Source organism: Pseudomonas siliginis, assembly GCF_019145195.1.
GTDB lineage: Bacteria > Pseudomonadota > Gammaproteobacteria > Pseudomonadales > Pseudomonadaceae > Aquipseudomonas > Aquipseudomonas siliginis.
In genome coordinates this window covers 1-53443 of the sequence record NZ_JAHSTW010000014.1, presented here as the reverse complement: position 1 = coordinate 53443, position 53443 = coordinate 1, and the positions used below count along the sequence as shown (strand labels likewise).

43 protein-coding genes are annotated in these 53443 nt (G+C 55.6%); 20 read left to right on the top strand and 23 right to left on the bottom strand.

Features of this window, described 5'->3' with window-relative positions; all coding sequences use genetic code 11:
- The first annotated feature begins 251 nt into the window (after positions 1–251).
- Positions 252–890: a terminase small subunit gene (locus KVG87_RS25320; protein ID WP_217853145.1), complete on the top strand. Its 639-nt coding sequence runs from the start codon at positions 252–254 to the stop codon at positions 888–890.
- Positions 891–1022: 132 nt separating this feature from the next.
- Here the strand turns inward: KVG87_RS25320 and KVG87_RS25315 are convergent, their stop codons facing one another.
- The 9 genes from KVG87_RS25315 to KVG87_RS25275 form a co-directional block, all read right to left on the bottom strand.
- Positions 1023–3530 carry a fimbria/pilus outer membrane usher protein gene (locus KVG87_RS25315; protein ID WP_217853143.1) on the bottom strand — a complete coding sequence of 836 codons (2508 nt, stop codon included), beginning with the start codon at positions 3528–3530 and terminating at the stop codon, positions 1023–1025.
- 87 nt (positions 3531–3617) lie between these two features.
- Entirely contained in the window at positions 3618–4364 is a 747-nt protein-coding gene (locus KVG87_RS25310) for a fimbrial biogenesis chaperone (protein ID WP_217853141.1), read from the bottom strand.
- Positions 4365–4438: 74 nt separating this feature from the next.
- Positions 4439–5023, bottom strand: a complete 585-nt coding sequence (locus tag KVG87_RS25305; RefSeq protein ID WP_217853139.1) for a fimbrial protein — start codon at positions 5021–5023, stop codon at positions 4439–4441.
- A gap of 106 nt (positions 5024–5129) precedes the next feature.
- Positions 5130–5777: a response regulator gene (locus KVG87_RS25300; RefSeq protein WP_217853137.1), complete on the bottom strand. Its 648-nt coding sequence runs from the start codon at positions 5775–5777 to the stop codon at positions 5130–5132.
- A gap of 23 nt (positions 5778–5800) precedes the next feature.
- Positions 5801–8962 (bottom strand): hybrid sensor histidine kinase/response regulator, encoded by a 3162-nt coding sequence (locus KVG87_RS25295; RefSeq protein WP_217853135.1) that lies wholly within the window; start codon positions 8960–8962, stop codon positions 5801–5803.
- 87 nt (positions 8963–9049) lie between these two features.
- Positions 9050–10237 carry a response regulator cyclic di-GMP phosphodiesterase PvrR gene (gene pvrR / locus KVG87_RS25290; RefSeq protein WP_217853134.1) on the bottom strand — a complete coding sequence of 396 codons (1188 nt, stop codon included), beginning with the start codon at positions 10235–10237 and terminating at the stop codon, positions 9050–9052.
- Positions 10224–13037 (bottom strand): ATP-binding protein, encoded by a 2814-nt coding sequence (locus tag KVG87_RS25285; protein ID WP_217853132.1) that lies wholly within the window; start codon positions 13035–13037, stop codon positions 10224–10226. The genes pvrR and KVG87_RS25285 overlap by 14 nt, the downstream gene beginning before the upstream one ends.
- Positions 13038–13093: 56 nt before the next feature.
- Entirely contained in the window at positions 13094–14062 is a 969-nt protein-coding gene (locus KVG87_RS25280) for a fimbrial protein (protein WP_217853130.1), read from the bottom strand.
- Between the two features lie 1422 nt (positions 14063–15484).
- Positions 15485–16474: a zinc-dependent alcohol dehydrogenase family protein gene (locus KVG87_RS25275; RefSeq protein ID WP_217853128.1), complete on the bottom strand. Its 990-nt coding sequence runs from the start codon at positions 16472–16474 to the stop codon at positions 15485–15487.
- A gap of 140 nt (positions 16475–16614) precedes the next feature.
- Between KVG87_RS25275 and KVG87_RS25270 the strand changes: the two genes are divergently transcribed.
- Together KVG87_RS25270 and KVG87_RS25265 are read left to right on the top strand one after the other, a co-directional pair.
- The gene (locus tag KVG87_RS25270; RefSeq protein ID WP_217853125.1) at positions 16615–17511 is read left to right on the top strand and encodes a LysR family transcriptional regulator; all 897 of its coding nucleotides are present in this window, start codon (positions 16615–16617) and stop codon (positions 17509–17511) included.
- 641 nt (positions 17512–18152) lie between these two features.
- Complete coding sequence (locus tag KVG87_RS25265; RefSeq protein ID WP_217853123.1) at positions 18153–19730, top strand: sensor domain-containing diguanylate cyclase; 1578 nt, start codon at positions 18153–18155, stop codon at positions 19728–19730.
- A gap of 907 nt (positions 19731–20637) precedes the next feature.
- On the opposite strand, the gene KVG87_RS26145 is transcribed toward KVG87_RS25265, so the two are convergent.
- The 5 genes from KVG87_RS26145 to KVG87_RS25240 all read right to left on the bottom strand — a co-directional run bounded on the left by KVG87_RS26145 (position 20638) and on the right by KVG87_RS25240 (position 24998).
- Positions 20638–21012, bottom strand: coding sequence for a response regulator (locus tag KVG87_RS26145; protein WP_217853121.1), 375 nt, complete (start codon positions 21010–21012; stop codon positions 20638–20640).
- Between the two features lie 555 nt (positions 21013–21567).
- Positions 21568–22542, bottom strand: a complete 975-nt coding sequence (locus tag KVG87_RS25255; protein WP_217853119.1) for a hypothetical protein — start codon at positions 22540–22542, stop codon at positions 21568–21570.
- A gap of 1 nt (position 22543) precedes the next feature.
- The gene (locus KVG87_RS25250) at positions 22544–24247 is read right to left on the bottom strand and encodes a GIY-YIG nuclease family protein (RefSeq protein ID WP_217853117.1); all 1704 of its coding nucleotides are present in this window, start codon (positions 24245–24247) and stop codon (positions 22544–22546) included.
- Positions 24248–24598: 351 nt separating this feature from the next.
- On the bottom strand, positions 24599–24751 hold the full coding sequence (locus KVG87_RS25245; RefSeq protein ID WP_225930999.1) for a hypothetical protein: 153 nt from the start codon (positions 24749–24751) through the stop codon (positions 24599–24601).
- 82 nt (positions 24752–24833) lie between these two features.
- Positions 24834–24998, bottom strand: a complete 165-nt coding sequence (locus KVG87_RS25240) for a hypothetical protein (protein ID WP_217853115.1) — start codon at positions 24996–24998, stop codon at positions 24834–24836.
- A 578-nt stretch (positions 24999–25576) separates the two neighbouring features.
- Here KVG87_RS25240 and KVG87_RS25235 point away from each other — a divergent pair.
- On the top strand, positions 25577–26455 hold the full coding sequence (locus tag KVG87_RS25235; protein WP_217853113.1) for a hypothetical protein: 879 nt from the start codon (positions 25577–25579) through the stop codon (positions 26453–26455).
- A gap of 124 nt (positions 26456–26579) precedes the next feature.
- Here KVG87_RS25235 and KVG87_RS25230 read toward each other — a convergent pair whose 3' ends face one another.
- The gene (locus KVG87_RS25230) at positions 26580–26798 is read right to left on the bottom strand and encodes a hypothetical protein (RefSeq protein ID WP_217853111.1); all 219 of its coding nucleotides are present in this window, start codon (positions 26796–26798) and stop codon (positions 26580–26582) included.
- A 414-nt stretch (positions 26799–27212) separates the two neighbouring features.
- Positions 27213–29669 (bottom strand): P-loop NTPase fold protein, encoded by a 2457-nt coding sequence (locus tag KVG87_RS25225; RefSeq protein WP_225930998.1) that lies wholly within the window; start codon positions 29667–29669, stop codon positions 27213–27215.
- A gap of 431 nt (positions 29670–30100) precedes the next feature.
- Here KVG87_RS25225 and KVG87_RS25220 point away from each other — a divergent pair, with 431 nt between their 5' ends.
- Both KVG87_RS25220 and KVG87_RS25215 read left to right on the top strand, forming a co-directional pair.
- Positions 30101–31231, top strand: coding sequence for a nucleoid-associated protein (locus KVG87_RS25220; protein WP_217853109.1), 1131 nt, complete (start codon positions 30101–30103; stop codon positions 31229–31231).
- A gap of 3 nt (positions 31232–31234) precedes the next feature.
- A complete protein-coding gene (locus tag KVG87_RS25215) occupies positions 31235–32497 on the top strand; it encodes a hypothetical protein (RefSeq protein WP_217853107.1) in 1263 nt (420 codons plus the stop codon).
- A gap of 1193 nt (positions 32498–33690) precedes the next feature.
- Here KVG87_RS25215 and KVG87_RS25210 read toward each other — a convergent pair.
- Entirely contained in the window at positions 33691–35145 is a 1455-nt protein-coding gene (locus tag KVG87_RS25210; protein ID WP_217853105.1) for a hypothetical protein, read from the bottom strand.
- 658 nt (positions 35146–35803) lie between these two features.
- Here KVG87_RS25210 and KVG87_RS25205 point away from each other — a divergent pair.
- Entirely contained in the window at positions 35804–37849 is a 2046-nt protein-coding gene (locus KVG87_RS25205) for an acyltransferase family protein (protein ID WP_217853103.1), read from the top strand.
- A 142-nt stretch (positions 37850–37991) separates the two neighbouring features.
- Here the strand turns inward: KVG87_RS25205 and KVG87_RS25200 are convergent, their stop codons facing one another.
- From KVG87_RS25200 to KVG87_RS25190, 3 genes are all read right to left on the bottom strand, one after another.
- On the bottom strand, positions 37992–38549 hold the full coding sequence (locus KVG87_RS25200; protein ID WP_217853101.1) for a Smr/MutS family protein: 558 nt from the start codon (positions 38547–38549) through the stop codon (positions 37992–37994).
- 74 nt (positions 38550–38623) lie between these two features.
- Entirely contained in the window at positions 38624–38944 is a 321-nt protein-coding gene (locus KVG87_RS25195; protein ID WP_016773771.1) for a hypothetical protein, read from the bottom strand.
- Between the two features lie 131 nt (positions 38945–39075).
- The gene (locus KVG87_RS25190) at positions 39076–39666 is read right to left on the bottom strand and encodes a cysteine hydrolase family protein (protein WP_016773772.1); all 591 of its coding nucleotides are present in this window, start codon (positions 39664–39666) and stop codon (positions 39076–39078) included.
- A 239-nt stretch (positions 39667–39905) separates the two neighbouring features.
- Here KVG87_RS25190 and prmB point away from each other — a divergent pair, with 239 nt between their 5' ends.
- Positions 39906–40814 (top strand): 50S ribosomal protein L3 N(5)-glutamine methyltransferase, encoded by a 909-nt coding sequence (gene prmB / locus KVG87_RS25185; protein ID WP_056784046.1) that lies wholly within the window; start codon positions 39906–39908, stop codon positions 40812–40814.
- Positions 40815–40872: 58 nt separating this feature from the next.
- On the opposite strand, the gene KVG87_RS25180 is transcribed toward prmB, so the two are convergent.
- Together KVG87_RS25180 and KVG87_RS25175 are read right to left on the bottom strand one after the other, a co-directional pair.
- A complete protein-coding gene (locus tag KVG87_RS25180) occupies positions 40873–41664 on the bottom strand; it encodes a hypothetical protein (protein ID WP_110601262.1) in 792 nt (263 codons plus the stop codon).
- A 99-nt stretch (positions 41665–41763) separates the two neighbouring features.
- Positions 41764–42717 carry an alpha/beta hydrolase gene (locus tag KVG87_RS25175; RefSeq protein ID WP_130926301.1) on the bottom strand — a complete coding sequence of 318 codons (954 nt, stop codon included), beginning with the start codon at positions 42715–42717 and terminating at the stop codon, positions 41764–41766.
- A gap of 130 nt (positions 42718–42847) precedes the next feature.
- Between KVG87_RS25175 and aroC the strand changes: the two genes are divergently transcribed.
- From aroC to mtnC, 5 genes are all read left to right on the top strand, one after another.
- Positions 42848–43939, top strand: coding sequence for a chorismate synthase (gene aroC / locus KVG87_RS25170; RefSeq protein WP_024012223.1), 1092 nt, complete (start codon positions 42848–42850; stop codon positions 43937–43939).
- Between the two features lie 34 nt (positions 43940–43973).
- On the top strand, positions 43974–45119 hold the full coding sequence (locus KVG87_RS25165; protein WP_217853099.1) for an MFS transporter: 1146 nt from the start codon (positions 43974–43976) through the stop codon (positions 45117–45119).
- Entirely contained in the window at positions 45116–45742 is a 627-nt protein-coding gene (locus KVG87_RS25160; RefSeq protein ID WP_217853097.1) for a methylthioribulose 1-phosphate dehydratase, read from the top strand. Before KVG87_RS25165 ends, KVG87_RS25160 begins: the two co-directional genes overlap by 4 nt.
- 92 nt (positions 45743–45834) lie before the next feature.
- Positions 45835–46380 carry a 1,2-dihydroxy-3-keto-5-methylthiopentene dioxygenase gene (locus KVG87_RS25155; protein ID WP_038861971.1) on the top strand — a complete coding sequence of 182 codons (546 nt, stop codon included), beginning with the start codon at positions 45835–45837 and terminating at the stop codon, positions 46378–46380.
- 4 nt (positions 46381–46384) lie between these two features.
- Complete coding sequence (gene mtnC, locus KVG87_RS25150) at positions 46385–47068, top strand: acireductone synthase (protein WP_217853095.1); 684 nt, start codon at positions 46385–46387, stop codon at positions 47066–47068.
- Positions 47069–47245: 177 nt separating this feature from the next.
- Here mtnC and KVG87_RS25145 read toward each other — a convergent pair whose 3' ends face one another.
- Positions 47246–47524 carry a DUF3509 domain-containing protein gene (locus KVG87_RS25145; protein ID WP_016773780.1) on the bottom strand — a complete coding sequence of 93 codons (279 nt, stop codon included), beginning with the start codon at positions 47522–47524 and terminating at the stop codon, positions 47246–47248.
- Between the two features lie 384 nt (positions 47525–47908).
- Here KVG87_RS25145 and KVG87_RS25140 point away from each other — a divergent pair, with 384 nt between their 5' ends.
- The 7 genes from KVG87_RS25140 (at position 47909) to KVG87_RS25110 (ending at position 53329) form a co-directional block, all read left to right on the top strand.
- Positions 47909–49747, top strand: coding sequence for a long-chain-acyl-CoA synthetase (locus tag KVG87_RS25140; protein WP_073472587.1), 1839 nt, complete (start codon positions 47909–47911; stop codon positions 49745–49747).
- A 95-nt stretch (positions 49748–49842) separates the two neighbouring features.
- A complete protein-coding gene (locus KVG87_RS25135; protein WP_039763836.1) occupies positions 49843–50361 on the top strand; it encodes an ankyrin repeat domain-containing protein in 519 nt (172 codons plus the stop codon).
- An 80-nt stretch (positions 50362–50441) separates the two neighbouring features.
- Positions 50442–50972, top strand: a complete 531-nt coding sequence (locus KVG87_RS25130) for a hypothetical protein (RefSeq protein WP_217853093.1) — start codon at positions 50442–50444, stop codon at positions 50970–50972.
- A 71-nt stretch (positions 50973–51043) separates the two neighbouring features.
- Positions 51044–51235 (top strand): PLDc N-terminal domain-containing protein, encoded by a 192-nt coding sequence (locus KVG87_RS25125; RefSeq protein WP_016773784.1) that lies wholly within the window; start codon positions 51044–51046, stop codon positions 51233–51235.
- 240 nt (positions 51236–51475) lie between these two features.
- On the top strand, positions 51476–52351 hold the full coding sequence (gene speE / locus KVG87_RS25120; RefSeq protein ID WP_217853091.1) for a polyamine aminopropyltransferase: 876 nt from the start codon (positions 51476–51478) through the stop codon (positions 52349–52351).
- Between the two features lie 187 nt (positions 52352–52538).
- Positions 52539–52772, top strand: a complete 234-nt coding sequence (locus KVG87_RS25115) for a hypothetical protein (RefSeq protein ID WP_076566825.1) — start codon at positions 52539–52541, stop codon at positions 52770–52772.
- Between the two features lie 209 nt (positions 52773–52981).
- Positions 52982–53329, top strand: coding sequence for a ribonuclease E inhibitor RraB (locus tag KVG87_RS25110; protein ID WP_003223226.1), 348 nt, complete (start codon positions 52982–52984; stop codon positions 53327–53329).
- Positions 53330–53443: the final 114 nt, after the last annotated feature.

The window sequence follows — 53443 nt, the reverse complement described above, 5'->3', positions numbered from 1 at the left end:
GAATCTCTCTAGCTGAAACCTTTGCAGGGATGTCCGTCTTTCCAAAGGGATGGGGGTAGGGCATGGCACTCGGATGCCGAGTCGATTGACCGGACCGGGCAGAAAACCGCCGGGGACCCTGGGGACTTTCTAAGGGTACGGGGTCGGAAACCCGCGGGATCGTGTTAGTGGAAGGCCCGCCAGCTTACTGAAATTTCAATCGACTGAAATCTTGAAAGGATTCATTGAAAAGCCGCTGAAAAGGAGGGCTTATGAGCACAGCTACGTACCTGTCAAAGAGCGCCTTTGCTGCGCACATCGGACGGTCGCCGAGTTACATCACCTGGCTGAAGGAAAACGGTCGACTTGTCCTGTCTCCCAATGGCAAGCAGGTCGACGTTCTGGCCACCGAAGCATTGATCCGCGATACCGCTGACCCGAGCAAGGCTGCCGTCGCTGCTCGCCACCAAGAGGATCGGCTTCAGCGTGATGTTTACAGCCACGTCGCAGCCAAATCCGAGCCGACTAACACGGCTGCGCCGCCGCCCGCTGATCTTGTTCATGGGCAGACACTCGACTTTCAGAAAGCACGAGCGCATCGCGAGCATTACCTGGCGCGGATGGCTGAGATGGAGTTTCGCAAGGCACAGGGTGAGCTGGTGGAAATCAGCTTTGTGCAGAAGGCCGCTTATGAGACGGCGCGTTCGCTTAATCAATCGCTGATGAGTCTCTCGCCGCAACTGGCACCACAGCTAGCCGCCCTGTCGGATCCATGGGAAGTCGAACGACAGCTGACTGCTGCACTACGTCAGCGGCTTAACGAAGCGGCTCAAGTGTCCAGCGATGACTTTGGACTTTCACAGTACGGTTGCGCGCAGCATGCCATGCGACCTCAGTTGGCTTATGATTGACCGATGTTATGTCCTTTCGGTGCATTAGCGGCTGTATAGCTCTGCTGTCCGAAAGGAATTTTTACCCGAGCTTGCGAAAAGCTTTGTGGGTATGAGACAGACAGTTGACATCTGGCCGGCACAGAAAGGCAATCAACGATCTGCTGATTTCTCAGTTGCTGGCGGGCCACATACCAGTGAAGCCCGCTCATAATTCAGTGCCTTTTCACGCTGGGGCAACGAATAAAAAGCTTCGCATCGTTGGCCTTGCCAGTTGATGATCAAGGTCCCGGAGTCGTCTTCGACCAGCGCCAGTGCCTTGCCGGTCGGGTCGGAGATCGCCAGTTGCTTGCCGGCGGCGTTTTCCAGTGCGGCGCCGAACGGAATCGGCTGGTGCTGCGCGTCGAACAGGGAAAACTGCACGCGGCGCCCGGTCTTGCTCGCGTAGCGCGCCAGCACCACTGCACCACGACGCGGCACCACTTGCTGAGTGGCGTTTTCAATTTCGAAATCGCCGCCCAGATCGCGGGTGTCGAGGCTGATCCAGTTGACCCGATACGGTTGCGCGTTGGACACGACCGCATAACCATTGCCAGCGGTTTTCGCCCCGGAGAAGCTGGCGATCTTCACGCCTTCGACACCCTCGACCTGGGCTAATGCGAAGGTCTCACCAACGGTTTGCCCCAGGTTGATGCCGCCAGCGTGGCCGACAATCGATCCAGCGACATTGAGATTCTGAGAGTTGTAGCCACGGCCCTGGCTGTAACCGGCACTGATGTCCATCACTGAAGTTCGCGTGCTGAGGTTGGCCGAACCCGTGCTGCCACCGGTGCGACTGTTGCCGCCCTGCACCGAGTAATAGGTGTCGCTGTCTTCGGACAGATAGCCATTGATGCCGACTTGGGTGCTGCTGTTGTCTTTCTGCGTGCTGGCCGAAACGAACGCTCTCGGTGCGCGGGGCTTGGAGCCCAGGGGAAACGACACTGAGAGGTTAAACAGTGTGTCGTTGTTCGCCGGGCCGTAGTCGCCGACATCCTTGGTGTAAGTGACGCTGAGGTTGTAGCTGACATCACCCCAATAGTTGCTGTAGCCGGCTGACAGGCTCTGCGAACCGCCGCGCCCCCAATAACGCTGATCACTAGCGTTAAGGTAGATGCTGCCGAACTGCTGATTGCGCCCCAGGCTCTGGTTGACGGTCAAATCGGTGCGGGTTTTTGAGTTACCGGTGCGCTGCTCGCCTTCGCGGCTCAGCTCCTCGACGTGTTCGCTCAAGGTGCGATAGCCCTCGGTCGAATAGCGATAGGCAGCGAGGGTGAAGTTGGTGTCAGTCCCAGTGAAGGTCTTGGCGTACAACGCTCGCAGGCTGTTGCCCTTGACGGTGCGGCCAAACGTGCGGCTGTTGGAGTGGGTCAGGTCGAGCGAGATTGCCCCGATCGCCGTATTGCGCCCGGCGCCGATCGACAGTGCCTGGAAATTCTCGGTGGCCTGGGTGCCCACGATCGCCGACAGGTTACTGCTGACACCATAAGCCACGGTGCTGCTGAGGAATTCTGGCGTCTCCTGGTCATCGCTGTTGCTGTTGTATCGGCCCGCCGAGACGCTGTATTTCAGTTGCCCTTCGCGCACCATGATCGGCAGGCTGGAGAAAGCCTGCACCGTCACCCGGCGCCGGCCATCGGCTTCGATCACAGTAATTTCCAGATCGCCATTTGAGCCGCTGGGGTAGATATCGCTGATCTCGAACGGCCCGGGCGGCACGTTGGCCGTGTACAGAATGTAGTTGTTCTGGCGAATCTCCACGGTGGCACTCGATTGCGCAATGCCACGAATCACCGGCGCATATCCGCGCTCGCTGTCGGCGCGCATGCCATCGTCGGAGGCCAGTTTCAGGCCGCGATAGCGCACGCTGTCGAACAGGTCGGCGTCGGAAAAAATGTCGCCGGCACTGAACTGGCCCTTCAACGCGGTGATGTCGTGTTGCAGATAGCTGCGGTTGCTCCTGAACGTGCTCGGCCGGCCTGTGCTGCTGTTGAAGTTGGACTCGTTGCGCAAGCGCCAGCCGCCGAGATTGATGCCGTTGCGCAGGCCGACGTTATTGGCAAACGTGGTCTCGGCGTCGGTGCTGTTGCGGTTGCTGCTCACTTGATAATTGATGAACGCTGCGGGTACGCCTTCGTCCCACAGTGCCGGATCGACATAACCACGGCGACCACGCTCCATGGCGCTCTGCGGCACGCTGACCAGCAAGCGCAGGCGCGGCACGTCATAGCGCACGCTGGCGTGGTCGATCAGCGCGGGCAGGTCGAGGCAGGCATCCGCATCGGCGATGTCGAGCTTGCCGCTGGCCTGCAACTTGCCAGTATCGACGCCCAGTTGCTTGAGCATGTCCAGGGTCAGACAGGCTTCGACCTTGTGACTGTCGGGGAGACGGCGAAAGTCGATATCGCGCCGGCCCACCAGCATATCGTTGCCATACAGATCGACCCGATAAGTGCCGGGCAGAACGCGGCTGCCGGCGAGCAGCGATTGCAGGTCGATGGCGGACGTTGCGCCTTGCAGAAACGAGGTATTGAATTGTTCTTCGGCGTCAGCCAGACAGGTTGTGCTGAAGACCAGGGCAACCGAAAACGGCGCCAGGCCATCGCGCTTGAGTAAAAACATGCAGGAACCCTATATCACCTCCGATACGAACTAACGGAGCGAAGAGAAATACAGTGAAAGTGCGGCTGGTAAAAAGCGGCACGCGAGTTATGGCGATTCTTTATCCGGGCTTGCGCGCACTTCGGCGCTGCTGGAAAGTTGCGCGACATAACGATCGCGAGCGCCATAGTCGTTGATGCTGCTGAATGACAGGCGCGGAGAACTGGCCGCTTGAAGATGTTTGAGAGCGAACTCTTTTTGTTCACCGGGGGCGATCATCATCGAGTCGAATGGATGCTCGCTGATATTGCCGGATTGAACGTTGATGTCGGCAATCGAGACGTGATAAAGCCCTGGGTTTTTCAGTTCCAATTTCGTTTTGCCGGCGCGCTCGTTCAGTCGCCAGGTCAATTCGGCCGGTGCCTGATAGGCATTGTTTTTCAGCCCGGCAGGGCGGAAGAACAGCTTGATCCGTTGACGCACCGCCAGTTGCAGAGTGTTCGCGGTCTTTGCTGACTGCGGGATCTCTTGCACGTTCAGCCATACCACTGACTCGCGGTCTTTGGGCATACCGGTGCCTTCGTAGATGACCCGCAGAATCTGCTGCTCGCCGTCGCTGACGCGCACCAGCGGCGGAGTGACGGCGAAGGGCACAGAGGCCTCGTCGTTGTCGGTATCGACCCACGACTGAATCAACACGTCGGCACCGCTGTTACGCACGGTGATGCCAGCTTCTTTGTGCTTGCCGTCGAATATCAGCCGGGTGCTGCTCAGGGAAATGCCGGCCATGGCCTGATTGACGGCGAACAGGCTCAGAAGGCCGACGTAAAGGGACAGAAAAGGACGTATGAACATGAACGATTACCGCGCAGAGTGAAAGAAAGTGCGGGACCGTCCGGCCCCGCACAGTGCTCGATGAGGCTCGCGGTTTATTCGTATTGCAGGGTGAACGGCAGGGTCGCGTCGCCACGGCCGGCAACGGCCAGTTTCGGATCGACAGTGGTCACGTAGGCTGCCGAGAATTTCAGCGTGGTGTTGCTGTCCTGCAGGGTGTTTTCGATGCGTGCGGTGGTCGGGGAAGTCAAATCGATTACCTCGCCGTTGGCATCCAGCAATGCGATACCGATACCTTTGGCAGCACCTAAACCTTCGATCAATTTTAGGACTTTGGTACCCGCTTCAATGCCCGACCCGCCCTTGGTTGGTTCAAAAATCATGGCAACCTTGGTGCCGGCGTTGCAGTTGATCTTCATGTCGAAGTTCTCGACGCTCAGGGTGCCGTTGCCTTTCGGCGCGGTAGCGGTGCCCATGTCCTTGATCGACACTTCACCCATGTTTACCGAAATGGTTTTTTCCTTGCCGGCGCCTTCGATCGAGCAGGCATCGTTGTTGATGTTGCCGGTGAAGTTGATGGTGCCGCTGCCAGCCTTGGTAGGCACAACCGGATCGGCCGCGAGAACATTGGCGGCAGCGAAAATCGACAGGGCGAGAAGCGTGCGAGACAGCTTTTTCATGTTGCTTTTCCATTGGTGGGGTAAAGACAACACGATAAAGCCGGGTCGGGTGCGGCAACATCAGACGATCCCTAGAAGCCGAGAAGTTGCGAGAGGTAACGGTCAGTTAATTGAACAAGTTGCGTTCGATGCAATAAGCCAGCAACTCCTGATCACTGCTGACATCCAGTTTGCGCATGGCCGAAATCTTCTGGGTGCTGATGGTTTTTGCACTTCGATTCAGACCTCGGGCAATTTCATTGACGCCTTGCCCCTGAACAAACAAACGCAGGATTTCATGTTCCTTGGGCGACAGTCGGGAAAAGCGCTCATCGAGATCGACGCCATCGTCCAGTACCGAAGTCGGCGCCGGTTGATGGCCGCGTACCCGTTTGCCCTTGGCGATGGCTTTGAGCGCCACTTCTATTTCAATGTGCAACTGGCTTTTCTGGATGACTGCGAGTACGCCGAGCTCTTGCAGGCGGGTGAGGATCAAAGGATTGGAAATCATGGTCAGCACCAGCACCCGCACTGCGGGAAAGTGGCGGGTCACGTACTCCACCAATTTAAGGCCGTCACCGTAGGGCGAGTCACCGGGCATGTTGAAATCGGTGATCAACAGGTCTACCGGTTGTGATTTCAGCAGCTCGATCAAACCATCGGAACACACCGCTTCGCCGACCACGCTGAAGCGCCGGTCGCGCTCGACCAGTTCCCGCACCCCCAGCAAAACGATGGGATGATCATCTGCGATGACAACGTTGAAGGTTTCCATGGAATGCTTTATCCAGAGTGAAATTATTCAAGGGCGTCGAGCAGGTCAGTCAGCCGCGCCAGTTGTTGGCGCACTTCGACGGCCAGCGGCGGGGTCATGGCCATGCCGGTCAGGCGGCATTCCAGTTCAACGAAAGCGTGGGCCAGCGCCCCGACCTGCACCGCGCCCAGCGCCCCGGCCATGCTGTGCAATTGCTGCGCGACACGGTTGGCGTCGGCTGCATCCAGCGCGCCGAACGTGGTTTGAATGTCTTTGCGCAGCGTCGAGACAAACAACTCGCGCATCTTCGGCGACAACGTCGGCGCGGCTTCTGCGAGCGGCGGGATGACGGTCTGGCAGTGGCTTTGCAAATGCGCGCGCAGTGTCGCCAGGTTCAGCGGTTTGACCAGCCACGCGTTCATGCCGACGGCGGCGCAGCGTTCGCCTTCTTCGCGCAGGGCGTTGGCGGTGACGCCGATGATTGGCAGCGTCGCACCCTGTTCGCGCAGCGCTGAGGTCAATTGGTAGCCGTTCATGACCGGCATGTTGACGTCGGTCAGCAGCAGATCGAAGCGCCCCGGTGCCCATTGCGCCAAGGCCTGTTCGCCATTGGCGGCGACGATCACCGAGCAGCCCAGCGCCTCGAGTTGTTCCTTGATGACCGCTGCGTTGATCATGTTGTCCTCGGCCACCAGCACGCGCAGATTCAGCGCTCGGGTCTTTTCCTGAGGCGAGGGAACGCGGCGCTGATGGGCGTCGTGTCGGACCAGCGCAATCGCCCAGCCAATCGCGCGGACATCGTCGGCATCGACCTGCCAACCGCTGCCGCTGATTTGCGCCGGGTTGTGGCCGCCCGGTATTGCGGCGATTCGCGGGCCATTGAAAACCGTGGCGTTGGCCAGCGGCGCAAGGTCCACCAGCAGCGCCGTCGACGGTGGCAGCTCGTTGGTTACCAGACGACAATCGAGGCCGAAGCGGCTCAGCCAGCCGAGCAGATGCTGCGCCAGTTCGGCGACCGGGGCGCGCACATAAACGGCGGCACTGCCGGCCTCGAACGATGGGCAATCGGCGAGGCTGCCCGGCGCTCGATCCAGCGCCAATTGCAAGTTGAAGCGGCTACCGAGCCCCGGTTCGCTGACCACGTTCAGCTCGCCATGCATCAACTCGCACAGCCACTTGCAAATGGCCAGACCGAGACCCGCACCGGCATGACTGTCGGCTTCTTTGACTTGATAGAACGGGTCGAACAATTGCTCTTGCTGCGCCTGGGAAATGCCCACGCCGGAATCGCTGACCTGCCACTGCACCTCGGCGCGGCCATCAGCGTTTTGCAGCACCTGAACGCGTACGACCACACGGCCGTTATCGGTGAACTTGATCGCATTGCTCAGCAGATTATTGAGGATCTGGCGGATGCGCTGCGCATCGCCAAACAGTTGGTCCGGCAACGTCGCATCGATGCAGGCATACAATTGCAAGCCTTTGCCACGGGCAAACGCGCCGTAGCTGCGCACCACATCTTCGGTCAGCTCCAGCGGGCAGAACGGCTGACGCTCGAGGTTCATCTGCCCGGCCTCGATCTTCGACACATCCAGCACGTCGCTGATCAGTTTGAACAGGCTGGCCGACGAGCGCTGGATGGTTTCCAGATAGGCCTGCTGACGCGGCGCGAGATCGGTCAGGCCGAGCAGTTCCAGGGTGCCGAGCACGCCATACAACGGCGTGCGGATTTCATGGCTCATGGTCGCCAGAAAGCGGCTCTTGGCCTGATTGGCCGAATCGGCGGCCTGACGGGCGATTTCCAGTGCCGCAGCATCTTCGACATGGCGGGTGACATCGTGCAGCGCACACAGCCACGCGTCCTGGCCCTGATAGCGGGTGGCGATGAAGGCCACGTGCAAATGCCGATCGTCGATCTCAAGTTCCGCGTGGCCATGGCCAGTCGTGCCTTGTTGTTCGAGCAGGCTGATCAATTCCTCGGTGTCGTGCCATTGCTGGGCGCGCTGGTTTTCCAGCAAGACCTGATGATCACGACGGCTGATCACGCATAGACCGGTGGGTGCGGTATCGATGAGCGCACGGCTGAACGCTTCACTTTCGGCGATGCTGGCGTGGGCAATGCGGGCGGGCAAAATTACCCGTTGCGCGTACCAGCGATTCAGCGCGCGGCCGCAGCCGAGCAGTGCCAGAACCAGGCCCAACAGGCACAGCAATGGCCATAGCGCGTAATCGAGAAAGCTCTGCACACTGATCACATAGATCGCCGTCCAGTGCTGTTCGCCGGGGCTGCTCAGCTTGAATACCAGACCGTCGCGGGTCAGGTTCGCGCCTTCACCGAGCACCTGATCAGGCTTGAGCTCGCCGATCAACACCGTGCCGCTGGGCGTTATCAGGGTGAAGTCGTCATAGATCGACCACTCCATCAGTCGCTCGATATTGTTGACCTGCGACAGTTTCAGCAGCGAACCGAGCACCACCCAGGAGTTCGAGCCTTCGATGGCCAGCGTCGGTTTGCTCAGGTTGATCCGCACATAAGCGAGCAGGCTCGGGGTAACGTTGTCGTCCGCAGCGAACGGGTAGGGCACCCAGTGCACTTGCGCCGAAGTCTGTGCGCGCCGTTGCAGGTTCTTCTGGGTCATGATCTCGACGAAGGTGCTGATTTGCGTCTGCCCGGCGCCGCGCAAGCGACCGGCAGCGGGTACGGCGATATCGAAATTGTCCGGCCCATTGAGCAGGATCACCTGCGGCGACTGGTAATGCGAGGCTGCCCAGAAAGCGCTGTAATACGCCGCCAGATAGCTGCCGAGCGCAAACACTTTGGGGTATTGGCTGGGGGCGATTCGCTCGGGATCGATCTTGACGCTGAACGGCAGCGAGAACGGCAGGCCACGGCCCTCATAGATGTTCGGTCCTTCCTCGGGCAAACGCTTTCGCATCACCGGCGGCGCCACGGTTTCCGGAAAGTACTCGCCCTTGTCGCTGGCCCGTGAGATATCGCCGAGAAACGCTTCCTGCTCGCGGATGTTTTCCATCAGCCGGGCGAAGTGGAACTGCATCGTATCGCGCTGTTCCTCGACCATGCGCTGGACGCCGAGATAGCTGATGCCCAGCAACAGCAAAACCAGCGCGCCGAGGATCAGCAAACCCTTGTTCAGGCGCAGCGAGCTGCTGGCGAGTTTTTCCAGCAAGACATTGGGATGCGGCATCAACACGCCCGGTCAGTGAAAGTGATTACGCGAGTGAACATGGATGGCCTCGATGGCAAGTGGTGATCGTCCACTGCGTTGTGCGGATCACCAGACATTTGCCGGGCCGTCGTGGCTGAGCAACTGCTGGAACTGCTCCGAAGACACCGCGTGGGAAATCAGGAAACCCTGAACCTGAGTGCAGTCGATATTACGCAACAGAGCAAGTTCTTGCGCAGTTTCCACGCCTTCGGCCACTACCGTCAGGCCCAGTTGTCGACCCAGCGTGACGATGCTGGTCAGCGCTTGCGCCAGTTCGGCGCTGGTGTTGCAACCCTGAACCAGTGCGCGGTCGATTTTCAGTTCGGTAAAAGGCGTCGACACCAGGCTCATGTAAGAGCTGTAGCCTTTGCCGAAATCATCCTGGGACAAGCCGAAGCCCTTGATTCGCAAACGGCAGGCCCCGGCGTAGAAGTTGCTGATGTCATCGGGCACCGAGCACTCCATCAGCTCGAAACAGATCCGCGCTGGCAGGCCGTTATGTTGCAGGACAAACGCGAGGATGCGATCGGGCAGGTCGTGGCTGTTGAGCAAGTGCGTGGGCAGGTTGATCGATACCGGAATGTCATAGCCTTGCTGGCGCCATATGGCTTGGGCGTTGATGGACTGTTCGAGCATGCGCCAGAGCAGATGCTCTTCAAGGTCGTGGGCGATCAGCGCCGGTAGAAAAAGCCCCGGCAACAGCGTGCCATGGTCGGGGTGCACCCAGCGCACCAGTGCTTCGGCGGCGACGATGCGGCCATTGTCCAGCGCCTTCTTGGGTTGAAACCAGGCTTGCAACTCACCGTTGTCCAGCGCGCGCACAACACTCTTTCGATCGATACCGGCATGCGTGGCAACAGGCGCATCCTGACGCAATGCCCGCAACTGTTCGATCAGGCAACGCAATGCCGCGCTGTTGACCGGTTTGGAAATCAGCCCGATGACCTTCACTTGCAGGTTGCTCGCCACAAGGCTAGCGCCCATCAGCATGCGCCGCGAGGCGGCGCTCATGATCGCCAGGGCCGGACGCGATTTCTGCGTCGCGAGGCCCTGAATGAACTGCACGCCGTCCATGCCCGGCATCAGCAGATCGGTGAGCACCAGATCGAACTCGCGGTTCTTCAGACGGCACAAGGCCTCTTCGCCGTCCCGGGCAAATTCCAGATCGAACACACCCAGTTCGTTGAACAGGTTCTGCAAGTACAGATGCTGGAACGGGTGATCTTCGACTATCAGCAGGCTAGAAGACTTCATCGGCGACTCGTTGGTAGGGAGCCAGTACGGTCGACAAGGCTCGCAACGTGAAAGGTTTGATCAGGCAATGATTCATCCCGGCGGCCAGGCACAACGCCTCTTCGCCGCGCAGGGCGTTGGCGGTGGCGCCGATGATCGGCGTAGCGCAGCCCAGGTTGCGCAGAGCCTTGGCCAGCTCATAACCGTTGAGGCGCGGCATGTTCACGTCAGTCAGCACGGCATCGAAGCTGTCGTCCTGCCACAGCGACAAGGCTTCTTCACCATCGCTGGCGAGCGCCACCGTGCAGCCCAGTTCTTGCAATTGGTCGCGCAGGATCAGTTGGTTGATCGCATTGTCTTCGGCAACGAGGATGTGCAGGTGTAACGGCGCCAGCGCCTGGGGTTGCGCGGGGCACTGATGGTCGATGACGGTGACACCCTGTGCCTGACGCACGGCCTGGCGGATCGCGGCCAGATCGTTCAGGTTGACGAGCCAGCCGTCGCCTTTGCTCAGCGACTCCCACGCGCCATCGCCGCTTGCCAGAATACGCGGCCCTGACCAGTGCAGTTCGCTGCGCTGTTCCATCGGCGCAGGCCACAACTCAAGCAACACGCCATCGTCGCCACCGTCGTGGCTGGTCGGTGCGCCGATATGCGGCAGAGCGCCCCAGCGACGCAGCCAGCCAGCGAGGCTTTCGGCCAGCTCGCGCACCGGCGACACCACGTAAACGGTATCGGCCGCGAGCTTCGGCTTGCCTTCAGGCTGCGCATTACCCGAGCGCTGTTCCAGCGGCAGGGTCAGGGAAAAACTGCTGCCCAGCCCAGGCTCGCTGACCATGCGCAGGGTGCCATTCATCAAATGGGTCAGGCGCAGGCAAATCGGCAGACCCAGGCCGGTGCCCGCCACCTCATGGCTGTTGCCTTGGGTCTGGTAGAACGGTTCGAAGATATAGGCTTGATCCGCGTGGGCAATCCCGCGCCCGGTGTCCGAGACCTGCCATTGCAGGCAAACGCGCTCGCCCTCGCGTGTCAGCACTTTGACCCGCAATACCACGCGCCCGGAATCGGTGAATTTGACCGCGTTGCTCAACAGATTATTAAGAATCTGCCGTAGACGACTGACATCTCCGATCAAGCTGTCGGGCAGTTGCGGGTCAAAGCAGGTGTACAGCTGCAAGCCCTTGCTCTGCGCCGCTGCCGCGTAGCCCTGAACGGCTTCTTGCGCGAGTGCCACGACGGAAAAATCACTCAGTTCCAGCGCCAGTTGCCCGGCCTCGATTTTCGACACGTCGAGCACGTCGCAGATCAATTGCAGCAAGGTCGCCGACGATCCTTCAATCGCCCGCAAGTAACCTTTCTGCTGAGAGTCGAGCCGGGTCCGGGCGAGCAACTCCAGAGTGCCGAGCACGCCATACAGCGGCGTGCGGATTTCGTGGCTCATGGTCGCCAGAAACAGTGTTTTCGCTTCGTTGGCGGCATCGGCCGACTGGCGAGCCTGTTCCAGCGCCGCTTCGATCTGTCGGCGTGCACTGATGTCGCTGAAAGCGCAAAGCAGCACATCCTCGCCCTTGTAGCGGGTCGGCGCGCAGCTCAGGTAAAGGTGGCGACCGTCGGCGTTCTCGAAGTAGTCGGTCAGGCATGGCGCGTTTTCCGCGAATGCAGCGCGGATCCAGCCGGGGCCGAGTTGTTCGCTACAGGCACCCAGCCATTGCTGTGCGAGGGTGTTTTCCAGCACCACTTGAGCATCGCTGCGCCGCAATACGCAGAGCGCCACTGGCGCGGTCTGAATCACGTCGCGGCTGAACAGCTCGCTTTCGACCAAGGCTTGAATCCGTTGCAGGGTCGGCAGGATGAAGCGATGCTCCAGGCGCCGGATCAACAGCCACACCAGGCTGATACTGGCCACGCAGAATACCAGCGCGCCAAGCATCTGTGGCCACAATGCCCACAGCACGGCCAGCAAGTCGATGGAGTAGGTCAACTGCCAGTCCGACGACTTCAGTTGTTTGCGCAACACCAGTTGTTCTGGCAGCCAGCCGTCACCGACGAAACCGAAGAAATCCTGTTGGCGCAACAGCGGCAGATCCTGCCCGGGCGGCGGCTTGTGGCTGTTGCTGAAGAGTGGCATGCCTTGCGCGTTGAACATGGTGAACTCGCCGGCGCTGTGGTCGCTCAATGCGTTGGAGACTTCGCGGTCGTCCATTTCCAGACCGAGCCAGCCGGAATCGAGGTCGCGATCATCCAGACGAATGAAGATGTACAGCTGCGAGTGACCTTGCGAATTGTGGGTCAGCCAGATTTCTTTGAGGGCGCTGGTGTTGTCACGCTTGAGGGTTTCCAGGCGATCAAGCATCCCACGCGGAAAATCGCCGGCCATGGATGTTGTGTTGTACAGGCGCCATACCTGCGCGTCGGCGCCGTTGCTGACGTAGAGCAGGTTCAGTTTGCGCGCTTGCAGATATTCTCGCATGCGCTCGGTCAGCCAGATGCTCCATTGCTTGCCCGGGGGTTGTCCGAGCAACAGACGAATTTCCTCTTCTGACAGCGGCGCGCTTAACGCAGTCTGCCGAGTCGCCGACAAACTCAGGCTTTCCAGCAGCGCTTCGCGCGTAGTGAAAAAGGTATGCGCCTCGGCAATGGCGCTGCTCATGTAGCTGCGCCGCTGAGAGATCTCATTGTTGAAGGTGAACAGCAGAAAGCTGTACACGCCACCGAGGATGCCCACCAGCAACACCCACGCAAAAATTCGCAACAAACGTCGCGCAGCATGGGGCGTGGACAGGACCGGGCTGATCTGGTGGAGGTAATTCTTCAATCGCATGCCGGCACAGTAGGGGTGGCCGGGGGGCGGCGAAAATCAGACGATTCTTAAAGACTTCACAAGTAATTGACGATGAAAGTCACTTCGGTATTGGCGCTGCCGGCGCTGAGTTCTTCATTGCCCAGGCGGTAATAAGCGGCTGACAACGGGATCTTGAAGTTGAGCCCGGTGGTGTTGAAAGCATCGAACGGGTAGGTCGTGTCGAAAGCGATCGGCTGGCCCGCTTCATTCATCACTTGCAAGCCGATGCCTTTGGCGGTGGAGCCGGCATTCAGTGCGACGATGCCCTTGGTCGCGTCGATTACTGGCGTGTTGGCCTTGAGCGAATAGGTGACTTTCTTGATGCCGGTCTGGCATTGGTTCAGGGCGATATCGAAGCGCACCGTGCGCGGCTTGGCGCCGGCTTCGCGAAATTCATGAAGTTGATAATCGTCGCCCATGGCCACCGGGACGGAGGGTGTCTCGCAGGAGGCGGCGTTCAGTACGATGGGGTTTATCAGGTTAAGTTTTTTCAGGATCAGATCATCGTCCTGCAGGCTGCCCAGATACCCCGCATCGATGTTGACTTTCGACGCCAGCACGCCAGTCTTGACGATTTCCAAGCGCACCGAGTTTGCACCGAAGCCATAACTGGTGTTGGGCGCGATGGCCTGCGGCGCTGATTGGTAGCGGTTTAGCGCGGCAAACCAGACCCGGAAGGAAAGCCCGCTTTTGCCTAACGGAAAAAGAGTTTCCGTACCGCTGGCGGTGCCTAACTTCTGATTCATCAGAATGCCGAACATGGACGTCTTTGAGCAGCTCCAGATGTGACCGTCCGACTGCACGGTGTCCTGATAAACCACGGTGCCATTGGGTGTGTCGGCAGGGATGGTCAGGGTTGAACTGGCCAGGCTGACGCCGAAGTTGAGCGTGTCGAGTTTTGAATCGACTGCCACACAACTGCCGGCGATGGCGTTCGAAGCGCAGGCAAACAGAGTGACTGCGATAGAGAGCAGGAGCGGGCGCTGCAGTTTGAAACGCTTCATTAGTAGGGCTTTACGTGTCGGCCGATGAGCGGCGTACGTTAGCCTCGGCACCCAAGCCTTTACATCAGGCGATTCTTATAGATACTGAGATTTAATAGCTCTCCTTGTTCAGGCCGCTGGGAAGGTTGGCAAAGCATGACCGGCCGTAACCTTGATCGTTGGCAATTCAGACTCGGTGAATGGAACTCGCACAAAGTGGTGTCTCCAAATAACAGGACAACAAAGGACGACAATCTGGCGGTGTTCCCATCGATAGTGACGATGCCCCGTACGGGCTGTCGGCCATACATACCGCCCCGTAAATTTATCAAAAAAACGCGCGGCCAAAGCGGCAACCAAGGTCCGTCTGTCAGCGATCAATAGCTCCGCCTCCGACGTGCGGCTTGAGAAGCCCGGCCGGACGGACAGCTTCGCCAAGCGCTCCAAGTGCTCAGGGTTCCAGGGGCGGGCTTCATGCGAATACCGCGCGGATTCGGTCGATCATGTGATCATCTAGTCCAGTTGGTCTACCATTGTCGAATGCAACGCCTGCGACGCCGGCAAAGCCGATAAATCCAAAGGCAGGAAAAAGAAAGGGCCGAAACCACTACACAAGACGGTGGACGCCCGAGGAGCAATAGCTGCCTGTCACCGCCTGAGTGCGGTTTTTCAGCCCCTAAAGTTTGTATTTCCATAATTAAGCAAGAGCTGCAAAACATCATGCTCAACTCCACCAAGCGGACGTTTTTGTATCCGCCCTCAATAGCCATGGTGCATCAACAGATCAGCGCACCAAAACGGCAAGCCGCGGCGCCAACCCAGCGATCAGTCGACACTTGCCTCCGCTCTGGTGCTATTCAGGAGGAGACTTTCGCCGCTTGCGCAGTCAAATTAGCCCCCTGCTAAGGGCTCAAAGGGTCTTGTTTAACAATTGGCCCAACCATCCTTCGAGCTCAGGCAAGACGGTGTTTCGATGTATGGCCAAGGTGTAGTCAAATACTATGATCATCCTATTCACTTGAGAGTCATTGCCGGTTGCGTATTATTAGTCGACGGACACCTGCAGGATGTAGCCCGTCACTCTCGCCGCCATCTGGTGGGTGCCCCAGATGCGCCAAACTCTGTTCGAAGAAATTGGTTTTCAGCTCGGATCGATTGCTGCGGGGGAATGTCAACTGTTTCATAGTTAAGCACGGGGAAACACTACGCCGGGTTCGGTATAACAATGTGGCGGCTATGGCTGACAGGCTTGAAAAAAAAGCGCCCACACTTGGGCAAGGTGAGGGCGCCTATTGAACGTAAACGGAGTCCTATCCATTGGCCGTCAAAAGCTGCAACCAGCCAAAGGGGGACGCTCGCGACGGGCAGCTTTCGGCCAGAAGCGGTCATCTGGATCGGATTGAGGCGGGGCCGAGAGTTACGCTCTCAGCCCATAAAACCCGGTCAGACAGTTACCACGATTTTGCCGATTTGTTGATTGGCCTCAAGGAAACGGTGAGCATCCTGGATGTCGCTAAGCGCGAATGTCTTGGCGATGACCGGGCGCAACGCACCAGACTTCAGCCCTTGCAGAATAAAAGCCTTCGCTCTTTCCAAGGCTTCAAGGTCGGCCACAATCTCTGCGTAGAGATATCCCTTCAAGGTCAGGCTTTTGCCTAGTACGGTAAACAGCGGGAATGGCGTCGGCTCAGAGCTAAGTGCGCCGTATTCCAGCAAGATTCCGCCTCGCGCCATGCTCTGCGCGAGGGGTTCAAAGGACGGCCCGCCTACGGGATCGAACACCACGCGCGCGCCTTGACCGGCAGTTATCGCCATAACACGCTCGACGATGTCCTCTTCATCACTGACGATGACGTGCGCAGCGCCAGCATCAAGTAGCGCTTGCTTCTTCGCGCGGGTTCGAGTGATCGCAATTGACGTAGCTCCGACCATACGAGCAAGTTGGAATGCGGCAAGGCCAACACTGCTTGAAGCAGCGGTGACGATGACAAAGTCGTCCTGCCGCAGCTTCGCTTGTTCGATCAATGCACCCCAAGCGGTGACGTACTGCATCCAAGACGCAGCAGCCTCTTCAAAGGATAAGTTCTCAGGACTCTTAACTACTAGGTGAGCCGGTACATTGGCCAACTCGCCGTAAGTGCCCCATCGAGCGATATCCAAGGGAGGGATTACAGCGACCTCATCACCAGTCTTGATTTCCGTTACTTCGCTACCGATTGCAACCACGACGCCTGCGGCCTCGTATCCCAAGCGGCTAGGGAACTCGGCCTCCTGTAGATAGGCGTGATTGCGAAACATCACTTCTGCCCGGTTCAAGCCAATAGCTTTAACGCCAATCTGCACCTCATTTGGTGCCGGTGCCGAAACCTCCAAATCTTCCAGCTTCAGAACGCTGGCATCACCATATTCGTGGATTCTGACAATGCGTGCCATGTTGGGTACCTCTTTCGTTAATGGGCCTCGATGTAAATCCGGAATGTCTCCGGCCACTCGAAGGGTGACGAGAATTTAGACCTTGGTGACCAGCGGATAAAGGCCTACGATGGCTTATCACTAGAAACATGGTGTTTGTAATGGATCGCCTAACGCAAATGGCTACGTTCGTTAAAACGGTTGAGCTGGGTTCTTTCAGTGCCGCTGCGGACGATCTGAACTTGTCCCCTCAGCTGGTAGGGAAACAGGTGAAAATGCTCGAACAACACCTCGGTGTCTCCCTATTGCTACGAACTACTCGCAGGCAAAGCCTTACTGACTTCGGCAGGACGTTCTACCAGCGCGCGAAACTGATCCTTGCAGACATGCAGTCCGCCGAGAGCCTGGCTGCCCTTACTCGTGGCACACCAATCGGTCAACTTCGAATCAATGCACCGGTTACGTTCGGAATTCGCGCGCTTTCTCCGCGCCTGCTGGAATACATGGTTCGGTACCCACAGGTGTCTATCGACCTGACCCTATCGAACGAGCTGGTCGATATCGTCGATCATGGTTACGACGTGGTCTTTCGCATCGGTGAGTTGGTGAGCAGTGGGTTGAAGGCGATGCCGCTAGAGCCCTATCAAATGGTTTTGTGCGCTGCACCGTCCTACCTTGCACGTCGCCCTCCCATTACGAATCCCTGGGATCTACAGCAGCAGGAGTGCCTAGGTTTTACCTATTCTGATGGTCGCTCGCACTGGAGCTTCGATAGTCGAGAGGGGCGTATCGATGTCCCAATTACAAGCAAATTGACGATTAATCAGGGTGATCCACTGCTGGCAGCAGCAGTAGCGGGTCTAGGTATAGTTCTACAGCCGATAGAGCTGGTTAGCGATGCGTTGCGTGATGGGACTTTGGTGCGTCTGCTACCGCAGTACCCGGTTCCGACTACCTCAATGCATATGCTCTACGCCCCTGACCAAAGAATGACCCCAAAGCTGCGCAGCTTTTTGGAGTTCGCACGTGAGGCGTTTGGGCCACGGGGAACTCTCTGACTGTAGGAGAATTATGGCCGCTACTGGCCGGAAGCAGACGCTTATGAATGACCGCTTTCGGCCATAAGCGGACATCCGGAAGCAGCCGCCTACAACAAGGAACCAATGTCTGCGAGTAGCTGTTTACGTTCAAAGCTGCAAGTCGCGACAGGTTAATCTCACAGTTCAAACCGCGCGATGAATCCAAACTCACCACGCAGAGTCAAACCAAGAGGTATCTCAGCGCTCATCGCTGAATTGCGCTACGACCTTGCTAACAACTAACAAAGAGACAAGGTGGGAGTTGCGAGTGATGTTCAAGCGAGTGCGCAAGGCATCAGAAACGCAATGATGGCAGATTGAGATCAGGGTGGAGAGCAATAATTTAAGCGTCGGCAAGTCGAGACGGTAAAAATTGATATGAGCGTTAGTATACGTCAGCATTTGCAGACACTTGCTTAGCGTGGAACCGGCGTACCGGGCACGCCCGGCGACACGAGCAAGCATTAGGGAATGGTCTCAACTTTCCATCGGCGTCGCGTTTTTTCTGGCTGAGACCTTCTCTACCGAATATGTATAATCACTATCGCTGACTAATGTTGACGGCTTAAGTAAAACGGCTAACGGAAAAAAACCGCTCGAACAATCACTGAGTACCCTTCATGCCCCGCCAATCTTTCGCAGCTGGTCTGGCAAAAGTAAAAGAGGCCGCATCTATCACGACTGATCCGCAGAGAAGTCAGGATAAAGTTCGCGCAGCAATCTTTTTTCTTCTGACGGTCTGCCTTGCTCTGATGGTGTTGGTCGGATGGGAAGCTTGGAGCTCTCGTGAATACCGGCTGCACGACAAAGAAGTGGCAATGGCAAACCTTGCCCAAACCTTGTCGTCGCAGGCGCAAGCATCCATAAAACAAGCTGATACCGTTCTGTTCAGTTTGGTCGACCGACTCGAAACTCAAGGAATGGGACCTGATCAGTTGCCTCAGCTTAAGCGGGTGATCACCACCCAGCGAAACGAGCTGGCCCAACTACATGGGCTCTTCATTTACGATCAAAAAGGCGCTTGGATAGTCGACTCCAACGGCATCCTTCCCCCAAATGCAAACAACGCCGACCGCGAATATTTTATCTACCATCGCGATCATCCCGACCGAGCTCCTCACGTAGGCCCTTCGATCAAAAGCCGCTCCACAGGTGAGTGGATCTTGCCCGTCTCCCGGAGAATCAACAATCCCGACGGCAGCTTTGCTGGGGTGGCCTTGGCCACGCTGTATCTTGACCACTTTCTCAAGCTCTACAACAGCATCGATGTCGGCAATAACGGCGTTATCAATCTGATTTCTGCCGACGCCAAGATCGTCGTGCGACGGCCTTTCAACGAGACAGTCATCGGTACCAGCATTGCTGATGGTCCGCTCTTTACCCAGCTCCTGCCCAAAGGCGATTCGGGCACCGCCATTGTCAGGTCGTACGTGGACGGAGTGGAGCGTGTCGTCGGTTTTCGGCGAGTCAATAATTACCCTCTTGTGGTGTTCTGCGCCATGAACGAAGAGGAGGTTTTAGCAAGCTGGCGGCAAGAAACGCTGATGAGCTCAGCGATCGTGTTATTGCTGATAAGCTTCGTGCTGGGTATTGGATACAGATTTATCCGACTGATGAGGCAGCAAACGCACATCCAGAATCAACTCATGAAGGCTCAGAACAAGCTCCTTGAGGCCAATCAAACTCTCGAGTTGCTGGCTTTGGAAGATGCGTTAACGGGACTTGCCAACCGTCGCCAGTTTGATCTATTCATCCAAGCTGAAATGGGCCGCGCCAAACGAGGTAGAACCACTCTTGCCTTGCTGATGATCGATGTCGACCACTTCAAGCGCTTCAATGATCGGTACGGCCACCTGTTGGGTGACGAATGCCTACGCAGAGTAGCTAGAATTATCCAGGAAAACATCAGACGACCGGGTGATCTGGCAGCGCGTTTTGGGGGGGAGGAATTCGCGGTAGTACTGCCCAGCACGGACTACGTCGGCGCCTTCATCGTCGCAGAGAAGATTCGCAAGGCTGTACTGGCATCAGCAATTGAACATAGTGATAGCGACATGGGGATGGTGACGGTCAGCATTGGGGTGAGCGCCTGTAGTCCAGTAGACGGGGAAACACCCGACACGCTGATCGGCGCTGCGGATAAAGCGCTCTATGGTGCGAAGACGAGCGGACGGAACATGAGCGTGATTACTAATTGAAAAACTTCAAGGCGGGAACTAGCGGACTGAAATTTCAGAACTCCCAGAGCCCAATCTTGCGCCACAGCTTGCATTCTTTTGGAGTTGGGCATCCTTTGTAGCCAACAGTACCTTGTGAAACTATCCCGCGAATCTGCTGATACGGATCCCACCCACAACGCTATGTGGGGCGCATGCCGTCACCGTGAAAAAAAAGATTGGAGCGGGCTGCGATCACGTCACAAAGCCGCTTGCGAAATGTCATTCGGGTGAGTAAAGCACGCTCAAGCACTGACTCGTAGGGAATGCCATCGGCGTGTGGAAAGATGCCAGAAATGCTGCGTCGGGTCGGAACAATGAGCCGGGTCTGTATGATGTTTACCTGGTCACCCGAATGCCAGGAATCATGCTTTGTGTAGGCCAAAAATTTCGGCAATTCGGCACGCTTCAGGGGGGCGAAGCGTCGAGTGAAACAGAAAATTCGCCTATCCAGGGGGACCTGCTTAACCAGAAATTTAGTAAGGCATGCCCAAGGAGAATGCAGGGCCGATGCCCCTAGGAAGTTCGGAATCGACCGAAACGGCAAAAGTTAGCGATAAACGCATCTATTGCCAGCGAATCTGAACGCGGTCGCACCTATTTCCCAATCTAGTCGCACTTATTTTCGAAGGTCGACGCATGAACACGCCGCCGTTGAACCACGCCAGGGGCATGAATTACCAAGGCCCTACACCACCGCTAACTGCTTGTCGAAGTGATGGTCGGTGAATGTAGCAGCAGCGGTGCACATGGTGGCTACCAACCGGACGCAAGCGTATGCCTGGATTCTTGAGATCCGGCTAATGTTGCGTCATTTCCATCTCGGGTTTTGCACACTTCCTTAATGCGCCTCGCTACCAACGCTTTAGAACTCTCAGCTCTAGGAAGCTCAAGCATGTGTTGAGGATTGGCCAAGCCGATCCGCTACGAGCCTCAGCAGATCGTCCACTGACCACGGCTTCTGGAGCAGAGTAGAGCTAGACGGGAGTTTTCCCGGTCTGGAGTCAGGTCCTGTGGACGTCATGATGATTGGCAGCTTCGGTTTGAACACCCTAATGATCTGTGCAAGCTCGTAGCCGTTTAGTAGACCTGGCATCTCTACGTCCGTCAGCACCAATTCAATTTCTGGTGAGCTTTCCAGTGCAGTAACGGCCTCTTGGACCGTTGAGCACTGGATAACATCTTTTTCAACAACATAGAGGGCTTCAGCCACCCGTGTACTAAGATCCCGGTCATCCTGAACCAGCAATATTGTTGAGCGCATGTTAATCGTCCCGTTGCATGAGCTCCTCCGCTGAAGCAGAAGTGCCGTAGCGCTTGCGTTTAGACTGATGTCTAAAAAATGTAGCTAAGGCATTGCGTTCCTACGCTTCCGTTCGTCTCCTAGCACAGGAATATGTGAGCGGAGTCGCATCGCAGGGCTGCCAACGTAGCAGGCAAATATTGATCAACAGTTGCCCCATCGGTGAGTTCCCGGATGCCAGTGGACAACCGGCTTCCAGACGATTATCGCGAAATTGCAATCCACCTGGCGCATCAAGTCATTAAGCCTGCGGAGGCTCGATTCAGGAGTTTCATGCCTTTTACGCTGACATCGTTGCCCTCGTTGAGCTGTGTTGGCTGGACGCTTACTGTCGAAGTACACGAACGGCAACTCTGGACGAAATCGGTCCTTCACGAGTGACCGCTGTTGGCCGAAAGCTGTCGTACGCGAATGGCTGCTATCGACCCAAAGCAGACCCCACTAACCGTGTCTTCGAGATCAGGATCGATTCAGATGGTGAAAGTCGTCGATATCGATACTCCCCACACGCTTGCCTCAAAAGGCAAACATCGAGGCGAGCGCCGCGCCTGAAAACACCACCGCGACAAGGGCCACGGCCTGCTGCCGCAGCCAGCCCGGTTTGGCCAGCAACTGCGCTTCTAGCTGCTCGATTCGAGCCTGAGTTTGTTGCTGGTTTTCCAGTAATTCGCCCATCTTCGACTCGACGCGTTCCAGCCGCTGGGCTAGCGCCTCGCTGGCGTCGCCCACTTCTTTCAATGACGCCGTTGTAGAGGTCGACAGGCGTTCTCTCGCCTGGATCTCACTGCCGAGCAGCTTGGTCACTCGCTCGACCTGCTTCTGCTGGGTCCGCTGAACCTCTTCCTGCTGAACTAATTGACGCGAGGACGCTGCGTTGAGTTGTTGCTGCATCCGGGTGCCGTTCAAGAAGGCCAGGCTCAATGCCTGCAACTCCGTCTCATGGTTGTTCTGCGCGGTGGCCAATTGGTTCACTGCATGCCTGCAGTACTCATACCCGTCTGCCAACGCCAACAGTTCGTCGATCTGATGCTTGAACTCGTAGAGCACCACCAACGCCCCGCTCTGGTTGCCTTCCAGGGTCTGTGTATCCGTTTGCAGGCGTTCGATCTCGCGCACCAAGGCATCATTGAAGCCGCGCAGTACATTGTTGTTCACGGTATGAACCTGGGTGACCAGTTGCACCACGCTCTGCGTCACCTCAAGGCTCGCGCCAAATTCGGCCAGCAATTTGGCCAGGTCTTTGTCATTCCTGCCCGACAAGCCCCCCCAGAAAGAGTCCCAACTGCCTTGGTTCTGAAAGTCGTTCAATTGCGCTCTGGTCTTTGAGCCACGCTGTATCGCGGCGTTGAGCTTTTGTAGGCCTTCATGGAAGTCTTTCAGCTGGTTCTCTTCGGAGCGCGGCGCCGGCAGCAACTGCTGAACTGGTTGAAGGGTTACTTCATCGGCCGGCGACACGGTAAGTACGACTCTGCCACCCAGAAAATTGAACACGTCAGGGCTCCTGCGAAATACGTTTGGTTGGCAAAAGTGCCGAAAAATCGATTGCGCGCACACTGGTGTGTCGAGCCAGGCGTTCGCGGTGGTCTATTGCTTCACTGGCCAGCACATCTACCGAATGCGCATATTCGATCAGCCCTTCGGCCATCAGCCATTCGTTTTCCTGCACCTTGATAAGCTGCAGCGCCGCCTCTCTTTTGGCTTCCAGCGACTCGCTCCACCCGGTCTTGAAATCCACCAAGTAGGCAACGATAGGGGGCACGAGGTTCTGCAAGTGATAACTGCACAGCCCGAAACCGATGGCTGACAACACGCAGGATATGTAGGGTGCTGCCACCCCGGTCAGCGGAATCAATTGCGACTCGATCACCGGTTCCAGGCCGTCCCAGAGCAACAGCGTGCCACTGACGACTACGGTCTCGACGATCTTCTGGATCAACTCTTCCCGGCTCATCGATTGCGCGCCTTTGTACAGTTGCCAGGCGCCGTAAGCGAGGTCGAAAAGGTTGCGGGCGAGGTTGTAGACTTGGCGGATCGCCTTGGACAAGGCATTGACGATGAATTCGACGATGCCGTTGAGCAGCTTCAGGGGCGCCTCGATGATTTTTTCGATCACCGCCCAGATCTTTTTGAGGAAGCGTTCCACGCGCTGTTTCAGGCGAGCAGCGCCACCCATGAACACGTCGATCAGCTCGTCTTTAACGGCCATGATCGCGGCTGAAGTCAGTTGTTCCAGCACCTGCCAGCCTGAGTTTTTCAGCGCTTCTTTGCCAGCACCGAGAGCGACGTCAGTGGAATTGCCCAAGGTGTCTTTGAGCTTTTTGGCTTCGATGTTGCTGCGAATGCCTTGTTCCTGATGCAGTTCCTGGCGCTTGTTGATGGGCGGGTTTTCAGTCTTGATGAGGTGTGCTTCCAGGGCAGCAGCTGTTTCGGCCGAGTCCATGGTCACGAATTTCACCTTGCATCCCGCTTCCAGTTGCTCGGAAAGCTTGTACGGTTCACCCTTTTTGTTGCCATTGCGATGGTCGTTCAGGTGTCCGTCCTGCCAACGCTGTCGCATGTTGGTGCTATCGCCGATATAGACCAGCTTGCCGCTCGTGTCATACACCACATAAACGCCTGGTTTCTCGGGCAGTTGGCTAGTACTGGAGGTGTCGGCAGCGCTGAGATCGAACTCTCCATCGAACTGCAAGGTAGCAAGTGAACCGATTCCCGCTGACAAACTTTTGAGCAGAATCTCCTTCCACGCTACCCCGCGATTAGCAACATCCATCGCACTTTTCGCCGACGTGGCGGCAAGGGTGTCCTTGCCGGCCTGCAAAGGATCGGCTGTCTTGGCGTTCGGGCGGGAGTTCTTCTTGTTGCGAAAGCCGGCGATCAGTTTTCGATTGGTGTTCTCGATCGCGCGATCAACGATAAGGTTCGCCAATGGAGATAGCGCCTTTTGTTCGTATTGTGGGCCCATGATTCCTTCTCGAAAGAACTTTCCTGTTTGAGGGGCGAACTGCGGGACGGAAGCTATCAAAGTGACACTATTGGTTCCACCTAAAAATGACGCGTTTGAAAAAGTTATGTTCAGGGTACTGTCCACGAGGCCCGTACCGCCAAGAGCTTCGTCGAACACGGATGCACGGAAAGTCTGCTTTTGGCCGGAAGCTGCCTGTTTAAGGTTGCCCCATACCTGAGTGTCGAAGTCCATCCAGTGATGTGGCAAGGGTAGCGTTGCGGAAATGACCGTAAAGATGCGGAAACGAACCGTAAAGAGAGGAGCACAATTCCTGAATGCCAGGAACGACAAAGCCCTGAAGAATCAGGGCTTTGTCGTATATAAGATGGCGGAGGCGATGGGATTCGAACTCATGGACCTGTTACAGTCGACGGTTTTCAAGACTGTCGACAGGCGAGAATCTAATACTCCGTCACGTCTTCGAACAGTCTCAGTTTATTGGACGAAGATGTAAATCCTCAGTCAATATAAGAGCGGATAGCTTTCACAACTCAATACTGAAACCCTCAAGACCCACGTTTTCGGCAAAGCGCCTCACAGCCGTCAAGCTGGCCCAAGTGCGCAGTCGCTCACGCCGTGAGCGCACCGCCCCCAGCGTGCACCGCTGCCGCCCACCGTGGCCACCAGGTAACCACGCACCGCGTGTTGTTCGACCAAGGCGCGCAACACCTCTTCGTGAATCCCTTCGCCAATCATTCATTCCAGCTCCGCCTGACGCGCTTTTGATGCGTCATCAAATACCACGTAAAGGCCCCGATCGCCGCTGGGTTGACCGCCTTCACAGTCTCGATCCCCAGGGTAAAACCTTCGCTCTATCGACCGCGTGCAGGGTGTCGGCCAAGGTGCTGGCCTGGGCAGTTACGACGAGCAGTCTCAGCGCTTGCGCGGGCACCGAAGGCGGCAGGTCCAACGCGGTAAATTCGTTGCTGACAATCATTGCCATTGCCATCCCCTCAGGGTATCAGGTTGCACAAGCGACAAGTTGTGCTGCTCGACGTTGATCAGCCACCAGCCGCCGGTGGGTTCGTTACAGCCGTCAATAATGAGCCCCTGCACCATTGTTCCGTGCGGCAGCATCACCCGGAGCGTGTGGCACTCTTCGGCTTGTGCAGGTAATGCTGCAGTTCAACGCGGACGCGACCGGAGCCTACGTTGATGAAGTCGCACCTAGCATTCAACACCCGTGAACTCGGCCGGCTCCTGCCCCTGATAGCGGGCCAACACGGTGACGGCGGCAGACCTTCAAAGACGTACATGGGCATCTTTGAAATAATGAGTGGCTGGCTCAAGCAGGCGGTAGGTGAATGGTAGACCAGTCCTGGCACGCCTGGTTTCCAAGGCGCTAAAGAAAGGCCCGGACGCCGACGCAAGGTGTGGGGACCTATTGAACATAAACGGCGTTCTATTCGGCGAGACCACGTTCAACTGAACGTCGCTCCTTTTGTATGCTTGAACCATATGGGTCTTATTTCTAAGCGCTTGACGATTAATAGCGAAACTATCTTACGGCTGAAAAGAAGAATGGCTTTTAGCTATCATTCTTTAATAGCCAATAACTCTAAAAAGTTAGAAGCAGTTTTCTATATCGGGTCTATTCTCGTAGCGCGCAATGGAAGTATGGATAACTTGCGTACAAACTCATGCTTTAAACAATTAAAGGACTACCTCATGGAAAGCTTCGCTATTGCTGCATCACAAATTAACTGGAATGGCGGTCAACGGATCACTCTAAATGCAGGTGACACGGCCACCTGCACGACTTTGCGTCCGGGGCAAATTTACGGAATTTTCATTTATAATTCCGCCGGCAGCGATAACAATGCGGCCGTAAATGTTGTATGGAGCAATAGTCAGCCTCCTGCAACCATCACTGTTCCAGGCACCACCGCCAATGCCGGGTTGGCATCGTTGGGATTTGTTTCCGGCACGGATACTCAGACCATCTCAGTTTCGTTGCCTAGCAACAGCGGCATTGCACAGGTTGAGGTGTGGTTGGGCAGTACCAGCATGCCGACGAATACCAGCGGGCTCAACAACAACTCGTTACAGGCTAACGGGGAACAGTACCCGTTTAACAAATACAATCGCTACTATTCCGTACCGCCTTCGAAATGGATGAATCTGACAATCGTTAGCAAAATCACACAGTTTATTTCGTGCCAGTTCCGAGAAGCCGCTGCAACTGTATTTGTGGTAAATGAAACGTCGAATGGCTTACTGGTCGGGCAAGTCACTAACATCGGACCTACTGCTTCGGAAAAGGGGGCAGTCACCATTGTTGCCACTCAGATTCAAAACATCAGCAATAACTTACAGGGCGACGGTACTCAATGGGTCTGGATGGATGCAGATAGCCAGCAAGACTCAACGAGCGCCAGTATCTCATTACAATCCCTATAATTTATAGTTGGCTAGAAGAAGAGCCGCGCAGGGCGCGGCTCTTTTTAGTTTCCCGTGTTCGCTCTTAAATCCAGATTATTGTCCGACAATTAAAGTCAGCCGGTTGGTGCCTTCGCGCGACTCGCTAACACGTCCGTAACCGCATAATCGCATCCGTAATCGCTTTTGCATTCGTGTCCAGGGTTTCCAGAGCCGCAACTGCGTTGTCAGCAACATTGTCTGCGCCAGCCCCTGAAATCCAATGAGTGATCTCTTCGATCGCCGCACCCAGAGCATGCTGGTTGTGCAGGAGCAGTGTTAGAGCATCAGCAGTGGCGATGTTGAAGTTTGTGTTACTTGGCATATGGATCATCCTTGAGTGAAAGGTAGAAAAGCCACGTCCGGCGCGCCAGATCAGCGTAGCCCAGGCAATCATTCATTGAAGACTTTTCCGCACCAAAATGGCGCCCCCGTCCCAAATCTTCCCTACATGGCCATTTTTCAGACGTGAAAAACCGCAAACGCCTGACTCCCTTTCTCATGAAATCAGCGGCTTGCGTTTTTCGAATTTGGCGGTTGAGAAGAGATTAAAGCTCTAAGTGCCCTTCATTTGTATTTCAAGTACGCTCAGCCCGTCCCATCAGCTAAGTGATAAGCATAAAAGATGTGGCCTCAACGGCTGCTTACGGCCAAAAGCGGTCTGTAGCGGTCATAAACGTTACAAAGGTCACAGCAAGCCGAGGGCGGTATCCGCAAGCCCGCCCCTGACCCTGCACGTTCACTTACCGTAAAGCCGCTGGGCAGAGTGCAGTGCTTTGGAAGTGTCTGCGTTGAAAGCTGCCTGCATCTCGTCCAAAGGATTTCCCAACCAAACTGGATTTAAGCCCCGTTTTTTTGCTTCATCCAACAGGGGCGAATACTGCTCAGTCATCAGATGGTAAAAAAGCATTGCACGTTCGACCCTCATTTCCATCCGGACGACAATTTCGCGTTCGTCTCTAATCCTTTGAGTCAGGTCTCGGAGTTTGTCCCATACCTCTTTGTCAGAGATAAAAGTATCCATCAGAATGTTTTCGACAAAGGTCAGGTCAGCGATTAACGCTCGCACGACATGGCCACCCAGCCGGCTCGCATAATAACCGCTGTTTAGGTCGGCTTTGCCATGCGATTTAGTGTGTATAAATCTTAGCTCGGTCAGGTCGGTCAGGACTTTCAGAGTATCGTCTTCTGAGAATCCGATAGATCGAATGTTGTCACGAATATCCGGCCCATCAATGTGCCCCCCTTCAGCATTGCTCTGTTTAACCAATGCCGAAAGGATAAACAACCTAAGCAATCCACCATTGGATTTGCCTAGCCGTGAGTCAAAAGGATTGCCAATTACGGAGAATTCTTCGCTATATACAGACTGGTTGCCCAGCAGGATAGAGCGGAACGCCTCCTGTTTCGGCAGCACGTATGTGTTTTTATTTTTATGGCTTTGAAGAGCCTTTGCTGGATCCGTATATCCTTTTGCTAGGAATTCCCTGGTCATCCGAAGAGCTAGGCGCACATCGTGGTTGGCAAGAACGTCAATGCGCTCGCCAATTTCTGTTCCCAGCACTGAAGACTTGACGATATCAATGAAAACCGACAAGTCATCGACTTTGAAATTCACGCCCCCGTGGGTAGTAAAGCTCCCGCTTTTTCCAGTCAACATTTGGCCGGTCATGAAAAAGCGACGACTTAATACTGCTGGTATTTCAGGCGGCTCAATATGCAAAGGGTCAAAATCGAAAGCATCAAAGGTCGAAGATCCCCTATGCGCTACGTAGGTAGATTCTCGCATGGAGATAATAAGGTTGAGGGACAATCGTCCTGCGATGGCCATTGCATCGGAAAAAATTCTTGACTGCGTACTGTCATCTTCGAACTGGTCGACATTGTCAATCACAAGGAAGATTGGCGCATGCTTCGCGCCATGCGCAATCATCTTGTCCACGTAGGGCTGTTTGGCGCTGTAATCGTTGAGAATCAGCTCCGTTATTTTTTTATCAAACTCAGTTTGGTTTTGAGCGATGAGAAACATAGGCCCTGATTGGAGCGCTTCAATCTCTTCGCGATAGGCGGGTCTGATGGCGCGCTGAAAATCCTTGAAATATGTGTCATTACTCAGGTAGGTGAACAGATGCGCGTAAATGAACTCTAGCGGATTCTCGCTGCGCGAAAAATTTCGGAAATCGATATCAATCCAGTGTGGGTAGGGCGCCGCCTGATTTTTTTCAAAATATGCTGCGGAAGCAACCTTGCGTGTGTACTGGAGAAAGGTTGTTTTGCCTGTGCCCACTGTACCCAAAATCAAAATCGCCAACGGCCGTCGCGACGCAGAAGCGGAGCTTATCGAGTCTGCCAGAGACGAGTAATCCTTCTTTCGCATCGGCTTTTTGGGCTGAGTCGAGAAGAGGGGCTCTCTGCGCTGCAAATGCATCCTGATACGGCTATCGAATTTTTGCCGGTCTGCATTTTTCACATAGCACTTTTCGAGGAGTGAACTCTCAGCACCTACGATTGAGTCTGAGAATGCGCTAATGACCTCGTTTTCAATCAACGGATAAATGGGATTATGTCGTTTTACGGTTGAGCCTTTGAAGAACTTATTGAGGCGCCGTTCTTCAAACTGGTCAGTAGTTCGACCTATAAGCTCGATGGCGAGATTGCCTTCAACCACAGCCGTTCGTGACAGCAGGTCTACGAAATGTTCCAATTCTTCCCCAAGGATTCGACTCAGTGAGTCGAATACGATTGCATAAGAATCCGAGAAAGAAACGGTATCTGTACGGACTGCCGGGAAAATGATCCATTGCGCACCGTTGGTGACAACGGCGAAAGGAATAGACTTTTTCCTACAGTAGTCCCGAGCTTGGACGATTGCTGCGCCGGTATCTCCTTCCATGATCCGGCCCGTGAGCTTGACTCGCTTCTGAGTGGGCACAACGTCGAAGCTGCGCCCGATACGCTTAGCTTCTATGAGTAACGCCACATCTGCGGTTCGAATGATGTAGTCGGCATACGTCGTACCGCCATCTTCGGAGACCCTCTCCTCGTAAGAGATGTCGGTGTCGTCCCACTCCAACACATCTTCCACGATTCTATCGATCAACTTTTTGCGTGTTTCCGCTTCGTTGGCGTTGTGCAGTACCAACTTTGCATGTGTGGTCAACAATTCGCTGGCAATGCTTTCGATCCCATTCACCATCCCACTCTCCTTTACTGCCGATCCGTCGACGGCCGAGTAGCCTCTTCATGTTCTTGCGGGAGCATCGCCATCACTATGACGAGTCATCCTAGCCCTCACTTGCTTTGCGGTAAAGGCGGCGCGTGTTGGTTCGTCTCTATTTCTCAAGACAAAGAAATGACTGCTTTGGGTCGGTTGTCGCCCTTCACGCCAGGCAAAAAACGGCCGATAGCAGTCTGTTGACAATGGCGAAGATTCGCCTTCAGAGGTCATTGTCACGCGAGCATGGCAAGCTAGACAGGTATACTGTATGTATATACAGTGCCAATGTCAGCTATCTTCATTGGTTCCGATTACCGCCTGAGAGATAGGGCGGCAGACCAATGGCCATTTGCAGGTCAACTCTGACTCTCGTAATCTCACATTGATATTACTGAAATGGAAATCGACCTGTGATCACGCTGAAAACTGCCATCATCCACAGTTTCAAAAAGATAGCTCATACAGATCTCGTTTCTGACGTAGTGAAAAAGGACGTTGTCCTCGATATACAAAACCCAGCTTTAGAGTCTCTGGTCGAAGGCATCAACGGCCTGATTGGTAAAGAAGGAAACAGTGTGGTCTACGGCCAATTTGCTGATGACGGTCGCCAGGGTCCGTTTCCTGATCGGTTTGGCGCTTACGTGGAAGTCTGTGGAGATGAGACTGAGTTTATCGAGCTAACCCACTTAGCCATGGATCAGCTTGTCGAGCAGGCTAGGGACCAAACTTTGGCTACCGGCGGCCATATTCTCTGCGCGCAATACACCTCCGGTGCGTCTGACTTCTTTCTGGTCGCCAGCATCAAACAGCGTGGTGGCATCCAGCTCGATGAGAACTACGTGCCCAAAGCCATTCAGGAGGTGGACCTGAAGACGGTTCAGCAGGCAGCCAGGATCAACTTTGTGAAATTCGCTTCGGTTACTGCCGCCGCATGTGCTGCTGCGGGCAATACAGTTGTAGATGCTGAGGGCGCAGAGGAGGTTGATTCGACCTATCTTTGCTTTATCAGCCGCGGTCGGGACAGCCAGGCTTCTGACTATTTCATCTCCGCTCTAGGATGCGCCAAAGGCGTGGCATCCGGCCGGGCGACCAAAAATGCGATTGATTTCGTAGGCCGTTTCTTCCGCAGCAAAAAAGAGCTCAAGCCCTTTGCTTACAAGGCGAAAGAAGCGGTTGTCCGTTACTTGCAGGACCGACTGTCGGATGGCAAATCCGCTCGGCTAGATGCGATCTGCCACGCAGCAATTCAGCACGTTCCGCCTGATCTAGTTGATGAAATTGCAGGACTGAAAGACTATCTCAACGAAGAAAAACATCGAGTACCCGAGGACTTTACTGTCAATGCTAAATCGCTGAAGGAGAAGACCAGGATCAAAGGCGAAGCTGCTAGCTGGTCGCTTCAATTCGAACGTGGCGCCTTGGGGAGAGAGGCAACGTCCGATGTTTATTACGATGAGGATCGCAAGAAGCTAACCCTGTCAAATATGAACCAGGAACTGGTCGAATTGATTGAAAAAGAGCTGCAGGCCAGGGTTGGGTAGGCCATGTTTTCCAATGTCGTAGCCCTGTACCGGGCAATGGGAGCGCCAGTCATCGAAGGTGGTGTGGTCTCCTACGAAGGGCTGCTGACTGCCAACATCACTGCCGCGCTGCACGCGTGCAAGGATCTGCCGCCCGAATTTGGCAAAATCCAGCATCATGAAGAGGTTGAAGGTGGCGCGGTAGAGATCGAGCTCCGCCTACCTACGAATGAATCTGGCCGGTTTTACGCGAAAGTTAGCGACTTGGCCCGTAACGGATCACTAGGCAAAGGACAGTTTCCGCAGAATGTTTACGTCGTTGACTTGGATTGGGCAGATTTCGACGAAATCGAACCGACACAAATTAAAGAGCTGAGACGAGTTTGTAGACTAATCGAGCTCCTTGCTTTGCTGGCAATCGGAGTGGACAAGGACAGCAGCCCAGATACATATAATTTGTTCTTCGCTTTACCTCCCGATGGCGCAAAACCGCCCAGGACATTTCTGCTGCCGACGCAAGTTGATGAACTTGTTCTAGGTCATGAACTTAGGCATATAAGTTTGCTTGAGGAGATTCTCAACCGAAAAAACGAGAATAAGGCTCATCTCTCAGAGCGCAAGCTTATGATTCGGATGGCTATCGCCAGTGTAATTGAGAAGTTTGAAAGTGAGCCAAATCTTTTCCTTGTCGTGGTCCGCGAATGGAAAGAGGTCCTGGCTACATATCGCGCCAATTTACAAACTTACGTCTATAGCTTTTCATTCGAGAAGGCTCGGCGCGAATTAGCACAAGCGGAAATCGACTATGGGACCAAACTCAGCGGCGTGTTGGGTGACGTCGCTGGCAAAATGCTTGCACTCCCTGTCTCTTTTGCTGGATGGGTTGTCCTGAACAACAGTACTTCTGCTTTTGAAGGGTTTGTTCTGGTACTTGGATTAAGTATTGTTTCGCTGGTTTTATTAGCGATATTGCACAATCAAATGCTTCAGACGGACCGCTTGTTGCACAGCTTCAATGTTGTTTTCGACGAATTCAAAGACAAAATCATAACTTATCCTCCCAAGCTTCAGGGCTTGCTCAGAATTACAATTGCACAAGTCGAAAAACAGGGGAGTACTTTGCGGCGTACTTTCCAGCTATTGCAGTTACTGGCGCTTATGCCCGCGGCCGGGGCGGTTCTGGTTAGTCTCGTAAAATATTGGGATGCGTTCTTGCAGGTTGTTGTGACTTCCATATCGGCGATTCTCACAGCCCCTGTTATTGACCCGATTTTTCTAAGTCCATAGCACTGGAGATCGGAGGCAAGTGTTAATAAAATTTCCGCTCCTGGCCGAAAGCTGCCGTCCGGAGGCAATGGCTAGATGCTGCTTGGCATATAAAAAGCCCCGCACCGTGAGGACGATGCGGGGCTTTGAGTATGGAGAGCGAGGGACAGTCCCGTACCATTTTCCGTACCAATGATCGTGTTTTTGCAGGTTTTATCAAGTATCGCTTAACCCTAACCCTTTGATTTCATTGATCTTGTTAACCCACCATAGACCACGGAACATGGCGGTGTAATTCTGTTCCAGTGTCACAGAGATTTATTCCGTATGGGTTCTAGAGGAGGGACGGTTCCTGTCAGTACCAATCAGGATTTGGTCAAGCGCCCCGGCTTCGCTTCAGTCATGAATGTGATTGATCCAACGGGCATAAGTCGAAGCGGCATTTGCACGCTACGGCCAAACTGATTCGGGATGAAATCGAGGTTCATGCATGTCATGGGGCTTATGGTAGCGTAAGTATGCACGTAGTTGTATTGCCAGCTGGCCCTGATATTGAGTGCAGCAGGGGCCGCTTGGCTGCTGTTGCCAGTCATTCTTGCGTGTTAGACAAACTCAAAAATCTTGATTGGCAGCCCAAACACGGTAATCACTCAGCGCTTAAAGGTGGGGTCATTGGAGATTTGCGCCTCAATGCCGACGATCGGCTTGTCGGAGAAGCGTGTCGTCATGCACCTGGCTGGAGCGGCGCAAGCCGGGGGCGGACATCCGTGTGAGGTTCCCTCGACCCCTTGTGGAAAAGGTGCCTGTTGCACATGGGGGGCACTAGGTCTGCCAGGGGCGCATTGCGTTGCGCCCTCGGTCGAAATTGCAATCCCTGCGGAGCTTTAGCCGATTCGTGAGTGTCACCTTTCAGGGCAGGGAGACGCACCAGGATACCGACGGCAGAGTATTCGAAGCGATGAATTCTGACGAAGCTAAGCCCCTGAATAAAGGTTGGCCTTGTCTAGTACTGTGCCACGTTCCGCTGACAATCATTGAGGCAGCCCTCTTGAGAGTCTGGGAAATCTTACGACGGGATTGCGGCTCTCGGTAAAAGGACCGCGCTCGCGAGCGTGCGCCCGGCTCGTTGTTCAGTTCCCACGATTTTCCTTTAACGGAATCAGTCAACTGATGTGACCGGCGCTTCAATTGAATATAGAGGCTAAAGAAATACGTTATTCAAAATATTCCTTTTTGATAGCTGAATTCGGATGTTGCACTGACTCTCTAGCGCTGTTATAAAAAGACAAGACTAATGTCAAATATATTACTACAGCGAGCAAGGCTTCCTTAGCGCTAAATTTATTCTTCAGATTTTTTGAGAAACCGTAAGAAATGGCGCAATAGCCTATCAAGTGAAATGGTAGGAAAAATCTGGTTTCTATCGCGCCTGGTGTGATCGCCAAAACAGGCAGCAACAATAAAACGAGCCAAGTGACTTTTGACAGTATTTGAGGCCAAGGATTTCGGCCCGTTTCAGATCTGGCAACCACGAGTACTAAGAAAAATGCACCTAGTACAGACACTGACAAGCTCGTAAAAGAACGGAAATTTCTATCCTTTGATGATGTTGATGTGTACGGGTCCGGATCTCTGACATCCATACCATTAATGAAATGCTTGGTATAAATTCGCAAAAACGAAAGCGGGTGATTGACGATGGCAGTAAGGATTTTGGGAACAGTAATAACGCCTTCGCCAAGATTTGCATTTTCAAATAAACGCTCGCCCAAAGGGTCTATGTAATAAATCGGATATATACCCCCGGTTTCTGAGTTGTATCCAGTCTCATACCTTTGTATGGTAACTCCCCACTTTAACTGATTGGCGTACAGCGAAGTATTCTTGTGATCCGTTATGACAAATGGTGACGGCGAGTTCAGGTGTTTAAAGTTGATTATTATCTGTGGCAACGAAGCAAAAGTCGCTCCGGCAATAAAAGAAGCTGTTAGCAGAAGTTTTTCGATGTGACTGTTTTTCTTCAGTAATAACGCCGGGATGATTGGGATTAAAATTAGTAATGGGAACAAATATATTGTTCTAATGTTGTAGGCGCCATAAGCGGTGATGCCTGCTAAAAACAAAAATAGAAACGATGAGGCCAGGTTTTTCTGTTTAGACGCTCTTAAGGCTAGGTAAAGGCTCGCCACGATCATGCATAGCGCCGGGAGATCACTTAACGGATAGGCCATTAGACCTGGAAAAAATATCGCAACGAGAAGTGGTGGAAGTATTCGGCGGGAGATCGAGAGTTTCCCTCCGATAAGTCGTGTAAATACATAGGGTAACAATGTGGAAAAAATGTAGGAGAATAGTAGCGCTTGTATAACATAAAATCCAATGTAGCCGGACGAGGGCCACGAATTCGCTATAAATCTAGGAATGGCGAGCACCAGAGGATAAAAATATCCTCGCATGGTTTTTGGAAAATCCAAGTCTAGAATGAAAGAGCTGTAATACCAGTAGGCGTTAGCATCGCCAACGAATTTAATAGCGCCTATGCAGAATTGGGTGGTGAAAATAATAAGTAAAGTTAAAAAAAATGCAGAAAGCTCTTCATGGTGCTTAAAGGCTTTAAGCATGGTTTTGATTTTAGAAGTATGTGGTTTCTTGTAACTGCTAGTGTCCATTCTTAATTTCCGGATGTTTTAATTTTAAACTCTGTAACGTGCTCGAGCTTTTAGGTGTTGGGCATGTGCTGGTAAATTCTACAGCATAAATTTCGAATTTATCGACCTACCATAAGTTTTGCCTGGAGCTTTTCTTTCTGAGGGAGGACGAATCGTCGCTTAGCAGTGCATGAAATGTTTCTCTCCGTACGCAGGATCCGATGCAGGTGGCCAAAAACTGGCCTTAGAGAAGAGTTGGTGGTTTGTCCTCATTTTTGTCAAAATAGATCAGCGCATCCAGAGAAAGCCGCTCGGTGAGCTGAATGTCCGCAGGTCTGTGCTCGAAACCGAGCGCGCTCAGTGGGTGGAGGAACAGCACTATGAATTTGCTCGTGCAAGCCGCTCCTGTGATCATATTTCGCCGCAGATGCGAGGTGATCGATGGACAGGTGTCTAATAATCGGCCGACTATCAAAAGCAAAGTGAAGCTCACGCGGGTGTTGGAAGTTAGTGCTTCAAGCGTATGCAATCATGTGCAGGGCGGTTGGGCACCGTTCGGAATCGGTTTATCTTGAATTTTATTGGAATTAATTTCGTTCGGAAAGTACAATTCGCCAAATTTTTAGCCTTCGTTTTACAGCGCGATGTGCTGCAAATTATTTGACAAGGAAATAATTTAATGGGTTCTAGTGCTGCGCAAAATTTGAGTTCAAAGGAGGCTTTGTCGGAGAGGGAGAATAATCTTTATGTTCGACCTTTAAGTTATCGTCCCGATATCGATGGGCTGCGAGCGCTCGCAATTCTTGCTGTAGTTATATATCACGCGTTCCCGACCGTGCTCACGGGTGGGTTTGTAGGTGTAGATATATTTTTTGTGATTTCCGGGTATCTGATATCCAATATTATATTCAAGGGTGTATCGACAAATAGCTTCAGTGTCTATGATTTCTACGTGCGGCGTGTGAGGCGTATATTCCCAGCGCTCCTGATAGTTCTGCTTTCGTCGTTTATCGCAGCCTGGGTGATCATGATGGGGGCAGAGTTTAAAGTTCTCTGCAAGCATATGATCGCTGGTTTAAGTTTTGTTCAGAATTTCATGATGTATTCCGAGTCGGGTTATTTTGACGCAACCGTTGAAACTAAACCTCTCATGCATTTGTGGTCATTGGGCGTCGAAGAGCAATTCTATCTCTTTTTCCCAGTTTCTATAATCGTTCTTTCCAAAGTCGCATCTAGGTTGGCGTATGCAATAGCGGTAACATTCGTTGGCCTATGTTCATTTGGATTCGGCTTGCTTTATATCTCCGACACACCAGCGGGCGTTTTTTTTCTACCTCAATACCGGGTTTGGGAGTTACTGTTTGGTAGCTTGTTAGCTTACGTTGCGGTGTTCGGATCGCCCCATTCGTGTAAAATTCGATCTCGGGTTCTCCGTAATGCGGCCTCATTTGTGGGTATAACCTTCGTCGTTACAGCAGTATCTATTATTGATAAAAATAAACAATTTCCTGGTTATTGGGCGCTGCTTCCCGTCATAGGCTCAGCACTATTAATATTTTCAGGGCCTGACGCTTGGATTAATAAAAAAGTATTGTCGTCACGCTTCCTGGTCTTTATTGGCTTGATCAGCTATCCGCTCTACTTGTGGCATTGGCCGATATTCTCTTTTACTTACATTTTTTTCTCAGGCACACCCGACTTCCCACTGCGCAGTGCTATGGTAGTTTTATCTGTAGTTCTCGCATGGTTGACCTATAGGTTTATCGAAATACCTATGCGCCAAAAAATATCCGGTCGCACAGCGTTCAGACTTCTGATCTGCGGGGCTCTGGTGTTTATAAGTATTGGTGCGGCGACCATTTCTAAAAATGGGTTTCCATCTCGTCAAGACGAAAGAGAGCAGTTCGCGGAGTACTTTGCTAATGTAAAACCTGATTGGCAATATTTTATGAAACAGGACATTCCTGGTAAGTTCAGGTACGATTGTGACTGGTACAATATGGATGCTTTTCTCAAAGGTTCAGCCACAAATATTCCAGTTTCCAATATTGCAGAAAAATGTTTCAAGTCAAACAAATCCAAGAAGCTTGTTTTTTGGGGGGATTCACACGCGCAACAATATATTTACGGAGTGACACACGAGTTACCTAAAGAGATTGGGGTTCTCAGTGTGGCTACTTCCGGTTGTTTGCCTAATCTTCCGGAAATCGACGCTTCAACTACTGAATATTGCAAAAAATCCAATAAATTTGCGATTCAGACGATAAAGGATCAAAGGCCTAGTGTGGTAATTATAGGTCAGGTACTCTGGCACGATGTCTCCGCCAGTCTCCCTCAACTCGCGACTGCATTGACCTCCTACGGCGTCAAGCATGTAATTGTTATGGGTCCAGTCCCGTTGTGGGACGGGAGGCTTAATCAGATCATATTACAGAGACATTGGGAGTCCACGCCGACTTACTTAAAAGATGGCGTCGTCCAGCATGTTCTTGATTCCGAAGCTGTGCTCAAAAGCAAGTATGGTGATGGGCAGGGTGGATTTCAGTATGTTTCGATGATTGACCTGTTGTGTACTGATAAAGGATGCAGAACTTATTTAGGTTCTGATCGAAAAACTGGAATGACTACGTTTGATAATAGCCATCTATCTCCAGTTGCTTCTATTTATGCTGCGCAGACGACGTTGGTTCCGTTGATAATGAAAGATATCGCAGAAGATAAATAGTTAATACTTTTTTAGCCGGGCCCGCAGATATGCGGGCTTTTTACTATTGCCTTGGCTTTCTAGAACCGGGGTATGATTCTGTTCTAGATCTATCGAACTATCTGTGGAAGTTTTCGCAGCCCGTAAATTTGGTGTAACGCAATTATTCGTCGCGGCCTTCCATCATCGTCCGTTTCAGCATCACATAAACCGCGCCGGCGCCGCCGTGGCGGGCCTGGCAGGAGCAGAAACCGAGCACTTGCGCATGCTGGCGCAGCCAGGTGTTGACGTGGCTTTTGATCATCGGCCGCTTGCCATCCAGGCGCACAGCCTTGCCGTGCGTCACGCGCACGCAGCGGATTTCGAACTTGGTCGCTTCGGCGAGAAAGGACCAAAGCGTTTCCCGGGCCTTTTCCACGCTCATGCCGTGCAGGTCGAGGCTGCCTTCGAACGGGATCTGCCCGACCTTGAGCTTGCGCATCTGGCTTTCCTGCACGCCGTCGCGGGACCACATCAGTTCGTCTTCCGGGCCGACGTCGATCACGAACTGGTCGGACAAGCCATCAATGATAGTGGTGTCGCTGCGCACGGTGGCGGACTGACGCAGCTTGGCAATCTGCGCGCGGTCAGCCTTGGGTTTGCCGGTGTCGGCGCGGTCGTGCTTGATCGGCTTGACGCCCTGGATCGCACTTTTGAACAGAGAAAAATCGTCGTCTTGCATGTCAGCCTCCGCGAAGGGCGGCCAGTTTACCCAAGTCGACAGAAAACGGCCCGGCAAAAAGCCAGGCCGTTGGGTCAGTCGTGTTTTTTCATCAGATGCGGGGACATGTTCAGTTCCCGCGATTGCCGTGCGCGACGGCGGCAGCGGCGCCACAGGGCAACGCCGAAATACAGAAACAGCAAGCCGACGGCGAGCATGATTGCCGAGCCCAGCGGTGATGCGTTCAGGTCACCCAGCGCCGGCGGGCGGCCGAGCAGGCTGGCTGCCCCGGCCATCGCCAGCAGCACGCCGAACGTCGCCAGAATGGCCGAGATCGCCGCGCCAAATCGAAAACGCCAGTTGCTTTGGCCTTTGGGCCGCAAACGGCGTGCGTCAAATCCATCGGATAACTTCATTCCGACCTTCCTCAATGGTATCGGCCCTTCGACCGGGAGTTGACCGGGTTGTTCCTGAGGCTATGGCATTTGCGGCAAATCAGCGGATATAGCGGATGAGCGGCGCCAATGCACCGCTCACAAGGGCAGGATCAGATCAGGTCCTGAGTCTTGGCCAGGGTGGCGAAGTTGTCAGCCATGATTGCCATTTCCGCTTCCTGCACGCGCTCGGCGCTGAGTACGCCGCCCTTGAACGGCAGATCGCGAGTCGCGCAGGCGTCTTCGACCAGGGTGCAGCGGAAACCGAGGTTCTTCGCCGCGCGCACCGTGGTGCTGACGCTGGAGTGACTCATGAAACCGCAAACGATCAGGTCCAGCGAGCCGAGGTTCTGCAGGCGCTCGAGTAGCTCAGTGCCATGGAAAGCGCTCGGCAGCAGTTTGCCGATAATGGTTTCATCACCCTGTGGTTCCAGACCAGGGATGAACTCGCCACGTTCGCCCTGCGGGTCGAACAGGCCACCAACGGTGCCGAGATGACGCACGTGCACGATCGGCCGACCGGCGGCACGGGCTGCGGCAACCACTTGTTTGATGTTCGCGACGGCCGCGTCCATGCCGCTCAGGGCCAGCGGGCCACTGAGGTATTCCTTCTGGGCATCGATGATGACCACGGTGGCATGGCTCAGGGTGGCCGCTGCGTAACCGCGACCGCTGAGTTGAAACATCGTTTTTGGAACGGACATTCTGGGGCTCCTCGGGGTGGGGCTTTTGCGACATTGTCCTCTGGCTGAGCGATTCTGTGAATCGCTACCATCGTAGGCGCCGTCGTTCTTGGCCTGCAGCCTTGTCAAGTTACACGTTCCGTTCAATGCCTGATGCAAAAAAAAGAAATCTCCTACCGTTGCCGCGCGGTTTTTCCTGCGTCGTCGTCGGGCGTTTTGGCTGTTAGAATCGCCAGTCGTTTTTTCTGGAGTTCTACGCCGTGATCACTTCCCGACTTCGTACCCTGCGCGACCACATCCGTTGGGCCGTCAGCCGCTTCCATGGGGAGGATCTGTTTTTCGGTCATGGCACCGACAACGCCTGGGATGAGGCGCGCCAGTTGGTGCTGGGCGCTTTGCACCTGCCATGGGAAATCGCCGACAGCTATCTTGATTGCGCGCTGGAAGATGACGAACTGGTCAATCTGCAGCGCTTGCTCAAGCGCCGCATCGAAGATCGCGTTCCGACCGCCTATCTGCTCGGCGAGGCGTGGTTCTGCGGCATGTCGTTCATCGTCGACCAGCGCGTGTTGATCCCGCGTTCGCCGATTGGTGAACTGATCGAAAACCGCTTTGCGCCATGGATCGGCAACGAACCGGCGCGAATTCTCGACCTGTGCACGGGTTCCGGTTGCATCGGTATTGCCTGTGCTTACGAGTTTCAGAATGCCGAGGTAGTGCTCGCGGACCTGTCGTTCGAGGCGCTGGAAGTGGCCAACCAGAACATCGAGCGCCATGGCGTCGATGAGCGCGTCTACACCGTGCAGGGTGATGGCTTCGATGGCTTGCCGGGTCAGCGTTTCGACCTGATCGTGTCGAACCCGCCCTACGTCGACGCGGAAGATTTCGCCGACATGCCGGACGAATATCAGCACGAGCCGGAGCTCGGTCTGGCCTGCGGTGATGATGGTCTGAATCTGGTCCGGCGCATGCTCGCCGAAGCGGCGGATCATCTGACCGAGAAAGGTTTGTTGATTGTCGAGGTGGGCAACAGCCAGGTGCACGTCGAGGCGTTGTACCCGGAAGTCGATTTCGCCTGGCTGGAGTTCCAGCGTGGCGGGCATGGCGTGTTCATGCTGACAGCCGAGCAGTGCCGCGCGCATCAGGCCCTGTTCGCGTCCCGCGTCTAAGGTTGTGACAGATCGTTCCCACGCAGAGCATGGGAACGATCAGTACGCGCCCAAGCCCTCAGCGGTGCGTAGCAATCCAGATCAACAACCCCGCCTGAAACACCGCAAACGCCACCAGACACGTAATGGTGAAGCGCAACCCGGCGTCTTCACGCTTGAACTTGCTGACTTTCTCTTCCTGCTTCTTCAGTTTCACTTCCTGCTCAGCGAGATTCTGTTCGGCCTGCTGCAGCATCTGCGCGGCTTCAAGAATCTCGACGATCTGCAGTTTTTCGCTGTTCCAGTCACCGAGCAGATCACCGACCTGCACCGCCTTGATGCTGCCCTTCAAATGCTGGGCGTCGGCGTAAGCCACATCGAAACCGTGCACGCGCAGGAAATGGTCGCGACGCAAGCGAGTGTCTTCGTTTAGCGCATCCTTGTTGTTCAGGTCCATGCCTTCGACGGTGTAGCCGGGCCAGCGCTTTTTCGCCCAATTGATGCCTTGCGCAGCCATGAAGCGGCCGATACCGCGATTCAGCGGTTCGATCTGCAAGCCACTGTCGGGACCGAAACTCACGCGTTTGCTCGCGTGGTCGACCCACACATCAAGATGATTCTGCTCTTTGCGCACACGCTGGTTGGGCAGCTTGATCGCCATGCGCATCAGGCTGCGCTCTTTGCTGTTGCGCTCGGCATAACCGAATTCGACAAAGCGCAACGGCCGGCCGCCGGTGTTGCGGTCGGTCTGCAGCGGCGCCAGGCGAAGCATCTTGTGGTGCTCGGCCTGAACGTCCGCCCACGGCAGTTCGACCGCTGGCGGTGCGTCTTTTTCAGCGCTGGTGTCGGGTGAAGTCTGGGTTTCAGTCATAACGGCGAGATCCTGTCCAAGCCCTGCTTGCCGCCAGACGTTGCGCTGGCGACAAAGGCTTATCGGCCGTTTTCTGTGAGGCTGGAGGGTAAAACGCAGTTAACTTGCACGAATTCCGTCAATAAATTCGATGACGGCAGCGCCCAGTTCGGCGGCCAGGGGCAAATTCGGGTCCTTGTAGGAGGCCAATTGCCGCTTCATGTCGTTGTGGACGATGCGCAGCACGTGATTCATACCGTCGATCACCGTCAGTTGCGCGTCCGGTTTCGCCGCCTTGAGCAGCTTCGCGTCCTCGGTGCCGACCTGAATGTCGTTGCTGCCCTGAACGATCAGTGCCGGCATTTTCAGCTGGGCAAAGGCTTGCGCCGGGTCCTGACGGAACAGCGAAATCAGGTACGGCTGCACGCTCGGGCGAAAGATCACCTGCAACGGCTGCGGCACGTTGTCATCGGTATGGCCGGCCTTGAGGCTGTCGAGCAGCTCGTTGCTGCGCAGCATCAGTGGCGGCGGCAGGCTGCGCGCCAACTGTTCGCGGATCACTTCATCGACCGGCCGCGCGCTGCCAGACAGCGAGATCACCGCCGCTGCGTCCAGCTTCGGCGCAGCGAGGCTGGCAATCAGCGCGCCTTCGCTGTGGCCGAGCAGAATCAGTTTGCCGAAACGCGGATCGGCCTTGAGCTTCTGCCCCCACGCCACCGCGTCCGCCGCATAGCCTTCTACAGACAAATCACGTTCATCGGGAGCGGCCGCCAGGCTTGCCGCAACGCCACGCTTGTCGTAGCGCACGCTGGCGATGTTGTGTTTGGCCAGCACCCAGGCCAAGCGCTTGAGACTGTCGTTGCGCCCGCCGTCGGGGTTGTTTCCGTCGCGATCTGTAGGACCCGAGCCAGAAATCATCAGAACAATCGGCACCGGGCTGTCGGACTTGGGCAGCAACAGCGAGCCGAAAAGTTCGCCGCTGCCGGTGTCCAGAGTGACCGGGCGCTGTAGGACTGTCGCTTGGGCAAAGCCGGTAAAGAGGGTAAGACTCAAGATCAGAACTCGCAGCATCATCACGCCATCATTGGTCAAGGTGCCGGTTGGACTCGCCGGCACCACTAAGGTTCGAGGATGAACTACTCGGTTAGCCTGCGTATACTGGCGCGCATCAAGAATTCGGGTTTGATTTCACGGAGCGTCCTGCATGTCCGGCAATACCTACGGCAAGTTGTTCACTGTCACCACCGCTGGCGAAAGCCATGGTCCGGCGTTGGTCGCCATTGTCGACGGCTGCCCGCCGGGCCTGGAGATTTCCCTGGAAGATCTGCAGCGCGACCTCGATCGCCGCAAGCCTGGCACCAGCCGCCACACCACCCAGCGCCAGGAAGCCGATGAAGTCGAAATCCTCTCCGGCGTGTTCGAGGGTCGCACCACCGGTTGCTCGATCGGCCTGCTGATTCGCAACACCGACCAGAAGTCCAAGGACTACTCGGCGATCAAGGACCTGTTCCGCCCGGCTCATGCCGACTACACCTATCACCACAAATACGGCGAACGCGATTATCGCGGCGGTGGCCGCAGTTCAGCGCGGGAAACCGCCATGCGCGTGGCAGCCGGTGCGATCGCCAAGAAGTATCTGGCCAGTCAGGGCATCGTGATTCGCGGTTACATGAGCCAGCTCGGTCCGATCGAAATTCCATTCAAGACTTGGGATTCGGTCGAAGAAAACGCCTTCTTCAGCCCTGACCCGGACAAGGTCCCGGAGCTGGAAGCCTACATGGACCAGTTGCGCCGCGATCAGGACTCGGTCGGAGCGAAGATCACCGTGGTCGCCGAAGGGGTCATGCCGGGCCTTGGCGAGCCGATCTTCGATCGCCTCGACGCCGAACTCGCCCACGCGCTGATGAGCATCAACGCGGTTAAGGGCGTGGAGATCGGCGCCGGTTTCGCCTGTGTCGCCCAGCGTGGTACCGAACACCGCGATGAACTGACGCCGGAAGGATTCCTCAGCAACAACGCCGGCGGCATCCTCGGTGGCATCTCGTCCGGCCAGCCAATCGTTGCGCATCTGGCATTGAAACCGACCTCGAGCATTACTACGCCGGGCCGCTCGATCGACGTGAATGGCAACCCGGTCGATGTGATCACCAAGGGTCGTCACGACCCCTGTGTCGGCATCCGCGCGACGCCGATCGCCGAAGCGATGATGGCCATCGTGCTGATGGATCACCTGCTGCGCCACCGTGGGCAGAACGCCGATGTGCGCGTGAGCACGCCGGTGCTGGGCCAGCTCTGATGGCTGCGCTCAAAGCCGTCGCGGCATAACCGGCGTGGCGGCGCTTCCTTACTGGCGGCTGTCCAGTTTCTATCTGTTCTATTTCGCCTTGCTCGGTTCGACAGCGCCGTTCCTGGCGCTGTACTTCGATCACCTCGGCTTCAGCGCCGCACGCATCGGCGAGTTGGTGGCGATTCCGATGCTGATGCGCTGCGTGGCGCCGAACATCTGGGGCTGGCTCGGCGATTACACCGGCAGGCGTCTGGCCATCGTGCGCTTTGGCGCGGTGTGCACGTTGCTGACCTTTTCACTGATCTTCGTCAGCCAGACCTACGCCTGGCTGGCGATGGTCATGGCCCTGCATGCGTTCTTCTGGCACGCAGTGCTGCCGCAGTTCGAAGTCATCACCCTCGCGCATTTGCAGGGGCAAACATCGCGCTACAGCCAGATTCGCCTGTGGGGCTCGATCGGTTTCATCATCACTGTGGTAGTGCTGGGGCGGCTGTTCGAATGGCTCAGTCTGGACATTTATCCGGCGGCGCTGGTGCTGATCATGGCTGGCATCGTCCTCAGCAGTTTGTGGGTGCCGAATGCGCAACCGGCGCAGGGCAATCGGCCGACGGGTGATGGCTTCCTCAAGCAATTGCGTCATCCCGGCGTGCTGGCGTTTTATGCTTGCGTCGCGCTGATGCAGGTCAGCCACGGGCCGTATTACACCTTTCTGACTCTGCACCTTGAACGCCTCGGTTACAGCCGTGGCGTCATCGGTATGCTCTGGGCCGTGGGCGTGGTGGCGGAAGTGCTGATGTTCATGGCCATGAGCCGCATTCTGGCGCGCTTTTCCCTGCGCCGGGTGTTGCTGGCGAGCTTCCTGCTGGCGGCGTTGCGCTGGGTGCTGCTCGGTTCGTTTGCGGAGTTTCTCTGGGTGTTGTTGTTCGCCCAAGTGCTGCACGCAGCGACTTTTGGCAGCTTTCACGCGGCTGCCATCGCTTTCGTGCAACGTAGTTTCGGCGCCCGCCAGCAAGGTCAGGGCCAGGCGCTGTATGCGGCACTGGCCGGCACCGGCGGGGCGCTGGGCGCCCTGTATTCCGGCTACAGCTGGAATGCCCTCGGCGCGACATTGACCTTTAGTATTGCCAGTCTCGCAGCGCTTGCCGCTGCCGTTATCATTGCCACATGTATGCAAGAGGACAGGCCATGAGCCTTAGCCGTGAACAGCTCGCCCAGCAGATCGTTGACGCCGGGCGTTTTCTATATGGCCGTGGCTGGTCGCCAGCCACCAGCAGCAACTATTCGACGCGCCTGTCGCCGAGCGAAGCGCTGTTGACCGTATCGGGCAAGCACAAGGGCCAGTTGGGTGTGGATGACGTGCTCGCTACCGATCTGTCCGGCAATAGCCTGGAGCCGGGCAAGAAACCCTCCGCCGAAACCTTGCTGCACACCCAGCTCTACAGTTGGCGCGCGGAGATCGGTGCGGTGCTGCACACTCATTCGGTGAATGCCACGGTGTTGTCGCGGCTGACCCCGGAAGATTTCATCGAGTTCGAAGACTACGAATTGCAGAAAGCCTTCAGCGGCATTTCCACCCATGAATCACGGGTGCGTGTGCCGATTTTTGACAACGATCAGGACATTGCGCGCCTCGCCGCCAAGGTGCAGCCTTGGCTCGACGCCCATCCCGATTGCGTCGGTTATCTGATTCGCGGCCATGGCCTCTACACCTGGGGCGCGCAGATGAGCGACGCGCTGCGGCAGATCGAGGCTTTTGAATTCCTGTTTGAATGCGAGTTGAAAACCCGCAGCGTCATGAACTGCCAAGGCTGAGTTCATCTGAAACAGCCCGTTTGCCTGATGCCATGCGGCGCCCGACCGGTCTTCAAGAGCCGGACGGCGCCGCCGCTACCGAGGAATTGCCCATGAGCAGCCTGTCCGTTTATCACGTTTCCAGCCCTGAGATTCCCAACAAGGTGCTGACCCATTTCGAAGACATCGCCTCGACGCTGGCCGAGCAAGGCGTGCGTTTCGACCGCTGGCAGGCCGCCGCGAAGATCCAGCCCGGCGCCAGCCAGGAAGAAGTCATCAGTGCTTATAAAGAGCAGATCGACAAATTGATGACCGAGCGCGGCTACATCACCGTCGATGTGATCAGCCTCAACAGCGATCACCCGCAAAAAGCCGAACTGCGCGCCAAGTTCCTCGAAGAGCACCGTCACGGCGAAGACGAAGTACGATTTTTCGTCGCCGGTCGTGGCTTGTTTACCCTGCACATCGACGATTACGTCTATGCCGTGCTCTGTGAAAAGAACGACCTGATTTCGGTTCCGGCCGGCACCAAGCACTGGTTCGACATGGGCGAACATCCGCACTTCGTGGCGATCCGTCTGTTCAACAACCCGGAAGGCTGGGTTGCCAATTTCACCGGCGAAGACATCGCCGGTCGTTTCCCGCGTCTGGAGGACTGAAACCGTGTCGATCAAAGCCATCCTCACCGACATCGAAGGCACCACCAGCGCGGTGAGTTTCGTCTTCGACGTGCTGTTTCCCTACGCCGCCAAACATTTGCCCGACTTTGTGCGCCAGAACGCTTCGCGTGCTGATGTCGCCGAACAGCTCGACGCCGTGCGTCGCGACAGCAACGAGCCGCAGGCTGACGTTGAACGGGTTGTTGAAATCCTCTTGAGCTGGATCGCCGAAGACCGCAAGGCCACGCCGTTGAAGGCGTTGCAAGGCATGGTCTGGGCGCAGGGCTATCAGGCCGGGCAGTTGAAGGGGCATGTCTATCCTGATGCCGTTGAAGCGCTGCAACGTTGGCATGCGGCCGGTTATCAACTGTTTGTTTACTCGTCCGGCTCGATTCACGCGCAGAAACTGATTTTCGGTTGCTCGGAAGCGGGGGATCTGACACCGCTGTTCAGCGGCTATTTCGACACCACATCGGGGCCGAAGCGTGAGGCGCAGTCCTACCGCAACATTCAGCAGGCGGTGGGTGTTGAAGCCGATGAAATCCTGTTCCTGTCGGACATCGTCGAAGAGCTCGACGCTGCCCAGTCGGCCGGCATGAAAACCTGCGGTCTGGCGCGTGGAGGCGGGGAGTTGGCAGGGCACGTGACGGTGGACAGCTTTACCGGAATCGAACCGGAAGCTTTCTGACCCTTGAGTGAAAATGTGGGAGCGAGCCTGCTCGCGAAAGCGGTGTGTCAGTAAAACAATTTGTATCGGACAACACCGTATTCGCGAGCAGGCTCGCTCCCACAGTAGATATGTGGCAGACATAAACAAACAGGCCGTGAAGCGCATGCTCAACGGCCTGTTTTTGTTTAAAGCAAATTACAACGAGTGATAGGTCGGCAGAGCAAAACGCTGCTGGCTCTGCAGCATCGCAATTTGCGGCAGCTCGCTGGCTTGTTCGGCAAGGTCGCGGCGGATCGCGCTGATCGCCCACGACAGTTGGTCGCCGGCATGCAGTTGCTGATACGAGAGCGCGCGTTTGAAGACTTTGCCGTCGCTGCTACGCAGAGTGAGCAGGATGCCACCGTCAGGACGTGGGGCAGTGCTGACTTCGTAGTTGGAGAACAGCGATGTAAATTTTTCTTGAATCAGGCTCATGTCATCAGCTCCGTATGTACTTGAATGGCAAGCATGCGGAGGTAGTTGCAGCGTTTGTGCCAGTATTGATTCGAATAAAATCCCTTTAAAATCAACAAGTTGTAGGCATTGCATTTTGCAGGCGTCGTGCAATCTGCATGAATGGCCATCGTGCATCCTGCATTTTGCGTGATTTTTCTCCGTACAACGGAACCAAACGTCCGTACCAGAATCCGCTCTCCCCGAAGGCGCGACGGGATACAAATCATTGCAAAAACCGCGTGTACAGCCCCGCGAGCACTGACGTACTTTCCTTCTCGACCCACGGCGTAAACGCGTCGGTCGCAGTCATTACCCGATAACAAGAACAGCGGTCTGCACGTCAAGATCGAACGGGGAGCTTTCATGCGTCACGCACCAAGCGACACGATTACCTGGGGCATGATGCTCCGCAAACTGCCGATGATCGCCAAAGCCATCCCCCGGGTGGTCAAAGGCATGAAGGTGGCCAATGTCACGGATCCGACCCAAACGTGTGGTCTGGGCTGGACGTTCGAGCAGGCGACGCTGCGCAATCCCGATGGTGTGGCGTTGTTGCAGGGCGATGTTGCGTTGACCTACACGCAGGTCAACCAGTGGGCCAATCGCATTGCGCATTACCTGAGTGAGCAAGGTATCGGCAAGGGCGACGTGGTCGCGGTGTTCATCGAGAACCGTGCGGAATTGCTGGTGACAATCCTGGCGCTGGCCAAGCTCGGCGCGGTCAGTGCGCTGCTCAATACCTCGTTGATGCGCGACACGCTTGTTCACAGCATCAATCTGGTTGCGCCTGTGGCCATCGTGGTCGGCGAAGAACTGACCGCTGCCTATGCCGGCGTGCGTGATCAGGTAGCGATCGCAGCGCCCCGCACCTGGTTTGTCGCGGATCAGGACACATACAGCCATCCGGGCATCGCGCCCGAGGGCTACGTCAATCTGATCAGCGCCAGTGCTGACGCCAGTAGCGATAACCCGCCGAGCAGCGCGCAGATTTTCTTCGACGATCCGTGTTTCTACATCTACACCTCCGGTACCACCGGCCTGCCCAAGGCCGGGGTGTTCAAGCATGGACGCTGGATGCGCAGTTCAGCGAGCTTCGGCATGATCGCCCTCGATATGCGCCCGGATGATGTCGTTTACTGCACCTTGCCGCTGTATCACGCCACGGGCCTGTGCGTGTGCTGGGGATCGGCGATCAACGGCGCCTCGGGTTTCGCCATCCGCCGCAAGTTCAGCGCCAGCCAGTTCTGGGGTGACGTGCGCCGCTATCGCGCAACCACCATCGGCTATGTCGGTGAGCTGTGTCGCTACTTGGTTGAGCAACCGGTCAGCGCCGATGACAGCCGCCACGACGTGCGCAAGATGATCGGCAATGGCTTGCGCCCCGGCGCCTGGGCCGAGTTCAAGACGCGTTTTGCCGTCGAGCACATCTGCGAGTTGTATGCCGCGAGCGACGGCAACATCGGTTTCACCAACATCCTCAATTTCGACAACACCGTCGGGTTTTCGCTGATGGCCTGGGAACTGGTCGCTTACGACCATGACAGTGGCGAGCCGTTGCGCGGCGATGATGGTTTCATGCGCAAGGTCGGCAAGGGCGAGCAGGGCCTGCTGCTGGCGCGGATCGACGACAAGGCACCGCTGGACGGTTACACCGACCCGCAGAAAACCGCCCGCGTCGTCCTCCACGATGTGTTCAACAAGGGCGATCGCTTTTTCAACACCGGCGACCTGCTGCGCAATATCGGTTTCGGCCATGCGCAATTTGTTGATCGCCTCGGCGATACCTATCGCTGGAAGGGTGAAAACGTGTCGACCACCGAAGTCGAAAACCTGTTGCTGCAACATCCATTGATTGCTGAAGCCGTGGCCTACGGTGTGGAAATCCCCAACACCAACGGGCGTGCGGGGATGGCCGCAATCACTCCCGCCGAATCGTTGGCCACGCTGGATTTCGCTGAATTGCTGAGTTTCGTCCGGCAACGTATGCCGGCTTATGCCGTGCCGTTGTTCTTGCGGGTGAAAGTGAAAATGGAAACCACCGGGACCTTCAAATACCAGAAGACTCGCCTGAAAACCGAAGGCTTTGACCCCGGGCTTACCGGCGATGACCCGATCTTCGCCTGGTTGCCCGGCAGCGAAACTTACGTGCATGTCAGTGAGCAAATCCTCGCTGAAATTCAACAGGGCAAACATCGATATTGAGTGTGGCTATCGGGACGCTCGGAAAAAACCGAGTGACAGCCACCGTCGCGCTCGGGAAACTGTCGGCTTTCCGATAGACCGAAATGGAGTGCCCCATGTCCGACCAAAGCCGCCAGATGACCCCTGAAGAAGCTGCCGAATTCACCGAGCAGGTTTTCAACAAGGCGCGCGACGGTGATGCCGAGATGCTTGATCGCCTGGTCACCGCCGGGCTGCCGGTGAACCTGAAAAACAGCAAGGGCGACACCTTGTTGATGCTCGCCAGCTACTACGGCCATGTCGATGCGGTGAAGGTCCTGCTTAAACACAAAGCCGATCCGGAAATGCGCAATGGCAACGGCCAGAGCCCGATTGCCGGCGCTGCGTTCAAAGGCGATCTGGCGGTGGTCAAGGCGCTGGTCGAGGCGGGCGCCGAGATCGAAGGCTCGTCGTTTGACGGCCGCACGGCGCTGATGATGGCGGCGATGTTCAACCGCGTTGAAATCGTCGACTACCTGATTGGCCAGGGCGCTGACCCGAAAGCCAAGGACGCCAATGGCGTGACCGCGCTGGATGCGGCGCGGACCATGGGCGCAGTCGATACCACCGCGCAGCTGGAAAAGTTGTTGGCGTAAAGTTCACGGACTGTGGCGAAGGGCAGAATGCGCTATCCTTCGCGCCCTGAAAATTCACCTCCGCCACAGGATCCGCCCTCATGAAAGCCGCACTCGTCGAACTCATCAGCAAAATCAGCTCCGGCTGCATGGGCGAGGACGAGATCCTGAAAGTGGCCGACGAAGCCGCGCAGGCCTACGCCGATGCCAATGCTTTTCTGGCCGCCAATCCGGACATCAACTACGACGACACTTTCCCGATCCCGCTGGGTGAGTGGGTAGTGGTCGGTAGCCTGCCGGAAACCGTGCTGTTTCAGGCCGATGCCTATGTCAATCTGTTCGCACAAATCGTTGCTTCGTTTGGCCCCGGCGTGGATTTCAACCTTAAGCCCAAACAACTGGCCAAGACCGAAGCACTGACCGCACTCAACCGCATCCAGGTGCAAATGAGCAGCCTGAACAAGGAAAACGGCGGTTACACGTTGATGAACTTCAGCCAGTTGCTCGACGATGAATTGCAAATGGTCCTGGTCTACGGCAACGACGTGCCCCGCGTGCTGGAGTTGTGCGCCGAGGCCGGCATCGCCGCTGCGCCGGCACTGGAAGCCTTGAAGGTCGCCGTTCACGTCTGAACGCAATAAAAGGGAACCCTGCGCGCGACCGTCTATCCTAAAAGTGCATGCCACTATTCTGGAGCGACACCATGGGTTCCACGTTCAACGGTCTGATTGGCCTGATCATCCTTGCCCTCGACATCTGGGCCATCATCAACGTGCTGAAAAGCGGCGCCTCCACCGGAATGAAAATCGTCTGGGTGTTGCTGATCATCCTCCTGCCGGTGCTGGGCCTGATCATCTGGGCGATTGCCGGACCGCGGGGCAACGTCCGGATCTGAGCTGATTTTCGATCACACTGTTATCCCTGTGGGAGCGAGCCTGCTCGCGAAGACGTTGTGTCAGTCGCCATCACCGGCAACTGATGCTGCGCTTTCGCGAGCAGGCTCGCTCCCACATTGGTTTGCGGTGGTAAAAACAAGCTGAGGTTCGACCTGTCATCTTCGGCAACGTAGAATGCGCGCCTTTCCCGGGCAATCGTCCCCACGATGGCGCCCGCGCATTTATCGGAGCACTTGACCATGACCGTTACCAAGACCAGCGAGTACCTGGAAACCCTCTACGAAGGCTACGGCCAGCGTTTTCGCATGGAAAAACTGCTGCACGAAGTGCGCACCGAACACCAGCATCTGGTGATCTTCCAGAACCCGCGCATGGGCCGGGTGATGGCGCTGGACGGCGTGATCCAGACCACCGAAGCCGACGAATTCATCTACCACGAGATGCTCACCCACGTGCCGATCCTCGCCCACGGTACCGCCAAGCGCGTGCTGATCATCGGTGGCGGTGACGGCGGTATGCTGCGCGAAGTGACCAAGCACGCCGGCGTCGAGCACATCACCATGGTTGAAATCGACGGCACCGTGGTCGACATGTGCAAGGAATTCCTGCCGAACCATTCCGCCGGAGCCTACGATGATCCGCGCCTGAACCTGGTGATCGACGACGGCATGCGTTTCGTCGCCACCACCACTGAAAAATTCGACGTGATCATCTCCGACTCCACCGACCCGATCGGTCCGGGCGAAGTGCTGTTCTCGGAGAATTTCTACCAGGCGTGCCGCCGCTGCCTGAACGAAGGCGGCATCCTGGTGACTCAGAACGGCACACCGTTCATGCAAATCGACGAAGTCAAAACCACCGCCGGTCGCCTGCGCAGCCTGTTCCCGGACTGGCACTTCTACCAGGCCGCCGTGCCGACCTACATCGGCGGCTCGATGACCTTCGCCTGGGGCTCGACCAACCCGGCCTACCGCAAGCTCAGCCGTGAAACCCTGCAACAGCGCTTCATCGGCAGCGGCATTGTCACCCGTTACTACAACCCGGAAATCCACATCGGCGCGTTCGCCTTGCCGCAATACGTGCTGCAGGCGGTCAACAAGCCAAGCAACGACTGATCACGTTGAAGTCGCTCTGCAAGGGAGCTTTTGTGGTGAGGGGATAAATCCCCTCGCCACAGAAGTCCGCCTTACCGATTGGATGGTTATTTTCACCGTTGTCGGCCGCAATCCTTTTGAACCAACTCTCGCGGGAAAAAGTCGAGATAGAGGTAAGCCCATTTACGGGTTGATCGAGGAGGCACTGATGCAAAAGTGGAAAGTCACTTTCGTGGATGATCACGGTGAAATTGTCGATGAAGTCTTCGAACGTGAGGAATGCCCGTCCGATGATGAAGCCGCACGGCTCGTCAAAGAGCGGCTTCTTCCGGTCGCCGCCCAGCTGGATCTCAACGATCTGGAAGGGCGCACCGCCGATGCCGGGGTGAAAAACCTCAAGACCCAGAACGGCATCGAAATCCTCAGCATCACCCCTGTCTGAACACTTCCTGTCATCTCGTAAACCAGGCCTTGGCAGCGGCGCTCTCTTGGGGCTACTCTGCAAGCGAGATCAGCGAATGGATCGCTAAGGTCTGGTCTTGTCAGCTACATGCTTGTTTCCCGCGCGCAACCACGTTGCCGTAGTACTTAGGCCAAAAGGCCCGGGGCGGGAATACGGAAAGTCTATCCATCAATCGAGGGGGACGATTCATGAGCACAGCCTATCAAGAAGACATCAGCAGCAACGTTCTGCGCCGCATGAAAGAAGGCGGTTTCGATTTTTCCCGGTTCCATCCCATCGAGTTCTACGCGATTTTCCCGGACGAGGAGCGGGCGCGCAGGGCAGCAGGCAAATTTCGCGGTGAATCCATCAATGCCCAGGTCAGTGCGCGCGACGACGGCGCCTGGTCGCTGGAATTGAGCAAAGTGATGTACGCAACCTATGACGACATCGGCGATTTCGAGCAAGGCTTTTCAGCCGTGGTCGAACCGCTGGGCGGCATTATCGAGGGTTGGGGCGTGAAGCAGGAGGTGCGCAATCGTTACCGGTTGAATTGATATTGCGCATTGTTTGTCGGACAACGGCTGACCTTCGGGTCGGCCGTTGTCGTTTCTGGCTTCTGCACATCGCAGTGGCAAAACCCTGAAACAAGAATCCCGGGCAAAAAAAAA

What these genes read in the sequence shown, in the direction of transcription:
- KVG87_RS25140 (WP_073472587.1), top strand. Translation starts at nt 47,909, where the DNA reads ATGCGTCACGCACCAAGCGACACGATTACCTGGGGCATGATGCTCCGC.
- KVG87_RS25205 (WP_217853103.1), top strand. Translation starts at nt 35,804, where the DNA reads ATGGGTTCTAGTGCTGCGCAAAATTTGAGTTCAAAGGAGGCTTTGTCG.
- KVG87_RS25225 (WP_225930998.1), bottom strand. Translation starts at nt 29,669, where the DNA reads ATGGTGAATGGGATCGAAAGCATTGCCAGCGAATTGTTGACCACACAT.
- KVG87_RS25180 (WP_110601262.1), bottom strand. Translation starts at nt 41,664, where the DNA reads ATGACTGAAACCCAGACTTCACCCGACACCAGCGCTGAAAAAGACGCA.
- KVG87_RS25245 (WP_225930999.1), bottom strand. Translation starts at nt 24,751, where the DNA reads ATGATTGGCGAAGGGATTCACGAAGAGGTGTTGCGCGCCTTGGTCGAA.
- KVG87_RS25240 (WP_217853115.1), bottom strand. Translation starts at nt 24,998, where the DNA reads ATGGCAATGATTGTCAGCAACGAATTTACCGCGTTGGACCTGCCGCCT.
- KVG87_RS25315 (WP_217853143.1), bottom strand. Translation starts at nt 3,530, where the DNA reads ATGTTTTTACTCAAGCGCGATGGCCTGGCGCCGTTTTCGGTTGCCCTG.
- KVG87_RS25285 (WP_217853132.1), bottom strand. Translation starts at nt 13,037, where the DNA reads ATGCGATTGAAGAATTACCTCCACCAGATCAGCCCGGTCCTGTCCACG.
- aroC (WP_024012223.1), top strand. Translation starts at nt 42,848, where the DNA reads ATGTCCGGCAATACCTACGGCAAGTTGTTCACTGTCACCACCGCTGGC.
- KVG87_RS25265 (WP_217853123.1), top strand. Translation starts at nt 18,153, where the DNA reads ATGCCCCGCCAATCTTTCGCAGCTGGTCTGGCAAAAGTAAAAGAGGCC.
- KVG87_RS25125 (WP_016773784.1), top strand. Translation starts at nt 51,044, where the DNA reads ATGGGTTCCACGTTCAACGGTCTGATTGGCCTGATCATCCTTGCCCTC.
- KVG87_RS25190 (WP_016773772.1), bottom strand. Translation starts at nt 39,666, where the DNA reads ATGTCCGTTCCAAAAACGATGTTTCAACTCAGCGGTCGCGGTTACGCA.
- KVG87_RS25250 (WP_217853117.1), bottom strand. Translation starts at nt 24,247, where the DNA reads ATGGACTTCGACACTCAGGTATGGGGCAACCTTAAACAGGCAGCTTCC.
- KVG87_RS25130 (WP_217853093.1), top strand. Translation starts at nt 50,442, where the DNA reads ATGAAAGCCGCACTCGTCGAACTCATCAGCAAAATCAGCTCCGGCTGC.
- KVG87_RS25310 (WP_217853141.1), bottom strand. Translation starts at nt 4,364, where the DNA reads ATGTTCATACGTCCTTTTCTGTCCCTTTACGTCGGCCTTCTGAGCCTG.
- KVG87_RS25115 (WP_076566825.1), top strand. Translation starts at nt 52,539, where the DNA reads ATGCAAAAGTGGAAAGTCACTTTCGTGGATGATCACGGTGAAATTGTC.
- KVG87_RS25235 (WP_217853113.1), top strand. Translation starts at nt 25,577, where the DNA reads ATGGCTTTTAGCTATCATTCTTTAATAGCCAATAACTCTAAAAAGTTA.
- KVG87_RS25230 (WP_217853111.1), bottom strand. Translation starts at nt 26,798, where the DNA reads ATGCCAAGTAACACAAACTTCAACATCGCCACTGCTGATGCTCTAACA.
- KVG87_RS25280 (WP_217853130.1), bottom strand. Translation starts at nt 14,062, where the DNA reads ATGAAGCGTTTCAAACTGCAGCGCCCGCTCCTGCTCTCTATCGCAGTC.
- speE (WP_217853091.1), top strand. Translation starts at nt 51,476, where the DNA reads ATGACCGTTACCAAGACCAGCGAGTACCTGGAAACCCTCTACGAAGGC.
- KVG87_RS25215 (WP_217853107.1), top strand. Translation starts at nt 31,235, where the DNA reads ATGTTTTCCAATGTCGTAGCCCTGTACCGGGCAATGGGAGCGCCAGTC.
- KVG87_RS25275 (WP_217853128.1), bottom strand. Translation starts at nt 16,474, where the DNA reads ATGGCACGCATTGTCAGAATCCACGAATATGGTGATGCCAGCGTTCTG.
- KVG87_RS25155 (WP_038861971.1), top strand. Translation starts at nt 45,835, where the DNA reads ATGAGCAGCCTGTCCGTTTATCACGTTTCCAGCCCTGAGATTCCCAAC.
- KVG87_RS25200 (WP_217853101.1), bottom strand. Translation starts at nt 38,549, where the DNA reads ATGCAAGACGACGATTTTTCTCTGTTCAAAAGTGCGATCCAGGGCGTC.
- KVG87_RS25210 (WP_217853105.1), bottom strand. Translation starts at nt 35,145, where the DNA reads ATGGACACTAGCAGTTACAAGAAACCACATACTTCTAAAATCAAAACC.
- pvrR (WP_217853134.1), bottom strand. Translation starts at nt 10,237, where the DNA reads ATGAAGTCTTCTAGCCTGCTGATAGTCGAAGATCACCCGTTCCAGCAT.
- KVG87_RS25300 (WP_217853137.1), bottom strand. Translation starts at nt 5,777, where the DNA reads ATGGAAACCTTCAACGTTGTCATCGCAGATGATCATCCCATCGTTTTG.
- KVG87_RS26145 (WP_217853121.1), bottom strand. Translation starts at nt 21,012, where the DNA reads ATGCGCTCAACAATATTGCTGGTTCAGGATGACCGGGATCTTAGTACA.
- KVG87_RS25320 (WP_217853145.1), top strand. Translation starts at nt 252, where the DNA reads ATGAGCACAGCTACGTACCTGTCAAAGAGCGCCTTTGCTGCGCACATC.
- KVG87_RS25195 (WP_016773771.1), bottom strand. Translation starts at nt 38,944, where the DNA reads ATGAAGTTATCCGATGGATTTGACGCACGCCGTTTGCGGCCCAAAGGC.
- KVG87_RS25175 (WP_130926301.1), bottom strand. Translation starts at nt 42,717, where the DNA reads ATGATGCTGCGAGTTCTGATCTTGAGTCTTACCCTCTTTACCGGCTTT.
- KVG87_RS25135 (WP_039763836.1), top strand. Translation starts at nt 49,843, where the DNA reads ATGTCCGACCAAAGCCGCCAGATGACCCCTGAAGAAGCTGCCGAATTC.
- KVG87_RS25160 (WP_217853097.1), top strand. Translation starts at nt 45,116, where the DNA reads ATGAGCCTTAGCCGTGAACAGCTCGCCCAGCAGATCGTTGACGCCGGG.
- KVG87_RS25295 (WP_217853135.1), bottom strand. Translation starts at nt 8,962, where the DNA reads ATGCCGCATCCCAATGTCTTGCTGGAAAAACTCGCCAGCAGCTCGCTG.
- KVG87_RS25110 (WP_003223226.1), top strand. Translation starts at nt 52,982, where the DNA reads ATGAGCACAGCCTATCAAGAAGACATCAGCAGCAACGTTCTGCGCCGC.
- KVG87_RS25305 (WP_217853139.1), bottom strand. Translation starts at nt 5,023, where the DNA reads ATGAAAAAGCTGTCTCGCACGCTTCTCGCCCTGTCGATTTTCGCTGCC.
- KVG87_RS25270 (WP_217853125.1), top strand. Translation starts at nt 16,615, where the DNA reads ATGGATCGCCTAACGCAAATGGCTACGTTCGTTAAAACGGTTGAGCTG.
- KVG87_RS25145 (WP_016773780.1), bottom strand. Translation starts at nt 47,524, where the DNA reads ATGAGCCTGATTCAAGAAAAATTTACATCGCTGTTCTCCAACTACGAA.